At 56.4% G+C, this 54,180-nt stretch carries 62 protein-coding genes, 3 tRNA genes and 1 pseudogene; 33 read left to right on the top strand and 33 right to left on the bottom strand.

Annotated elements, in window-relative coordinates; translation table 11 throughout:
* Nucleotides 1–337: pseudogene (locus V7680_RS06255) on the bottom strand (NAD(P)(+) transhydrogenase (Re/Si-specific) subunit alpha); the annotation flags it as partial.
* Nucleotides 338–644: 307 nt separating this feature from the next.
* On the opposite strand from V7680_RS06255, the gene V7680_RS06250 reads away from it, so the two are divergent.
* Both V7680_RS06250 and V7680_RS06245 read left to right on the top strand, forming a co-directional pair.
* Entirely contained in the window at nt 645–2,072 is a 1,428-nt protein-coding gene (locus V7680_RS06250; RefSeq protein WP_335652427.1) for a sigma-54-dependent transcriptional regulator, read from the top strand.
* A gap of 126 nt (nt 2,073–2,198) precedes the next feature.
* Nucleotides 2,199–2,804, top strand: coding sequence for a hypothetical protein (locus V7680_RS06245; RefSeq protein WP_335652426.1), 606 nt, complete (start codon nt 2,199–2,201; stop codon nt 2,802–2,804).
* Nucleotides 2,805–2,847: 43 nt separating this feature from the next.
* On the opposite strand, the gene V7680_RS06240 is transcribed toward V7680_RS06245, so the two are convergent.
* Together V7680_RS06240 and V7680_RS06235 are read right to left on the bottom strand one after the other, a co-directional pair.
* On the bottom strand, nt 2,848–4,281 hold the full coding sequence (locus tag V7680_RS06240; RefSeq protein ID WP_335652425.1) for a DEAD/DEAH box helicase: 1,434 nt from the start codon (nt 4,279–4,281) through the stop codon (nt 2,848–2,850).
* A gap of 108 nt (nt 4,282–4,389) precedes the next feature.
* Nucleotides 4,390–4,893 (bottom strand): hypothetical protein, encoded by a 504-nt coding sequence (locus V7680_RS06235; RefSeq protein ID WP_335652424.1) that lies wholly within the window; start codon nt 4,891–4,893, stop codon nt 4,390–4,392.
* Between the two features lie 171 nt (nt 4,894–5,064).
* Between V7680_RS06235 and V7680_RS06230 the strand changes: the two genes are divergently transcribed.
* Both V7680_RS06230 and V7680_RS06225 read left to right on the top strand, forming a co-directional pair.
* Nucleotides 5,065–6,513 (top strand): FAD-binding oxidoreductase, encoded by a 1,449-nt coding sequence (locus V7680_RS06230; RefSeq protein ID WP_335652423.1) that lies wholly within the window; start codon nt 5,065–5,067, stop codon nt 6,511–6,513.
* Nucleotides 6,514–6,564: 51 nt separating this feature from the next.
* Nucleotides 6,565–7,353, top strand: coding sequence for a SapC family protein (locus tag V7680_RS06225; protein ID WP_335652422.1), 789 nt, complete (start codon nt 6,565–6,567; stop codon nt 7,351–7,353).
* A 229-nt stretch (nt 7,354–7,582) separates the two neighbouring features.
* On the opposite strand, the gene V7680_RS06220 is transcribed toward V7680_RS06225, so the two are convergent.
* Complete coding sequence (locus tag V7680_RS06220; RefSeq protein WP_335652421.1) at nt 7,583–8,476, bottom strand: N-formylglutamate amidohydrolase; 894 nt, start codon at nt 8,474–8,476, stop codon at nt 7,583–7,585.
* A gap of 132 nt (nt 8,477–8,608) precedes the next feature.
* Between V7680_RS06220 and cpdR the strand changes: the two genes are divergently transcribed.
* Nucleotides 8,609–8,986, top strand: a complete 378-nt coding sequence (cpdR, locus tag V7680_RS06215) for a cell cycle two-component system response regulator CpdR (protein ID WP_335652420.1) — start codon at nt 8,609–8,611, stop codon at nt 8,984–8,986.
* 43 nt (nt 8,987–9,029) lie between these two features.
* Nucleotides 9,030–9,104 (top strand) — tRNA-Val (locus tag V7680_RS06210).
* A 21-nt stretch (nt 9,105–9,125) separates the two neighbouring features.
* On the opposite strand, the gene V7680_RS06205 is transcribed toward V7680_RS06210, so the two are convergent.
* The 4 genes from V7680_RS06205 to rpmF all read right to left on the bottom strand — a co-directional run bounded on the left by V7680_RS06205 (nt 9,126) and on the right by rpmF (nt 12,522).
* Entirely contained in the window at nt 9,126–10,142 is a 1,017-nt protein-coding gene (locus tag V7680_RS06205) for a helix-turn-helix transcriptional regulator (protein ID WP_335652419.1), read from the bottom strand.
* A gap of 136 nt (nt 10,143–10,278) precedes the next feature.
* Entirely contained in the window at nt 10,279–11,250 is a 972-nt protein-coding gene (locus tag V7680_RS06200; RefSeq protein ID WP_335652418.1) for a beta-ketoacyl-ACP synthase III, read from the bottom strand.
* Complete coding sequence (gene plsX, locus V7680_RS06195; RefSeq protein ID WP_335652417.1) at nt 11,247–12,290, bottom strand: phosphate acyltransferase PlsX; 1,044 nt, start codon at nt 12,288–12,290, stop codon at nt 11,247–11,249. The genes V7680_RS06200 and plsX overlap by 4 nt, the downstream gene beginning before the upstream one ends.
* A 52-nt stretch (nt 12,291–12,342) precedes the next feature.
* Nucleotides 12,343–12,522 (bottom strand): 50S ribosomal protein L32, encoded by a 180-nt coding sequence (gene rpmF / locus V7680_RS06190; RefSeq protein WP_176279738.1) that lies wholly within the window; start codon nt 12,520–12,522, stop codon nt 12,343–12,345.
* Nucleotides 12,523–12,719: 197 nt separating this feature from the next.
* Between rpmF and V7680_RS06185 the strand changes: the two genes are divergently transcribed.
* Nucleotides 12,720–13,112 carry an MAPEG family protein gene (locus V7680_RS06185; RefSeq protein ID WP_335652416.1) on the top strand — a complete coding sequence of 131 codons (393 nt, stop codon included), beginning with the start codon at nt 12,720–12,722 and terminating at the stop codon, nt 13,110–13,112.
* Between the two features lie 6 nt (nt 13,113–13,118).
* On the opposite strand, the gene V7680_RS06180 is transcribed toward V7680_RS06185, so the two are convergent.
* Both V7680_RS06180 and V7680_RS06175 read right to left on the bottom strand, forming a co-directional pair.
* Entirely contained in the window at nt 13,119–13,781 is a 663-nt protein-coding gene (locus V7680_RS06180; protein ID WP_335652415.1) for an MBL fold metallo-hydrolase, read from the bottom strand.
* Nucleotides 13,782–13,837: 56 nt separating this feature from the next.
* Complete coding sequence (locus tag V7680_RS06175; protein WP_442954979.1) at nt 13,838–14,458, bottom strand: S24 family peptidase; 621 nt, start codon at nt 14,456–14,458, stop codon at nt 13,838–13,840.
* A gap of 217 nt (nt 14,459–14,675) precedes the next feature.
* Between V7680_RS06175 and V7680_RS06170 the strand changes: the two genes are divergently transcribed.
* The gene (locus V7680_RS06170; protein ID WP_335652414.1) at nt 14,676–14,819 is read left to right on the top strand and encodes a hypothetical protein; all 144 of its coding nucleotides are present in this window, start codon (nt 14,676–14,678) and stop codon (nt 14,817–14,819) included.
* Nucleotides 14,809–15,153: a hypothetical protein gene (locus tag V7680_RS06165; protein ID WP_335652413.1), complete on the top strand. Its 345-nt coding sequence runs from the start codon at nt 14,809–14,811 to the stop codon at nt 15,151–15,153. Before V7680_RS06170 ends, V7680_RS06165 begins: the two co-directional genes overlap by 11 nt.
* Before the next feature lie 6 nt (nt 15,154–15,159).
* Here V7680_RS06165 and V7680_RS06160 read toward each other — a convergent pair whose 3' ends face one another.
* Both V7680_RS06160 and V7680_RS06155 read right to left on the bottom strand, forming a co-directional pair.
* The gene (locus V7680_RS06160; RefSeq protein WP_335652412.1) at nt 15,160–16,158 is read right to left on the bottom strand and encodes a hypothetical protein; all 999 of its coding nucleotides are present in this window, start codon (nt 16,156–16,158) and stop codon (nt 15,160–15,162) included.
* 61 nt (nt 16,159–16,219) lie between these two features.
* Nucleotides 16,220–17,452, bottom strand: a complete 1,233-nt coding sequence (locus tag V7680_RS06155; RefSeq protein WP_335652411.1) for a TIGR04063 family PEP-CTERM/XrtA system glycosyltransferase — start codon at nt 17,450–17,452, stop codon at nt 16,220–16,222.
* 109 nt (nt 17,453–17,561) lie between these two features.
* Here V7680_RS06155 and V7680_RS06150 point away from each other — a divergent pair, with 109 nt between their 5' ends.
* The 3 genes from V7680_RS06150 to dgcA are packed head-to-tail and all read left to right on the top strand — an operon-like array spanning nt 17,562 to nt 20,150.
* Nucleotides 17,562–17,729 (top strand): hypothetical protein, encoded by a 168-nt coding sequence (locus tag V7680_RS06150; protein WP_335652410.1) that lies wholly within the window; start codon nt 17,562–17,564, stop codon nt 17,727–17,729.
* Complete coding sequence (locus tag V7680_RS06145; RefSeq protein WP_335652409.1) at nt 17,722–19,134, top strand: putative O-glycosylation ligase, exosortase A system-associated; 1,413 nt, start codon at nt 17,722–17,724, stop codon at nt 19,132–19,134. Before V7680_RS06150 ends, V7680_RS06145 begins: the two co-directional genes overlap by 8 nt.
* A gap of 35 nt (nt 19,135–19,169) precedes the next feature.
* Nucleotides 19,170–20,150, top strand: coding sequence for an N-acetyl-D-Glu racemase DgcA (dgcA, locus tag V7680_RS06140; protein WP_335652408.1), 981 nt, complete (start codon nt 19,170–19,172; stop codon nt 20,148–20,150).
* On the opposite strand, the gene V7680_RS06135 is transcribed toward dgcA, so the two are convergent.
* The 4 genes from V7680_RS06135 to V7680_RS06120 all read right to left on the bottom strand — a co-directional run bounded on the left by V7680_RS06135 (nt 20,147) and on the right by V7680_RS06120 (nt 23,765).
* Entirely contained in the window at nt 20,147–20,440 is a 294-nt protein-coding gene (locus tag V7680_RS06135; protein ID WP_335652407.1) for a putative quinol monooxygenase, read from the bottom strand. The two genes, dgcA and V7680_RS06135, sit on opposite strands and share 4 nt — an antisense overlap.
* Nucleotides 20,441–20,500: 60 nt before the next feature.
* Complete coding sequence (locus V7680_RS06130; protein ID WP_335652406.1) at nt 20,501–21,679, bottom strand: acetyl-CoA C-acyltransferase; 1,179 nt, start codon at nt 21,677–21,679, stop codon at nt 20,501–20,503.
* Nucleotides 21,680–21,788: 109 nt separating this feature from the next.
* Entirely contained in the window at nt 21,789–22,955 is a 1,167-nt protein-coding gene (locus tag V7680_RS06125; RefSeq protein WP_335652405.1) for a mechanosensitive ion channel family protein, read from the bottom strand.
* A 75-nt stretch (nt 22,956–23,030) separates the two neighbouring features.
* A complete protein-coding gene (locus V7680_RS06120; protein WP_335652429.1) occupies nt 23,031–23,765 on the bottom strand; it encodes a TlyA family RNA methyltransferase in 735 nt (244 codons plus the stop codon).
* 71 nt (nt 23,766–23,836) lie between these two features.
* Here V7680_RS06120 and V7680_RS06115 point away from each other — a divergent pair, with 71 nt between their 5' ends.
* Nucleotides 23,837–24,394 carry a hypothetical protein gene (locus V7680_RS06115; protein WP_335652404.1) on the top strand — a complete coding sequence of 186 codons (558 nt, stop codon included), beginning with the start codon at nt 23,837–23,839 and terminating at the stop codon, nt 24,392–24,394.
* A 305-nt stretch (nt 24,395–24,699) separates the two neighbouring features.
* Here the strand turns inward: V7680_RS06115 and V7680_RS06110 are convergent, their stop codons facing one another.
* From V7680_RS06110 to argH, 5 genes are read right to left on the bottom strand one after another with little or no spacing between them, the layout of a single operon-like run.
* Nucleotides 24,700–25,173 carry a DUF2721 domain-containing protein gene (locus tag V7680_RS06110; RefSeq protein WP_335652403.1) on the bottom strand — a complete coding sequence of 158 codons (474 nt, stop codon included), beginning with the start codon at nt 25,171–25,173 and terminating at the stop codon, nt 24,700–24,702.
* On the bottom strand, nt 25,170–25,946 hold the full coding sequence (locus V7680_RS06105) for a precorrin-2 dehydrogenase/sirohydrochlorin ferrochelatase family protein (protein ID WP_335652402.1): 777 nt from the start codon (nt 25,944–25,946) through the stop codon (nt 25,170–25,172). Before V7680_RS06105 ends, V7680_RS06110 begins: the two co-directional genes overlap by 4 nt.
* A gap of 49 nt (nt 25,947–25,995) precedes the next feature.
* On the bottom strand, nt 25,996–27,255 hold the full coding sequence (lysA, locus tag V7680_RS06100) for a diaminopimelate decarboxylase (RefSeq protein WP_335652401.1): 1,260 nt from the start codon (nt 27,253–27,255) through the stop codon (nt 25,996–25,998).
* A 31-nt stretch (nt 27,256–27,286) separates the two neighbouring features.
* Nucleotides 27,287–27,538 carry a lipoprotein gene (locus V7680_RS06095; RefSeq protein ID WP_335652400.1) on the bottom strand — a complete coding sequence of 84 codons (252 nt, stop codon included), beginning with the start codon at nt 27,536–27,538 and terminating at the stop codon, nt 27,287–27,289.
* A gap of 1 nt (nt 27,539) precedes the next feature.
* The gene (argH, locus tag V7680_RS06090; RefSeq protein WP_335652399.1) at nt 27,540–28,916 is read right to left on the bottom strand and encodes an argininosuccinate lyase; all 1,377 of its coding nucleotides are present in this window, start codon (nt 28,914–28,916) and stop codon (nt 27,540–27,542) included.
* Between the two features lie 16 nt (nt 28,917–28,932).
* Between argH and V7680_RS06085 the strand changes: the two genes are divergently transcribed.
* From V7680_RS06085 to V7680_RS06075, 3 genes are all read left to right on the top strand, one after another.
* The gene (locus tag V7680_RS06085) at nt 28,933–29,532 is read left to right on the top strand and encodes a TlpA family protein disulfide reductase (protein ID WP_335652398.1); all 600 of its coding nucleotides are present in this window, start codon (nt 28,933–28,935) and stop codon (nt 29,530–29,532) included.
* Nucleotides 29,533–29,649: 117 nt separating this feature from the next.
* Nucleotides 29,650–30,165, top strand: a complete 516-nt coding sequence (locus V7680_RS06080) for a c-type cytochrome (RefSeq protein ID WP_335652397.1) — start codon at nt 29,650–29,652, stop codon at nt 30,163–30,165.
* A gap of 6 nt (nt 30,166–30,171) precedes the next feature.
* On the top strand, nt 30,172–30,846 hold the full coding sequence (locus V7680_RS06075) for a cytochrome b/b6 domain-containing protein (protein ID WP_335652396.1): 675 nt from the start codon (nt 30,172–30,174) through the stop codon (nt 30,844–30,846).
* A 26-nt stretch (nt 30,847–30,872) separates the two neighbouring features.
* On the opposite strand, the gene V7680_RS06070 is transcribed toward V7680_RS06075, so the two are convergent.
* A tRNA-Val gene (locus V7680_RS06070) sits at nt 30,873–30,948 on the bottom strand.
* Between the two features lie 542 nt (nt 30,949–31,490).
* Here V7680_RS06070 and dnaA point away from each other — a divergent pair.
* The gene (gene dnaA, locus V7680_RS06065; protein WP_442954978.1) at nt 31,491–32,930 is read left to right on the top strand and encodes a chromosomal replication initiator protein DnaA; all 1,440 of its coding nucleotides are present in this window, start codon (nt 31,491–31,493) and stop codon (nt 32,928–32,930) included.
* Nucleotides 32,931–32,955: 25 nt separating this feature from the next.
* Here the strand turns inward: dnaA and V7680_RS06060 are convergent, their stop codons facing one another.
* From V7680_RS06060 to mutM, 3 genes are all read right to left on the bottom strand, one after another.
* A complete protein-coding gene (locus tag V7680_RS06060) occupies nt 32,956–33,630 on the bottom strand; it encodes a DUF4136 domain-containing protein (protein ID WP_335652395.1) in 675 nt (224 codons plus the stop codon).
* Between the two features lie 265 nt (nt 33,631–33,895).
* Nucleotides 33,896–34,165, bottom strand: a complete 270-nt coding sequence (rpsT, locus tag V7680_RS06055; RefSeq protein WP_335652394.1) for a 30S ribosomal protein S20 — start codon at nt 34,163–34,165, stop codon at nt 33,896–33,898.
* Nucleotides 34,166–34,277: 112 nt separating this feature from the next.
* On the bottom strand, nt 34,278–35,090 hold the full coding sequence (gene mutM / locus V7680_RS06050; RefSeq protein WP_335652393.1) for a bifunctional DNA-formamidopyrimidine glycosylase/DNA-(apurinic or apyrimidinic site) lyase: 813 nt from the start codon (nt 35,088–35,090) through the stop codon (nt 34,278–34,280).
* Between the two features lie 105 nt (nt 35,091–35,195).
* On the opposite strand from mutM, the gene V7680_RS06045 reads away from it, so the two are divergent.
* The 10 genes from V7680_RS06045 (at nt 35,196) to V7680_RS06000 (ending at nt 45,043) form a co-directional block, all read left to right on the top strand.
* Nucleotides 35,196–35,936: a class I SAM-dependent methyltransferase gene (locus V7680_RS06045; protein ID WP_335652392.1), complete on the top strand. Its 741-nt coding sequence runs from the start codon at nt 35,196–35,198 to the stop codon at nt 35,934–35,936.
* 13 nt (nt 35,937–35,949) lie between these two features.
* Nucleotides 35,950–37,503: a 2-polyprenylphenol 6-hydroxylase gene (gene ubiB / locus V7680_RS06040; protein WP_335652391.1), complete on the top strand. Its 1,554-nt coding sequence runs from the start codon at nt 35,950–35,952 to the stop codon at nt 37,501–37,503.
* Between the two features lie 166 nt (nt 37,504–37,669).
* Complete coding sequence (locus tag V7680_RS06035) at nt 37,670–38,947, top strand: bifunctional phosphopantothenoylcysteine decarboxylase/phosphopantothenate synthase (RefSeq protein ID WP_335652390.1); 1,278 nt, start codon at nt 37,670–37,672, stop codon at nt 38,945–38,947.
* A complete protein-coding gene (dut, locus tag V7680_RS06030) occupies nt 38,947–39,393 on the top strand; it encodes a dUTP diphosphatase (protein WP_335652389.1) in 447 nt (148 codons plus the stop codon). Before V7680_RS06035 ends, dut begins: the two co-directional genes overlap by 1 nt.
* Before the next feature lie 29 nt (nt 39,394–39,422).
* On the top strand, nt 39,423–39,830 hold the full coding sequence (locus tag V7680_RS06025; RefSeq protein ID WP_335652388.1) for a hypothetical protein: 408 nt from the start codon (nt 39,423–39,425) through the stop codon (nt 39,828–39,830).
* Complete coding sequence (locus V7680_RS06020) at nt 39,827–40,609, top strand: HesA/MoeB/ThiF family protein (protein WP_335652387.1); 783 nt, start codon at nt 39,827–39,829, stop codon at nt 40,607–40,609. The genes V7680_RS06025 and V7680_RS06020 overlap by 4 nt, the downstream gene beginning before the upstream one ends.
* Before the next feature lie 239 nt (nt 40,610–40,848).
* Nucleotides 40,849–41,610: a hypothetical protein gene (locus V7680_RS06015; RefSeq protein ID WP_335652386.1), complete on the top strand. Its 762-nt coding sequence runs from the start codon at nt 40,849–40,851 to the stop codon at nt 41,608–41,610.
* A gap of 60 nt (nt 41,611–41,670) precedes the next feature.
* Nucleotides 41,671–43,050 (top strand): NAD-dependent succinate-semialdehyde dehydrogenase, encoded by a 1,380-nt coding sequence (locus V7680_RS06010; protein WP_335652385.1) that lies wholly within the window; start codon nt 41,671–41,673, stop codon nt 43,048–43,050.
* A 1-nt stretch (nt 43,051) separates the two neighbouring features.
* The gene (locus V7680_RS06005; protein WP_335652384.1) at nt 43,052–44,464 is read left to right on the top strand and encodes a dihydrolipoyl dehydrogenase; all 1,413 of its coding nucleotides are present in this window, start codon (nt 43,052–43,054) and stop codon (nt 44,462–44,464) included.
* A gap of 174 nt (nt 44,465–44,638) precedes the next feature.
* Nucleotides 44,639–45,043 carry an MAPEG family protein gene (locus tag V7680_RS06000; protein WP_335652383.1) on the top strand — a complete coding sequence of 135 codons (405 nt, stop codon included), beginning with the start codon at nt 44,639–44,641 and terminating at the stop codon, nt 45,041–45,043.
* A gap of 20 nt (nt 45,044–45,063) precedes the next feature.
* On the opposite strand, the gene V7680_RS05995 is transcribed toward V7680_RS06000, so the two are convergent.
* The 3 genes from V7680_RS05995 to V7680_RS05985 are packed head-to-tail and all read right to left on the bottom strand — an operon-like array spanning nt 45,064 to nt 47,303.
* Nucleotides 45,064–46,188, bottom strand: coding sequence for a hypothetical protein (locus tag V7680_RS05995; RefSeq protein ID WP_335652382.1), 1,125 nt, complete (start codon nt 46,186–46,188; stop codon nt 45,064–45,066).
* A gap of 49 nt (nt 46,189–46,237) precedes the next feature.
* Entirely contained in the window at nt 46,238–46,576 is a 339-nt protein-coding gene (locus V7680_RS05990) for a GFA family protein (protein WP_335652381.1), read from the bottom strand.
* A 10-nt stretch (nt 46,577–46,586) separates the two neighbouring features.
* Nucleotides 46,587–47,303 carry an NAD-dependent deacylase gene (locus V7680_RS05985; RefSeq protein ID WP_335652380.1) on the bottom strand — a complete coding sequence of 239 codons (717 nt, stop codon included), beginning with the start codon at nt 47,301–47,303 and terminating at the stop codon, nt 46,587–46,589.
* Between the two features lie 143 nt (nt 47,304–47,446).
* On the opposite strand from V7680_RS05985, the gene dapB reads away from it, so the two are divergent.
* A complete protein-coding gene (gene dapB / locus V7680_RS05980; protein ID WP_335652379.1) occupies nt 47,447–48,175 on the top strand; it encodes a 4-hydroxy-tetrahydrodipicolinate reductase in 729 nt (242 codons plus the stop codon).
* A 96-nt stretch (nt 48,176–48,271) separates the two neighbouring features.
* On the opposite strand, the gene V7680_RS05975 is transcribed toward dapB, so the two are convergent.
* The 4 genes from V7680_RS05975 to V7680_RS05960 form a co-directional block, all read right to left on the bottom strand.
* Nucleotides 48,272–48,655, bottom strand: coding sequence for a hypothetical protein (locus tag V7680_RS05975; RefSeq protein ID WP_335652378.1), 384 nt, complete (start codon nt 48,653–48,655; stop codon nt 48,272–48,274).
* Nucleotides 48,627–49,142 carry a hypothetical protein gene (locus V7680_RS05970; protein WP_335652377.1) on the bottom strand — a complete coding sequence of 172 codons (516 nt, stop codon included), beginning with the start codon at nt 49,140–49,142 and terminating at the stop codon, nt 48,627–48,629. The genes V7680_RS05975 and V7680_RS05970 overlap by 29 nt, the downstream gene beginning before the upstream one ends.
* A 116-nt stretch (nt 49,143–49,258) precedes the next feature.
* Nucleotides 49,259–49,702, bottom strand: coding sequence for a DUF302 domain-containing protein (locus tag V7680_RS05965; protein ID WP_335652376.1), 444 nt, complete (start codon nt 49,700–49,702; stop codon nt 49,259–49,261).
* A gap of 92 nt (nt 49,703–49,794) precedes the next feature.
* A complete protein-coding gene (locus tag V7680_RS05960) occupies nt 49,795–50,871 on the bottom strand; it encodes an NAD(P)-dependent alcohol dehydrogenase (RefSeq protein WP_335652375.1) in 1,077 nt (358 codons plus the stop codon).
* Between the two features lie 135 nt (nt 50,872–51,006).
* Between V7680_RS05960 and V7680_RS05955 the strand changes: the two genes are divergently transcribed.
* The 5 genes from V7680_RS05955 to V7680_RS05935 all read left to right on the top strand — a co-directional run bounded on the left by V7680_RS05955 (nt 51,007) and on the right by V7680_RS05935 (nt 53,209).
* Nucleotides 51,007–51,267 carry a hypothetical protein gene (locus V7680_RS05955; protein ID WP_335652374.1) on the top strand — a complete coding sequence of 87 codons (261 nt, stop codon included), beginning with the start codon at nt 51,007–51,009 and terminating at the stop codon, nt 51,265–51,267.
* Nucleotides 51,268–51,364: 97 nt separating this feature from the next.
* Entirely contained in the window at nt 51,365–51,814 is a 450-nt protein-coding gene (locus V7680_RS05950; RefSeq protein WP_335652373.1) for a hypothetical protein, read from the top strand.
* Between the two features lie 84 nt (nt 51,815–51,898).
* Entirely contained in the window at nt 51,899–52,540 is a 642-nt protein-coding gene (nth, locus tag V7680_RS05945; protein WP_335652372.1) for an endonuclease III, read from the top strand.
* 101 nt (nt 52,541–52,641) lie between these two features.
* The gene (locus tag V7680_RS05940) at nt 52,642–53,049 is read left to right on the top strand and encodes a hypothetical protein (RefSeq protein ID WP_335652371.1); all 408 of its coding nucleotides are present in this window, start codon (nt 52,642–52,644) and stop codon (nt 53,047–53,049) included.
* A gap of 83 nt (nt 53,050–53,132) precedes the next feature.
* Nucleotides 53,133–53,209 (top strand) — tRNA-Arg (locus V7680_RS05935).
* 451 nt (nt 53,210–53,660) lie between these two features.
* On the opposite strand, the gene V7680_RS05930 is transcribed toward V7680_RS05935, so the two are convergent.
* Nucleotides 53,661–54,180, bottom strand: a 520-nt coding sequence (locus V7680_RS05930) for an amino acid permease (protein WP_335652370.1), incomplete at its 5' end; no start/stop codon positions are given.

Here is a 54,180-nt window from a genome sequence, read left to right as displayed (position 1 = left end):
CATCAATGCCAAGCTTGGCATAAGCATCAACCCGGTCACGCTCTCCGAAAGGATTGAGGCTGGCAACCAGCCATGCGCCCTTCTTGATGCCCTTCAGTGAAACCGGATCCGGCCCCTGCACCGCCAGGACAATGTCGGCATCTTTCAAAACCGCTTGCCGGGTGCCGATGGTTGCGCCCATGTCCTGATAATCTTCGTCGGCAACCGACGCTGAAACGCCAGCCCCTTTTTCGACGGCCATCGAAGCGCCAAGAGCGATGAATTTCTTGACCGTTTCCGGCGACGCGCTAACGCGCTTCTCGCCATCGGCAAGTTCTTTCAAAACCGCAATTTTCACAAACCATTCCAATCAGTTAGGATATAAGAATTACCACTAATATTGCTACAATAGCGGACCCGATTGTTCCGATTTTCAACAGCGACAGAAACCGGCTGTAAGATTCCTCAGCTGCGTCAAAATTATTATCTGATGTCATGATATCCCCATATTTTCGTTCAAAACAGGCGCGAGGTGTAACCGTATATTAGCCTCCGCTCAAGCCCTAGCCACAGTCATATTAAATAGAAAATTTATCCACCCCTTAATCGGCTCTTTACCGGTTGCCGCTAATGCTATGCCTCATTCTGGGACAATCGGGATAAAAATGGTACAAAACGGCACTAAATTACTGCTGCTGATCGATGATGAGCCCGCGCAATGCCGGTTGATATCCGCGCTCGCTTCACGGGCGGGTTTCCGCACGATCTACGCCCGCGACGCGGAAACCGCGATTGCGACGCTCGGCACGCAGGACGGGATGATGCTCGACGCGATCATTCTCGACCATTGGGTGCCGGGTTCCGAATCCACAGAACTGATCGCCGAATTGAAATCCCGCCGCCCTGCTTTGCCGGTTCTGATGCTGACAGCGGTCGGATCAATCGCCGAAGCCGTCGACGCCGTGCGCGCTGGCGCCACCGATTATCTGATCAAACCGGTCGCCCCCGAACTGATGCTCAAGGCACTCAACGCCGCAGTCGAATCGTCCAAGGATGACGGGGAATTGCGCCCGCTCACCGAGAAGATCTCGGTACCGCTCGAATTTGAAGAAATTGTCGGCGCTGCACCGGCGTTCCGCGCCGCACTGGCGATCGCCGCCAAGGCAGCCCGCGCCCGGGTTCCGGTATTGATCGAAGGCGAAGGCGGAGTCGGCAAGGAAGTGATCGCCGACGCGATCCACGCCGCCAGCCCTCGCGCCAAGCAACCGATGCTCAAGCTCAATTGCGGCGCAATCACTGGCAATCTGCTCGATTCGATTTTGTTCGGTCACGAAAAAGGCGCGTTCACCGGCGCGTTCGACCGCAAGATCGGGCTGCTTCAACAGGCCGAGGGCGGCACGATTTTCCTTGACGAAGTCGACCGGATTCCGCCGGAAACCCAGGTACGCTTGCTGCGTTTCCTGAAACATGGGGATATTCAGCCGCTCGGCAGCCCGAACAGTTTCCAGCTCGATGTCCGGATCATAGCCGCGACCAATCGCAAGCTGCTGCTTGAGGTCGAGAAAGACAATTTCCGCGAAGATCTCTTCTACCAGATGAATGTCGTCCAGCTGACCATCCCGCCGCTGCGCGACCGCACCGGCGACATTCCGGCACTAGCGCGCCATTTTCTGGCCCGCCTCGCGCTCCAGCCCGGCCTTCGCAGCCTCGGAATCACCGACGAAGCGCTCAACCTGCTGCGCAGCTATCGCTGGCCCGGCAACGTCCGTCAGCTGCAAAGTGTGTTGTTCCGCGCTGCCGTGATGTGCGACCGCAACGCCCTGACCTGCGATGAATTTCCGCAGATCGCTTCCTTTGTCGCCGAATCCGACGATGCCGACCCGCATCTCACCCATAGTCCGGAGGGCATCGGGATCACACTTTATTGCGAAGATGGCAATTTGCGCCCACTGGAAGAAATCGAAGCCGACGTCATCCGCCTCGCCATCGGCCATTATCGCGGCCGGATGACAGAAGTAGCGCGAAGACTGGGCATCGGACGCTCGACCCTCTATCGCAAGCTGGCTGACCTCGGAATCGATAACGCCGCGTAGTTACACGATTTTTTTGTTGGATATCTTGTCCGATCCTGTTGGATTTGACATTTTCGGCCAAGAACAGTTTCGCAAAATCCAACATCGCCATTGATGTTTGGCACCGCTGGTCTTAAGTCTGACATCATGAAAAACATGCTTCCAACTCTTCCATTCGGCGCGGCCTTGACGCTCGCGCTCCTACTCTCGGCCTGCGGAAAACAGGAAGCGGTGGGAGATGTTCCATCCAGCGAGGAACTGGCGCAGCAAGCAGATGCCGCAAGCCAGGCAATCCGCGACGAAGCCAACGCTGCTGAAGGTGATAGCGGAGAGACTGCGATCGATCTCGCTACCCTTGATAGCTATGCCAATGCGTTGCGCGGTTATTCGATCATGGTGCCCGGCGGCTGGACCGTCGACAAGTCCGCCAGCGACGACAATGGCCGGGTCTATACCGACGCCAAAAGCGGCGCAAAACTGGCAGTCAGCTGGGTTGAAAATCGCGAAGACGCGGCCTGGAGCAAAGCCGTCCAGGCGATCGAGGACGGCAGCGACGCCATGGAAGGCGCGCCGATCGGCAAGAATGAATATCGCGCTTCGGGAATTTTGACCAACGGCCAGCAATCAAGCCAGCGACTGCTGCGCAAGCCCGATGGTACAATGGTCCAGGCCGAAGTCAGCTATGATGCCGAACAGGCTAAATCGACGGATCCATTGGCCGCAACGATATTGGACAGCCTGACCCTGCAATAGCAGCGGCCTGGCGTCCGATTTTATCTAAAGTCTGAAAATCTGACTAGCGGTTGAGCTTGGCATCCAGGAAACTGGGCATCGGGCCATTCCAGCCATCATCGGCACCATCATCCTTGCGCTCCTGAACCACGGGCGGTTTTTCTTCCCGGACCTTGGCAGCACGTGCCGGTTTCTTCGGCGCGTCGTCTTGCTGTGTCGGCTTTGGGGCATCTTCTTGCTGCGCCTTTTTCGGCCGTTCATCCTGCCGTGGCTTCTTCGGTGCATCATCACGCCGTGGCGCTTTTGACTTTCCTGACACAGGCTTGTCCGAAACGGACTTCGCCGGAGCCTTGTCAGTCGGCAAATCGCCGCCCTTGCTACCCTTGCGTTCCGTGCGGACCGGGATCTTCATGCCGGTCAGTTTCTGGATGCTATCGACATGTTCCGCATCGCTGCGGGTCACAAAGGTGATCGCAACGCCGGTGGCACCAGCACGGCCGGTACGGCCAATCCGGTGAATATAGTCATCCGGATGCCAGGGAATATCGTAATTGATAACATGGCTGACGCCCTTGATGTCGAGCCCGCGGGCGGCGACATCGGACGCGCATAAAATATTGATTTCACCGGATTTGAACCGGTCCAGTTCCGCGAGACGCGAGCTTTGATCCATATCGCCGTGAATCTGCCCGGCATCAAAACCGTCCTTGCGCAAGCTTTGGCACAGATCACGAACCTCGGTCTTGCGATTGCAGAAAATGATCGCGGTATCGACGCCTTCATGATCCAATATGTCGACGATCAATTTGCGCTTGGCCTTCGGAGCAACCTCCATCAGCGATTGATCGATCGAAGTATTCGCCGTTGCCGGACGAGAGACCTCGATATATTTTGGATTGTTGAGAAACTGGTCCGACAATCGCTTGATCGGCGGCGGCATGGTGGCCGAGAACAGCATCGTCTGACGCGTCGCCGGCAGTTTCGAGCAGATCGATTCGATATCGGGAATGAAGCCCATATCGAGCATCCGGTCCGCTTCGTCGATGACCAGCAATTCGCAGCCCGACATCAAAATCCGTCCGCGATCGAAAAGATCCATCAACCGGCCCGGTGTCGCGATCAGGACGTCGACGCCTTTTTCCAGCGCCTTGATCTGGTCACCCATGGAAACACCGCCGATAAGCAACGCCATGCTGAGATTATGGTTCTTGCCATATTTCTCGAAATTCTCGGCAACTTGTGCCGCCAGTTCGCGGGTCGGCTCAAGGATCAATGACCGCGGCATACGTGCGCGCGACCGACCATGAGCCAATATGTCAATCATAGGCAGCACAAAGCTTGCCGTCTTGCCGGTGCCGGTCTGGGCAATGCCGATGATATCTTTCATCATCAATACAGGGGGTATGGCTTGGGCCTGAATCGGTGTCGGTTCATCATAGCCAGCTTCGGCTACGGACTTGAGCAGTTCTTCAGACAGGCCGAGATCGGCAAATTTCATAGCGGTTCCGGAAAAATATAGGATGCAACATTGCATCCTGTCTTAGCCTCTTGGACTTAGCGGGGCAATGATCGCATATCCCGAATTTGTCAAGCTTTCTCGCTTGATCTAGCGTTCTGGGACAAGTTCTCGGAAACGTTCAATTTCACATTTGGCCCCGGTTCGCGAGTGCAAGATATCGCGCCCCGCGCACATTTTTCCGTCTGCCGATTTCTCCATATAAAAACCGGAATAGAAACTGCGCGCCTGACAATTTTCCTCGAGCTGCGCCCGGACGCGCTTGCGGTCCTTTGTCACGAGATCGAGAAATTGATCCGAAAACATCTGCACGCCCAGAATATTGTTCATTGGCAGGCATTTGCCCATTTTCTTTTCACGAAAACTTTGCTGCGGAATCTCCCGCGCAAAATCGGCCCTTGGCGCCAATTGATTCGGCCGGCGACGTGGCACCCGGATAATGACCCGCTTTTCGATTCGCACTTGAGCAAAGACCAGCGGACGCGCCGGTACATAGGCCCTGGTCGTATCGGTAGACGAGTCATCCACCTGCTGCATACCGTGCGTTTCAGGCACTGAGAGCAGTAATATAGCTATAAGTGACAGGCTCACCAAAATCCCTTAATTAACCCTTGGCTTTGCTATAACAGCGACGATTGAATATTGCATGAACTGACAAATTACCATTTTGGTTATCTTGCGGCGCCTTATCCGCCGACGTACCGGTCAGACCGGGCTCGAGCGCAAGACGACGAGAAGTTGGCCCCGAAACGCAGGAGCAAAGACATGCCGAAAACGGCAAATTGGCTAGAACAGATGCAGACGGTCGTGGGCGCCAAGGGCTTTACCAGCGCTGCCGACGATATGGCACCCTGGCTCACAGATTGGCGCGGCCGTTATACCGGCGCGGCAGCGGCGATGATCTCGCCAAGCAACACGCAAGAAACCGCAGAGATACTAAAAATCGCAAATCAAAATGCCATCGCCATCGTTCCTCAAGGTGGCAACAGCGGCATGGTCGGCGGCGCAACTCCTGATAGCAGCGGTCGGTCGATCATCCTTTCCCTCCGCCGCATGAACCGGATTAGAGCGATTGAATCGGAAGACCAATTGGTCCTGTGCGAGGCCGGCGTGATCCTTCAAAATCTGCATGAAGCGCTTGCGGCAGAAGGACAGAGATTTCCGCTAACTCTCGGCGGTAAAGGCTCCGCCACGGTAGGCGGTCTCATTTCTACAAATGCCGGCGGCACTCAGGTGCTGCGCCATGGCACGATGCGAGCGCTGGTTGCTGGAATCGAAGCAGTGCTGCCCGATGGGACGATCCTAGAAGGTCTCGCTGCGCTCAAAAAAGACAATCGCGGCTATGACCTGAAACAATTGTTCATCGGCGGTGAAGGCACGTTGGGCATTGTCACTGCAGCAACATTGAAAACAGTGCCCGCTCTGGTGGATCGTTGTGTTGCCTGGGCCGCCGTCGACAGCACGGACGCGGCCTATCGTCTCTTTCAATTTCTCAACCGCCGCACGGCGCATGCGCTGGAAGGCTTTGAAATTATCCCTGCGACATGCCTGGATTCGGTTCTGCACCATATTCCCGGTACCCGTTCGCCTCTGACCGGCGTGCATCACTGGCACGTACTTGTTGAAATCACACGTGACCAACCGGATGCACAAGATCCGCGAACGGTGGCCGAGGGCCTCCTCGCCGAAGCGCTGGAACGGAATCTGATCGAAGACGCAACGCTTGCGACCAGCGAACAGCAAGCAGAGGATTTCTGGAAAATCCGGGATTCGATTGCCGAAGCGGAACGCGCCAACGGCCCGGCATTGCAACATGACATCAGCGTTCCTGTGCCCAGCATGGCGCGGTTCATTAATGAGGCATCCCCGGTTATCGAAGCCAATTTCCCCGGTACAAAGGTTGCTGCATTCGGCCACATGGGAGATGGGAACGTCCATCTTCACGTAAAAGCACCAACCGGCGTGCAAGCACTGGAATGGATGCGAGACTTTGGAAATCAGATAACGCCGCTAGTCCATGACCTCGTGATCGCAGCGGGCGGCTCGATCTCGGCCGAACATGGGATCGGACAGAATAAGCGCATGGAATTGGAGCGATTGTCGTCGCCGGGACGGCTCTCCATGTTGCGCGCGATTAAAACAGCGATCGATCCCAAGAACATTATGAACCCGGGTAAACTCGTTCCTCTTGCGTCCGGCCAGTCAGGCTCTTAAAGCCAAGGCAACTAATTTGGTCTCAACAGTCATTTTTCGGAGAAACTAACTATGGCGAGCACGCCGCAAGCACAAGCACTACCAATGTTCTACAAGGACCTGGTCCCGCTCAATTCCAAAGAGCATGCAAATTGGAAAGCCAAAGGGCTCGACAATGCTTCTTTCATGCAGAAGCAACATGCCATTCCGATTACCACCGACGAATTCGCCAATGCCTCACGCAGCTACCCGATTGTTTTCTCTGTTGGCGACAGCAGTGTTCCATTGATTCTAATGGGCCTGAATGAAGGCGTGAACACGTTCATGGATGATGAAGGTCATTTCAGCGAACTGTCCTCCTATGTTCCAGCCTATGTTCGCCGCTATCCCTTCATGCTTGCAAAACTCCGTCCGGACGCTGAAGAACTCTCACTCTGCTTCGATCCGACGACTGATGCTATCGGCGACTTTAAGGAAGGCGACCCGCTTTTCGACAAGGATCAGCCAAGCCAGACCACGAAGAACATACTGGATTTTTGTGAACAGTTTGAACAGGCTGGACAGCGCACCGGACAGTTTGTCCAGGAACTGGAAAAGCTGGAGCTGTTGATGGACGGCGAAGTATCGATCCAGCAAACGGGCGTTGAAAAGCCGTTTGTCTATCGCGGATTCCGGATGGTCAATGAAGAAAAATTGCGAGACATGCGCGGCGACGAGCTCCGCAAGATGAACCAGAATGGCATGTTGCCGTTGATCTACGCCCATCTCTTTTCGCTTCAGCTGATGCGCGAAGTTTTTGCGCGGCAGGTTGATGCTGGCAAAATGCCGCAAGTAACCGAAGCGCCGTCGGTTCAAGTCTGACCGGTTCACGACATAAATTATCCTGGTCGGTCCGGTTCAACCGGACCTACCAGGAGGGAATAATTTTCCGGTGATAGGGTCTTGCAACTCGTGCCAGGAGCGCCCACATTATGGTTGTATGGGACCGCATCCCCCGATCGGGTCCATACGGGCATTTCTTTGAAATGCCACCTCCCTGAACCTTGGCCACCTCGCCGATCCGGCGAGGTGGTTTTTTATTGAGAATCTCTCATTCCGCTGCTTCAAGCTGACAGCGACCCAATAGTTGATCGGCCAGCATCACGCAGCAATCGCGGATTAATTCCGAAAGCGGTTCGGCAGCATCGGTCGGCTCGCGCAAACTTTCATCGAGATATAAAGCCCGGTCCACTTCGAGCTGCAACGCATGAACATTGCGCGCAGGCTTGCCGTGCCGCTCCAGTATATAACCACCGGCATAGGGATGGTTGTTCATGACGTGATAACCACTCCTTTTAAAATGAACTGCGGCCAGTTCGGCGTAGCGCGAATCGGAACTGCGCCCGAAACGATCGCCGATGACAAATCCGATCTGGCGACGATCCTGGTCGAACACCGACGGCATGCTGTGCAAGTCCAGAAGCAGCGCGCATCCAAAGACGGATCGCATCTGGTCGAGAATATGCGCAACCTCGATATGATAAGGCTCATGGTCCTGCTCGATACGATCCATGACATGCTGATGCTGCCATTTCTCCCGCCAAAGATTGCCCGCACCATGCAGTCGCCGCGGCAATATGCCCAAACCGCCGCGGACTTTCCTGCTGATGTGGGATGTCTGAGATGGGTCCATCCCGGCCACCATATCCGGGTCGATTTCGGTTGGACTGCGGTTGAGATCCACCCATGCCCTTGGCTTGCGCGCGATGATCAACGGAAAGCTCGCAGCGGCGGCGGATGCGGCCAATCGATCCACATAGCGGTCTTCCAACCGGAGCAATTGGGAAGCCGGCACATTCAGATTGTCGATAAGCCGAGACGGATAGTCCCGCCCGGCATGGGGCACGCTGATCAGCACCGGGAATTTAAATCCGTCGACATTGGCCAGAGAATAAGCTGCAACCTCGGTCAAATTTCTGCTGGAACCGGCGTTAGGCATGTTCATGCTCCAAAAAACCTGCATATTTCCCTGAAAAAATTATCGATTCCCAGAAAAAATTAACCGATTTGCACTTATACGGCGGTCTGGGCATAATAGCCCGTCTGTAATCAGGCATATTCTGGAAGGCTCGACAATATGATCCGAATTCTCCTCGCGGAAGATGAACAAGCAATGCGCGAGCATCTTACACGGGCGCTTGAGAAAGCCAACTATGAAGTCGTGGCAGTGGATCGCGGAACTGCGGCGGTTCCGCTACTCGAATCACAAAGGTTCGATCTGCTTTTGACCGACATCGTGATGCCGGAAATGGACGGAATCGAGCTTGCACAACATTGCGCTTCGGTCTGCCCCGAAACCCAGGTCATGTTCATTACCGGATTTTCCGGTGTAACATTGCGCGCCGGACAATCGGTTCCAAAGGCCAAAATATTGTCAAAACCCTTTCATTTGCGGGATCTGGTTCTCGAGGTTGACCGGCTGTTCGAACCGGACAGTATCAGCGACCTGAATTAAGCCTTGCGCCAGCCGAAGCGGCTGGCTAGACGGCCTCCAGCGTGGGCGTATAGCTCAGTGGTAGAGCACTTCGTTGACATCGAAGGGGTCGTGAGTTCAACTCTCTCTACGCCCACCATTTCACAAAATACGATATTGTTTAGGCAGCTAGCGCCGTTGACGCGCTGGCGTCCTGGCTGGGTGGATGGCCATACCAGCTTGTATAGGCACGCGTGAAAGCGCTCAACTCGCTATAGCCCAGCTTCGCGGCTATTTCCGAGAGATTGCGGGTCCCTTCGAGAAAATAGAGATTGCAGGTATCACGCCGGACCTGCTCCAGCAGCTGGCGATAGGACATGCCCTGTGCAACCAATTTGCGCCGTAAGGTCCGTTCCGCCATTCCGAATGTCATGGCCGCGGCATCCAGACTTAGACCAGATTTATCGAGTAGATATAATAGATATTCATAGGTCAATTTCGCGATATTTTCCCGCTCGAACCTACTTTTGGCAAAAATCGCCTTCTGGCGACCGGTTGCGCAAACGATTGCTGGATTTTGACGCGGCATCGGCTTGGTCATCGCCGAGCAATGATATTCGAGATAGGTCGACGGTCGATTGAAATGGCACGGAATGGGGCCTCGGGACGAATTGCCTTCCGGTAGTCCCTTGAACCCTTCTGGACGGGGATGAGAGAAATGCGCTGCTTTCACAGTATGGAAGCGACCCTCCGCCAGCGATTCTCCGCAATGGTAGATCAGGGCAAAGACAATGTGCACAAGGTCGGGGGAAACCGCCATATCCTGATTCCACACCAGACGATCGCCCGAAGAGAGCGGCATCAGCTTTACCATAGGCTTTTCTCCACCCAGACGTTGTTCCGCTACAAGCTGGATCAGCGCTTCGCCAAAACTGGGTTGAAAAAAGGCAGCAAAACCGTGGTCGGAAAAACCCTGCGGCACCATTTTCTCGCCAATCGCAGAGTGGATATCCGCGCAGCTCAGCTCTTCGCGCGCAGCAGCACAAAGACGGGCAATCGATTCAGGCCTCAGTTGAAAGCCGGGGTCTCGCAATTCAGATTCGGAACATTGCAACGCATTCAACAACTGGGGCTTACGAGCTTGGAGAGCGTGACAGCTGAGATAGGCGCGATAAAGGAACTGTGCGGAAATCGTCAAGCTTGAGGATATCGGATAGGCCATGCTGCAAAGCTAGAGGCCGAATTGCGACTATCTCAACTGGCTTTCGACAAAGATGTAAAATTATCGACGAAGATGCTGATCCCGCACCAATCTATAAACGAAAACAACGTGTTCAATATCGGATGACCGACGCACCCCAGGTAAATCCGCCGCCCATAGCCTCCAGCACTAGCAAATCGCCGGGCTTGATTCGACCATCGCGCACGGCAGTATCCAGCGCTAAAGGCACCGATGCCGCAGACGTATTCGCGTGTATGTCGACGGTCTTGATCACCTTTTCTGGCGCGAGATTGAGTTTCTTGGCAGTAGCATCCAATATCCGGGCATTGGCCTGATGGGGAACCACCCAGTCGACATTCTCAATCGACTCACCCGATTCCTCCAGCACTTCTTTCAATACCGAAGAGAGGTTGACGACAGCGTGGCGAAAAACCTCGCGGCCTTTCATACGCAACTTGCCGACGGTTCCGGTCGTCCCGGCTCCGCCATCGACATATAGCAACTGATTATGAGCGCCATCAGCGTGCAAACGGGTAGCAAGAACGCCGCTTGTCCCATGTTCGCCCGCAAGCACTATCGCGCCAGCGCCATCACCAAAGAGCACGCAGGTGCCGCGATCTTCCCAGTCAAGGATACGACTGAATGTTTCAGCGCCAATCACCAGTGCCTTTTGGGCGCTACCAGCCCGGATCATACTCTCCGCAATCGAAAGCGCGTAAAGGAAGCCGGAACAAACCGCAGCAACGTCAAAAGCAACGCAGCCATTGCAGCCAAGCGCATCCTGAACGATTGTTGCTGTCGCCGGGAACGTCTGGTCCGGGGTCGCTGTCGCGACAATGATCAAGTCGATGTCTGCGCTCTTGTAACCAGCGGCTTGCATGGCTTTTTGGGCGGCTTCGATCGCCAGGCTGGATGTGGTCTCATCATCCTCGGCAATATGGCGAAACCGGATGCCGGTACGTTCGACAATCCATTCATCGGTTGTATCAACCCGCTGCGCCAGATCGGCATTGGAGACCCGGGTGCGCGGCAATGCCGAACCGGTTCCCTTGATGACAGCACGTTTGGCGGCGACGACGGTCATTTCGCCACCTCGGTCATCGGGGTCGCTTCGCTGATTTTTTTCAGATCTTCGCTGATACGTTCCAAAATACTGTCCTCCACCAGCCGAGCGGCGACTTCGACAGCATTGGCGACGCCCTTCGCATCTGCGCTACCATGACTTTTGACCACCACACCGTTCAAACCTAAAAACACGGCGCCATTATGATTATTGGGGTCGAGCTGGTCGCGGAGCATTTCGGTCGCTGGCCGCGATATCAGAAATCCGATCTTGGAGCGCAGACTGCTCAAAAAACTGCGTCTCAGCAGGTCGGTGACAAACCGGGCGGTTCCTTCGAGCGCCTTGAGCGCCACATTGCCGGAGAAACCATCGGTCACGATCACATCGACCTCACCGGTGGAAATTTTGTCGGCCTCGGTAAATCCGAGAAAATCCATATGCAGGCCGGCAGCACCTCTCAGCGTCGCAGCGGCTTCCTGAATTGTGCCAGTACCTTTAGCTTCTTCAGTTCCGATATTCAGCAGCTTCACCTTGGGCCGATCAAAACCGTGCATGATCCGGCTGTAAGCCGCACCCATCACAGCAAATTGTACCAGGTTCCGACTATTGCATTCAGTGTTAGCACCAAGGTCGAGCATAACGACATCAGTGTCTTTCATCGTCGGGAGCAGCGCCGATAATGCGGGACGATCAATGCCCGGCAGCGTGCGGAGCGCCAGTTTGGCGATCGCCATGAGCGCACCGGTATTGCCGGCACTTACCGCCGCGCTGACCTCACCGGTCTTCACGGCATTGACAGCCATGCCCATCGATGTTGTTTTGGAACCGCGCAGCGCCTGCGAAGGCTTGTCATCACCGGACACGACGTCCGGTGCATGCAAGATCTCGGATGCCGCGCTGAGATTGGGATGATCCTTGAGCGCTTCTTTGATCTGCGCTTCATCACCGACGAAAAGGAACTGAAAACCGGCATGGCGGTGACGCGCGAGAGCGGCACCGGCAACCATGACACGCGGGCCTTCATCTCCGCCCATCGCATCAATCGCGATTCGCGGCCTCATTCCCACCAGTTATTCCCCTTGATTGCGCGTCAGAAGTCCAGAGACTAGCTGATTAAAGATCAGCGGCCAAGACTTCACGGCCATTATAATGGCCGCAAGCTCCGCACATGTGGTGCGGACGCTTCAATTCACCACAATTCGGACATTCCTGATAAGCTTCGACTTTCAAAGCATCATGAGACCGGCGCATACCGCGTTTCGACGGTGTAGTTTTTCTTTTTGGTACAGCCATTGCTAAGCCTGTTCTTTAAATTTAATATCAAGTGCCTGCATCCAAGCCAAACAATCCAGTCTCCGCCTTATTGGAGAATCACCTGGTTGAAGTTCAACGGATTGCACGCGAAGTGGCGCGTATAATGAAATTCCTGTGCGTTGCAAGCATTGTGCTTCTATAGACGGCCTATAATTTTCATACAACTGGGGGACAAGATGATTTTACCGATAACATTGACCATAGCGGGCGCTGCTGCGCTGATAAATATCTGGCTGATGATCCGCGTAGGACAGGTTAGAAGCAGCGAAAAGGTCAGCATTGGTGATGGCGGCAATGAAAATGTCATCCGCCGCATGCGCGCCCACAGCAACTATATCGAAAGCGCGCCATTTGTCGTGCTGCTGGTTGCAGCGATCGAAATGGCTAGCGCTACCTCCCCCACTTGGCTCTGGGTCCTCAGTGGCGTCTATCTGCTCGGCCGCGTCGCTCATGGAATCGGTATGGACGATGGCAAATTTGGCAAAGGCCGGATGATCGGCACACTGATCACGATGCTGACGCTTCTGGGGCTCGGCGTTTATGCGATCACAATTCCCTATTTGGGCTAGATCTGCCTAACGAGCAGCCAGAACATCATCCGCAACGAATGCATTGGTTTTGCGCTCATAGCCAAATTGACTGGTTGGGCCATGACCGGGAATGAAGGTCACGTCATCACCCAGAGGCCAGAGCTTCTGGGTGATAGCGTCGATCAGATCCTGATGATTGCCGCGCGGGAAATCGGTGCGTCCGATGGATCCCTGAAATATAACGTCGCCGACCACCGCCAGCTTTGAAGGCTGGTGGTAGAAAATGACGTGACCGGGCGTATGGCCGGGGCAGTGAATGACGTCGAGCACCAGATCCCCGACAGTCACCTGATCGCCATCCTTGAGCCAGCGGTCCGGCTCAAAGCTTTTTGCCTGCATGCCGTATTTCGCGCCGTCGTTTTCCAATTGGTCTATCCAGAAACGATCATCCTCGTGCGGCCCCTCAATCGGAATACCCAGTTCTTCGGCCAGCATCCCCGCTTGTCCGCAATGGTCGAGATGACCATGGGTGATGATGATCTTTTCCAGATCAACACCATGATCCTCGACCGCTGCCTTGAGCCGGGAGAGATCACCGCCGGGGTCGCTGAGCGCGGCCTTGTTGGTTTTTGTACACCATAGGAGCGTGCAATTTTGCTGGAGCGGGGTAACCGGAATAATCACGGCCTTGAGAGGTGCTTCTGTCATGTCAGGCTATTTGGCGGCTACGCCCCAAAGTTGCAAGCCGTCTATTGACCGACCGGTTAAAGACGTCGCCCGGTCCAGACCACCCGGCCAATGATGTTCACGCTATCGGCGCTGACATCGTCCCAGTCAGGATATTGCGGATTATCACTGCGTATCGATAATTTCCCCGATGGCCCCATTGCGACGCGCTTGACCAGCAGCACATCGTCCATACGCAGCACATATATACCATCGCGCAATGGTCTGGAAGAAGCACTGTGATCGACCATGATGTCGTCACCATCGCCCAAAGTAGGGTCCATCGAATCGCCATCTACTGCAATCAGCGACAAGTCGGCGGGATCCAGGCCCAGCCGCCTGAGCCATTTCGGTCCGAACCCCATCGATTCGGCATATTCATCGTCCGCCAATGATCCCGGACCAGCCGAAGCCCCAACTTGCAATTGTCTGATTCGGAGCAACCCCGCGGAAGCGACATGGTCGCCCCGCCCGGCATCGCGTTGCCTGGGTGCACCAAGCAAGCCTTCCTCGACCCCGTAAAACTCCGCCAACCTCCGCCGGTCATCCTCGTCGAGCTTTTTGGGTGAACCACGACGGATATATTGCTGGATATACGCTGGATTTTTGCCGAGCATTTTCGAAACCGCCGCAAAGTCATGGCCGTTTTTACGGATCAATTCCTCTAAATTGGCGCGCGGGTCTGTGGTCACAATAGATGCGACATAACTGCGCTGGCCGAATTTGGCAATAGGATTTTTCCTAGACATGTAGGAAATTAGATTTCAAATAGGAATTTCCCTATTCAACGAGTCGCCATTTCGGGCGCCGATCAACGAGAAGGAGATTGCCTTGCCATTGTTACGAAAAATAGAGATATTTCTAAACGAAACCGACATGGCGTGGACTAAGTTCGGGCGGCTGTCGGTCCGCGATCCAAGGTTTGTCGAGGATTTGCGCAACGGACGCCAACCCGGAAAGACCGTATCGGACCGGGTAGAATATTTCATGAACTTGTGGCGGACAGACCATGCCGGTTGATCCAGTGCGTTTGAAAAGCTGCCGCAGAGACCCCGGCTCGTTGCTTGCCAAGCAAATAGAAGCGCTGGCCGGAGTTCGAGCCAGCGTCACTGTGGAACGCGAACGTCCCTGGGCAAGCATCACCTTTACCGGTACGCGCCATAGCCTAGTCGTCCATTGGAACGGCATCGCCGATCCTGATGTTATTAAAAAACTGGCCCGAACATTGCCGGAACACGAATTTGCAATCCCCGGGCATTTCATCGCCGATCTATTGGTAATCGAGCAAACACAGACTCATTTGCGGCTAGAAGCCCTATCGATCACCGATCCCGTCCAAAGCGAACGCTCTTAGCACCGATCACCGTTGAGCGGTCATGCGCTCCAAGGTGCCTAGCGCAGCCTTCAAAGCTGCATCCATATCCGCTTGCCGATCGTCCTGAATGTCAATTTTAACGGAATCGACTGACCGCAGCGGAGCGATGGCAACCGCAACGGGCTCTTCTTGGGTCCCCGGCAATGGAATATCTTCTTCGACAGCAAGCGGTTGCGCAACAGGGCTCGCTGGAGGAGAAACTACCTGTCCACGCGATTCGAGCGCTTCGAGGCGACGCAGACCTGCTTCCAGACGGTCCGCAAGCTGAGCAAGAGACAAAGCAGTCAGATCCTCGCGAGGCACAACCGTTTCTTCGGTTTTTGTAATATTATCATGTTGAACCGAAACCGGCACCGGTGTCGGTTCCAGCTCGTCCGGCGAATGCAGCGTCTTGTCGGCCACAAACGGGGCGGGCGTCACAACTCTCGGCGCTGGCGGCTCATCAGATTCGACGTGATTTCGCGCTATCTCTGGTTGCTCGAACGGCTTAATTTTTTCCACAAGCGGAGCGCCGAGATCGGAAGACGCAAAAATTGGTTGCCGTGCAGGAGCGTCGGGATGACTATCCGCTGTTCTGACGTCTGGCAGATCCTTGAGTTCGGTCACCTGACCGGCAGATTTTTTAGGCTTCTTGAGAAACTTGGTCAGCGATTTGGCCGAAAGATTCAGCTTCGGTAAGCTATACCGTGATTTACCGTCATGCTCGACGTCCCTCGATTCCGAGGTCAGATTTCTGCGAATTGCCAAGCTCATATCGGAGCCTCCTTCAAGAGATTTCGTTTTAGAATTTAGAAATAGGTAGAGTGCCGAAGTGGATACGAGACCCATCAACACGGCAACCAGACCGCGCGCAGTATTGCCCAAGGGCGGTGCAGCGGCGGGTATGATTTCGGAAAGCCCCGTCGTACCGATAATATTTTCCAGATAGACGTGCGGCAAGGTCGCAACCACGAGTGCCGCTGCGATACCTCCTGCTACGGCCATTGCGGGCTGCTTAAACCGAGCCATATCCTGCTCTATCGGGTCCACATCATTCTCCACCAGCTCAGGCCGCGCGATCATAGGATTTGCGCGCAATCAACCTTTGGTAAACAGGAGTGTAACGCAAAATGTTTGACGACCAGTTACGATCCGCCTCAACAAATTTCCGTGCTGTTTCAATAGTTTGAGGCCATGATCCCGTGTTATCGAGCAAATTGGTCAGTTTTGCAGCGATTTTTTCCGGGTCACCTGCCGGAAAAAGCGTGCCGGTGATACCGTCTGAAATCAGCTCGCGGTGACCACCGACATCCGATGCTGCAACTAGCCTGCCCTGCGCCATCGCTTCCAGAGGCTTGAGCGGCGTCACCAGGTCCGTAAGGCGCATCGCCTTGCGCGGATATACCATGATGTCCATCAGGCCGTAAAATCGTTCGACTTCGGCATGTGGCACCCGACCAGTGAAGGTTACTGCCGAACCCACTCCTAGCCGATCCACCTGCGCCTTCAAGGCGTCCTCCCTCGGGCCACCGCCGACCAGCAACAGATGCACAGCCGGATGGTCGCGCTGGATCATTGGCAGAGCCGCGATAAGATCGTCGAGTCCTTCATAGTCATAAAAGCTGCCGATAAATCCCAGTACCGGTTTGCCGGTCAAACCCAATTCCGTCAGAAGATCAACGTCGCGCGCAGGTGGTTCCCCGAACAGGTCCAGATCAACCCCATTGGGCGAGACGGTGATTTTCTCCGACTTCACGCCGCGCTCCATCAGATCAGACCGCAGACCTTCGCAGATCACCGCCACCGCATGCGCGCCGTTGATGACATGATTCTCAAGCTGTCGCGTCAGCCAGTAACGCGGGCTATTAACCTTGCTCGTGCCGTTGCCGACAGCGGCATCTTCCCAGAAAGCCCGTATCTCATAAACCAGCGGCAGGCCCGATTTTTCGGCGGCGCGCAAGGCAGCCAGTCCGTTGAGGGCGGGCGAATGGGCGTGCAATATGTCCGGCTGCCACTCGCGGATGACTTGGTCGATGCGCTCCGCCAACACCGCTACTTCCCGCCATTCACGAATCGGTGATGGCCCTTGAACCTGATCCAGGGTGCGAAAAAACTGGAGATCATCGGCCTCTTCCAATGGCTGTTTCGCGATATAGCCGTGCTGATTCTGGCGCACGCCGGTGACTCCGGCGACGGTCAGACCGGCAGCGATTTGCGCCTTCATGATCGCACGGGTGCGGAAGCAATATCCGCTGTGCAGAGGCAGACTGTGATCGAGGATGTGGAGAATACGCGTCATGGCACAAAGCCTTGCCAAAAAAGGATTAACGTCCCGTCAACCCAATGTCTGTATCGCGCGATAATAGAAGAGCGTGTTTTTGCCGCTCGTGCCGGGATGGATTGGTTCGATGATAGACAATTTCTCTATCGCTTTGACGCATGGCTTGCTGCTGCTTGCAGCTTGGCGTCTGATCCATCGTGACGATCTGGATATCGAAGAGCCACCGGAACGCAACAAAGACCCTGACGGGTTTCTGCAGCGACCGTCCAGCAGCGGATCACGCTCCGATGCGTGATCTCGTCTTTGTTGGATATCTTGTCGCGCTGTTATTCATCGCGTTCAAACGGCCATTTTTGTTCACCCTGGTCTACGCCTATGTCGATATTGTCGCGCCGCAGCGGTTGAGCTATTTCATGCTCAACTCGGTGCCGCTGTCGCTGATCGTATTCGCCTTGGCCTTCCTTGGCTTTATGTTTGCCGATAATAAACAGGATAGTCGCTTTTCCATCCGACAGGCGATGATGATCCTGCTGCTCGTCTATTGCGGATATACCACGCTGCAAGCGGAAGTCCCTGTAGGAGCGCTTGAAAAATGGGACTGGGTTTGGAAGGCTCTGGTTTTCGCCATATTCCTGCCGCTGACGCTCAAGACCAAATTGCGGCTTGAAGCGCTGGCCCTGTTCATGGTGCTGTGCGCAGGTACGTTGATCATCACTGGCGGGATCAAGACATTGGTCTCTGGCGGTGGTTATGGCGTCCTGGTGTTGCTGGTCGACAACAATAGCGGCCTGTACGAGGGGTCGATCATCTCCACGGTTGCGATCTGCATAATCCCGCTGATCCTGTGGCTCGCCAATTACGGCACGATTTTCCCGCCCGACTGGCGAGTGAAGGCTTTCGCTTATGCCCTGGTCTTTGCAGCCTTGCTCATCCCCATCGGTACCCAGGCCCGCACCGGTCTGGTCTGCATCGGGGTCTTGGCAGTGCTGCAATTGCGTTTCGTCCGCTATCGAATGCTCTACGCAGGCCTTGCGATGGCAGTAGGTCTGATGTCGATCCCATTTCTCCCGCAAAGTTTCACCGAACGGATGGCGACGATCGAAAACTACGAAGCCGACCAGTCTGCTTCGACGCGCCTCGCGGTCTGGCGATGGACAATTGATTACGTCAAGAACAACCCGTTTGGGGGTGGTTTTGAAGTCTATCGGATCAACAAGCTGACATATGAATTGTCGGAAGTAGACGTCACCCAATATGAAGAGTGGGGCATTGATCCAGACGATGTGGACGCCCGGGTGGTAGAAGACGAAGCGCGCGCATTCCACAGCAGCTATTTCGAGATGCTCGGCGAGCAGGGCTATCCCGGTCTGATCCTGTGGGTGCTGATCCACTTCGGCGGCCTGTGGCGGATGGAGATATTGCGTAGAAAATATTCGAAATCGGAAAAGCAAGGCGAGCAATGGGTGGCTCCCCTCGCCATTGCCCTGCAGCACGGTCACATCATCTTCCTCGTCGGTGCATTGTTCGTCGGAATCGCTTATCAGCCATTCGTCTACATGCTGGTTGCACTTCAGATAGGCCTCGACACCTATATGACGCGCAGATCGGCAGAGGCGCAGTGGCAGCCGATTGCCAACCGGTTAACCGGAGTGGCGAAACCGAACGCCTTGCCGCAGTCGCGCAGACCGTTCACAAATTGAATGGCGCTTTTACCATCCCGCACTAGAAGCAGAGCATGACACTCTCTGTTTCCGCGACCGTCGAACGATGGCCTGTCGCTGGCTATTTCATCATCAGCCGGGGTGCCAAGAGCCATGTCGATGTCGTGCGATGTGTAGTTTCGGATGGCATCAACACAGGCACGGCAGAGGCTACGCCGATATATTATGAGGGTGAAAGCGCCGAAGAATGTGCGGAAGGGATCGTACAATTTGCCGCCGCGCATCCCGGGCTTGATCGCGCGACCCTGCTCCAGAACATGCCGCGGGGAGCCGCCCGCAATGCGCTCGATTGCGCGCTCTGGGACCTGGAATGCCGACAAAAAAATACATCCTTGTGGCAATTGGCAGGACTTCCCGAACCTTTTCCTTTGATCTCCGCTTTCACCATATCGCTTGGCCAGCCGGAGATCATGGAAGCGCAGGCCCGTCAGGCGGCATTCAACGGACAGAGACTGCTGAAACTGAAATTATCGGGCCAGGACGACCGTGAACGGGTTGCTGCAGTTCACCGCGGTGCGCCCGATGCCCGCCTTATCGTCGATGCCAATGAAAGCTGGAACGGCCTCGACGTTGCGGCCGAAGCTTCGCAACTGGCCAAATATTCTGTCGAATTGATCGAGCAGCCGGTCAGCGCCGGGCAGGATCATCTGCTCAGCGGCGTCCGGTCACCGGTTCCGCTCTGCGCTGACGAAAGCTGTCACACCAGTGCAGATGTCGAGCGGCTTGCGGCTTATTATGATGTGATAAATATCAAACTCGACAAAGCCGGTGGTTTGACCGAGGCGATGGCGATGGCGCATGCCGCGCAAGCCATGGGACTGAAAATCATGGTCGGCTGCATGCTCTCGACCTCGCTCGGAATTCAGCCAGCATTCGCACTGGCTCAACTCGCTCACTGGGTTGACCTCGACGGGCCTCTGCTGCTCGCAAAAGACCGCGCCGACGCCTTCCAGTTTGAGTTTGGCCGAATATTACCCGGCGTTAGGGCGGGCTAGATTCCGTCCAGATATTCGATTACCGGAGCGGCTGCCATGCAAGGCGCCAGCTTCGGACCGCTTGCCCGGAAATGTTCGGACTTTCCATGCGCTTCCAGTGCCGCTTGATCGACATAGCGCTCGAGCACTTTATATTGCTGAGGATTGTCTTTGCACTGAAATGCTGCGTAGAATTCATTGCCCGGCTCATTGGCGCTGACGGCTGCCATTAGCTCGGAAAATGCTGCTTCGAAATCGGCATTCTTGCCTTCTGCAACGGTCAATGTTGCGACTACACCTATTGATGCCATGATATATTCTCCTTGATAGATAAGGGCCGGCGTTTCTAAGCCGGCCCGTTTTTCAGTATTCTAGAAAATTTCGAACAATCCGGCTGCGCCTTGTCCGCCGCCGATGCACATGGTGACCACGGCATATTTCGCGCCGCGCCGCTTGCCCTCGATCAGAGCGTGGCCGGTGCAACGTGCTCCGGTCATGCCATAAGGATGACCGATCGAGATCGAGCCGCCATTGACGTTGAGAAGTTCGTCAGGAATGCCCAGCTTTTGCTGGCAATAGAGCACCTGCACGGCGAAAGCTTCGTTGAGCTCCCACAGACCGATATCATCCATTTTCAGGTTAAAGCGCTCGAGCAATTTCGGGATCGCAAAAACCGGACCAATGCCCATTTCATCAGGTTTGGTTCCAGCAACGGCCATGCCGACGTAGCGGCCCAGCGGATTCAATCCAGCCTTCTCGGCCGCTTTTGCTTCCATTATGACGCTAGCCGAAGAACCGTCGGAAAGCTGCGATGCGTTACCTGCGGTGATGATGTTATCGGGTCCGAGTACTGGCTTCAGTGATTGCAGCCCTTCGAGCGTGGTCGAGGGGCGATTGCCTTCATCCTTGTTGATCGTGACTTCGACATGGGAAATTTCTTTGGTTTCCTTGTCCTGCACACCCATTGTGGTGGTCACTTCGATAATTTCAGCGTCGAAATGGCCGGCTTCCTGGGCTGCTGCCGTGCGCATTTGCGACTGATAGGCATATTCGTCGCACGCATCCCGGCTGATATTATAGCGTTTGCCAACCACTTCGGCGGTCTGCAACATCGGCATGTAGATATCTTCGTGCATTTTCATCAGCTCACGATCCGGCTGGACCCGCATTTCCGCAGTCTGCACGGTCGAGATCGAATCCTGTCCGCCGCCGACCACCACATCCATCATGTCTAGCGTCACTTGCTTGGACGCTGTAGCGATAGCCATCAGACCAGAAGAACATTGACGATCGATTGTCATACCGGGCACTTCGATCGGGAAGCCTGCGCGCAGGGCTACCTGCCGAGCAAGATTGCCGCCCTGCGATCCTTGTTGCAACGCGCTACCCCAGACGACATCGTCGATAGTGGCCGGGTCGATGCCCGCTCTTTCGACCGCAGCTTTGGCGGAGAAATGGCCCAGTGTCGCACCGGTTGTCGTATTGAAAGCACCCTTATAGGCGCGGCCTATAGGCGTACGGGCTGTAGAAACGATGACTGCGTCACGCATGATGATAATCCTTATGTTTGGTGTCAGATTCGATTTTGACGCCTATTGTCCCTATTAATTGGTCAATTAACAAGGGATATTTTCGAAGCCGCGCTGTCGTTACGGAACGCTAGTCATTGTTTAGCGAAACAGGAAATCCCCCCTCCGGATAGGGCATGATCATTTTGCCATCAGGGGCGGAGGTGAAGGTTGTTTGCGTCGGATAGGCAAATTCCAGACCTTCTTCGTTAAATTTCTGCAAAATCGCGAGCCCGATCTTGTGGCGTCCTTCATAGACCACGTCATAATCGCTGCTCATGATATCGAAATCGAGTTCGAAATTGATCGAGCTATCGCCGAAACCGACAAATCCGGATCGAACGAAAACCGCTTCATTGTCTTCGACAATTGTTTTGAGAAGAGCCGGAATCCGGCGGGCCTCGTCTGGATTTGTCTGGTAGATAACGCCAATGCCAAAGCGGGTCCGCCGTCTCGCCAGGCGGGTCATGTTGACGATTTCCTTGTCGAGCAAATTGGTGTTGGAAATGATAATTTCTTCGCCGGTAGTAGCTCTTAGCCGCGTGCTTTTCAGACCGATCTTCTCGATTGTTCCGATGGTATTGTCATAGGTGATGGTCTCTCCCCGACGGAACGGTTTGTCGAAAATGATCGACAGCGCCGCGAACAGATCGGAAAAAATGCCCTGGGCGGCGAGACCTATGGCGATACCACCGACCCCGAGACCCGCGATCAGACCGGTTACATTCACGCCGAGATTGTCCAGGATCATGATTGCCGCGATTGCAAACAGCACGAAGGTCACCAGCAATCGAATCAAGGTCATCGCATTTTCCAGCGTTTCGTGCTGGTCTGGATCCTGCGAGGTTTTGCGGACAATGAGCCCGAGAATGATTTCCCGAAGCCAGATAGCGACCTGAACCACCACCGATATCGTAAACAGGACATGCACTATACGATCAAAGCTGGACGGCGCACTGGCGAAGCTGACAACGAGTTCGGCCGACACCATCAGCATGAAAAACTTGCTGGTACGGGAGATAGCCGTGCCGATGATCGTGCGATAGCCTGTCAGGCCCTGATTGTTACGGATATAGCGGGCGGCGAGGCGCTTGATTGCACCGAGGAGAAAGAAAATTGCGGTGCCGATGACGGCCGCGATAATCAAATCCACATAATGGTTGGTCAGCCACCTGGACCCGTCCACGGTCATCCGCTGAATCGACGCACCGATATCGGGCACGGTTGGTACAAGGGCGGGCTCGGGTGTTTTTATCATAAGCTTTCAGCTAGTGAGAAGTGCCCAAAATAACAACCCGTGTGATGGAAATCAGCACCGTCACGGCTGCTGATTTCAGGGTTTTCGAGCTCCGATGAGAAACTCTACATTTCCCTTCGGCCCAGTGATCGGACTTTCGGTGACGCCCAGAATATCCCAGCCGGATTCGATTAACCAGTCTCTCACTTTATCGCAGGCTGCTTTGCGCACCGCATCGTCCCGCACAACACCCCCCTTGCCGACGTCATTGCGTTCAGCTTCGAACTGCGGCTTGACCAGCGCAACCAGTATCGCCCTTTCGTTGGCAAATTCGAGTGGTCGCTCCAGCACTTTGACCAATGAAATGAAACTGGCGTCGCAGACGATGATATCGACTTTTTCCGGAATATGTTGATCGGTGAGGATCCTCGCACTGGTTTGTTCGTGCACGACGACCCGGTCGTCTTGCCGCAGCTTCCAGGCAAGCTGGTTGGTACCGCTATCCACAGCATAGACTTTATCGGCACCTCCGGTCAGCAGCACGTCAGTAAACCCGCCAGTACTGCTGCCGACGTCCATCGCAATCATGCCGCTAACGTCGATATCAAAATATTGCAGCCCGTGATCGAGCTTAATGCCGCCGCGTGATACCCACGGATGATCTTTGCCTTTGAGCTCAATGAGCGCGTCGCTGGCAATCTTGTGACCGGGCTTGTCGATTTTCTTGCCCGCTACGGTCACAAGCCCCGCCATGATATAGGCTTGCGCTTTGGCGCGGCTATCAGCGAGACCACGGTCCGCCAATATCTGGTCTACGCGCTGCTTGACGATTTTGGGTTCAGACTGGGTCATCGGAAATGAGGACTAGCCTAGCACCGCGCTTTTGGCCATATTCCTTTACTATGAGAATCATTTCTAATTCGCGCCGCTTTTCGTCGGCCTTCCCCCTCCTCGTGCTTGCACTCGCTGCCTGCTCGCCCGCGCCACCGGAACCAGCACCCGCTCCAAAACCGACCAAGCCTGTTGCGGTGGTTCCTCCGGCCACGGGACCCGTGCAACCGACGGGAGACTGGATCGACTGGCCGATCACACCCGGCGAGTGGGTATATCGCAAAGATAATCGCGGTTCGCTGGCACTGTTCGGCGAATCCGGTCGAGACGCTGTCTTCATCATTCGCTGTGATCGATCGGGTGGGAAGTTGTTCCTGTCTCGCTCGGGCTCGATTGGTGAACAGGCCAATATGGTTCTGCGTGCCAGCGCTGGCCTGCAATCCTATCCTGCGAGCAACAGCGGTGGCACGCCAAGCTATGCTGCCATATCGGTGTCGCCACGCGATTTGATGATGGACCGTATAGCCTATAGCCGCGGCCGCTTTGCCGTCGAAACCACCGGCCTCCAGTCGCTCGCCATCCCGGCTTGGCCCGAGTTCAGTCGTGTGGTGGAGGATTGCCGTAACTGATCCGCTTGTGATCAGGCCGGAACGCGCAATTGTGACAGCAAAATAAAAAATTTCAAGACTTGTTCACAGTTTCGATTTGATTCACATTTGCCGGGTCGAACAGCGGAGAATGATTCAATGCAACAGTTCGTATTTTATTCACAAGCGAAAGGAGGTGGTCCGATGTCTCATGGTTCAGCACAGGGGTCGGAAAAATCCGTTCGGAGGGCAAATCTGATCTAGATATCAGGCAATCCGGCAGCGGCACTTCCAACCGCTGACCCATGTTCAGAGGTTGTCGGTCCAAATGGACCGGCAGCCTCTTTTCATTTCACCTTGTCTGTTCTCTCAAGATATTCCTCGCGGATCATGAAATCGCGAACACCGACCCGGACTTCCCGCAAAAATTGCACCAGAGCAAGCGACAGCAAACTGATCGCGACGACAAACGCGCCAGCGATGACCAGAGAAAGTTCGAATCCGGTCATCTCCATGATGAACAGCAAGCCAATCAACCCGCAAGCAATGATCGCGCTGATCACACTGAGAAATATCGCACTATTGACGATCTTGATGCGCAGCTGCAGATCTCCGAGCTCCGAAATCACGAGATCGTGGTCAGCGCCCGTAGTAGTCTTGAAAAGCTCCTGAAGATCGCGCGAACGATCGATAATCCGCGCAAGACGCCCTGCGAACAAGTTAAGCATCGCCCCGATACCGACCAGCAGAAATGCGGGAGCCAGCGCAGTCTGCAACACGGTTACAATATCGGCACTGGCGATTTCAGATAATCCGTTCATGTTTTCATCCTGATCCGTAGGGCCAATCCCGTCGTTGGCTGCTCGTCCCAGAATGAAAGAGTGAAACGCTCGGCATCGGCACGAGCTCGCACCAGCACCTGTTCCGGGACATCATCGCTGGCAAAAATCTGGTCGGCCTGCCCCAGCCAACGCGCCTGCCGGAGGGTCAGATCGTCTGGGTCCACGCTGGTTAGCTCAAGATCGATCACTTGCGACTGCGCTTGTCCATGCGGTTGAGCCAGCCAATCATCGACTTCTGCCGCCACATGATCCGCCATCACATCGAGCGGCCCGTTGGGATCGAGTACAGCGTCAATTGCTTTCCGCCGCGCCGCGCCTTCGGGCCAGGTCTGCTGGATCCGGTCCCGTGCAGTCAGCAATGCGTCTGCGAGCGTTCCCAGACTTGCCGGTAACAATTGCTCAAGCCGTTGCCGCAGCGCCTTGGCTAGCCCAGCCGACGTCCCACCCGTGCCAATGGCGACGAGCACTGGATCGCGGTCGATAATCGCGGGCGTGGTATAGTCGCATAGTGCAGACCGATCGACAGCATTGACCAACAGGCCCTTCGATTTCAGCCGCGCTACCGCCGCCAATGCCTCTTCATCATCTTCCAGCGCGACAACCGCTAGCGTGAGGCCGCTGGCATTTTCATCATCGGTGATGACTGCACCCGCCCTCTCATAGAGCCGCCTCTTGGCGTCGGCCATTTCACCATCGCCCAGCAGAAGGATCTTGCGGTCCTTCAGGTTGAGAAAAATGGGCAATTGGTTCATCGCATCCACCAATAGAGTTGGTCATCCCGGGAGCAACCGGCTTGACGAGTTACTTTAGCCAGTCAGGCACATGTTCGGCAGCCATGATCGTCGCCGGTTCGATCCGTTCGGCAACCACGGCATAGCGGTCACCATCGACCAACACTTCGGGTACCAGAGGCCGACTATTATAAGTATTTGCCATGGTCGCGCCATAGGCACCGGCGGTCCGGAAAATTCCTAGGTCATCGGTCTTGAGACGGTCGACGACCCGTTCCTTGGCAAAAATATCGCTACTCTCGCAGATCGGCCCGACGATCGAGGCGACCATTGTCTCGCCGCTCGGTTCAACCGCTTCGAAATCATGCCAGGCGTCATAAATGGCTGGTCGCATCAAATCATTCATCGCCGCGTCGACAATCACAAAATCGCTGCCCAAACCCGGCTTGATCCGGATAACCTTGGTGATCATGACACCGCTATTCCCGGCGATGACCCGGCCCGGTTCGAACATCAGTGTGACACCCCAGCCCTGGGTCACACGAGCGACCATCGCGCCATATTCTGCTGGGCTCGGAGGATTGTCTTCTGGCCTATAAGGTACGCCCAGGCCACCGCCAAGGTCAACATGTGTGACAACATGCCCCGCACTGCGCAACTGTGCAACCAGTTCGCCCATTCTGGCATAACATGTCTCAAGCGGGTCGAGGCTTTGCAACTGACTGCCAATGTGCACCGCAACCCCGCGCAGGTCGAGCCCGTCGAGCCTGGATAAGCGTGCATAGATATCCGGTGCGACATCAATTGCGACGCCAAATTTATTTTCCTTCTTGCCAGTCGAAATTTTCGCATGGGTACCAGCATCTACATCGGGATTAACGCGCAGTGTTGCAGACGCCCTTTCGCCACGGCCAGCGGCTATTGCCGCGAGCATTACGCCTTCTTCTTCCGATTCCAGATTGAACTGGCCGATGCCTTTTTCGAGACCAAGGGTCAATTCATCGCGGCTCTTGCCAACCCCGGAGAAAACGATGTCTTCCGCTTTCATCCCCGCTGCCAAAGCGCGCTGCAATTCGCCGCCGGACACCACGTCGGCCCCATAGCCCTGATTGGCCAAAATTCGGAGAACCGCTAGATTAGGATTTGCTTTGACCGCAAAGGCGAGGTGGACTTTACCGGCATTTTTCAGGCCTTCGCGAAAGACCCGCGCATGGCGCTCGAGCGTAGCTCGCGAATAGACATAGACCGGAGTCCCGACTTCTTCTGCGATCTGCGACAACGGAATATCTTCTGCGTGCAATATACCATTTTTGAGCTGGAAATGGTCCAATATTTTATACTTTCAAACGGGTGAAACGGGATTAACCGGAGGGCGGCAGGTCGAATTCGTCATCCTGCCGTTTTTCCGACTTGCGGAGCAATTCATCACTGCGCTCCGGCATGGCCTGGGACGACGGGATCAGCAGATCTTCTCCACTGGGCGCTTTTGCCTCGCCATAGATCGGCGCAGGCAAAGCCTCGCCTTTCGCCGGTTGCAGGGCACCACGATTTCCACAAGCAGCTAATATGACCGTCATTCCGGTCAGCAAAAGGATCGAATGGACTTTATTCATTTCAACTCTCCAGCCCCAGCGCCTGTTTAGCCTTAGCAATCTGGACCCTTACCTGATCCGGTGCCGTCCCGCCATAGCTGGACCGGCTGGCCACCGAGGCATCGACGCTCAATACGTCAAAGACGCGATCATCGATCCGGCTGTCGATCGCCTGGAATTGCTCCAATGTGAGATCCGCAAGACCGCAACCCTGCTCTTCAGCGAGAGATACCACTGCTCCGGTAACGTGATGCGCCTCGCGGAACGGCAACTTGGCTTCCCGTACCAGCCAGTCGGCGAAATCGGTTGCGGTCGAGTATCCCGATTCGGCCAGCGCCCGCATACGGTTGCCGCTAAATTCCACTTCGGCAATCATGCCGGTCATCGCGGCAATCGACAGGCCTAACAGATCATGGGCTTCGAACACCGGCGGTTTGTCGTCCTGCATATCCTTGGAATAGGCAAGCGGAAGGCCCTTCATCGTCATCACCAACGCGGTCATCGCACCGGCAATCCGTCCGGAATGGCCGCGCACCAGTTCTGCTGCATCCGGATTGCGTTTCTGCGGCATGATCGAAGAGCCGGTCGAAAAACTATCGGGCAATTTGATGAAGCCGAAAGGCTGGCTTGCCCAGATCACGAATTCCTCGGCGAGTCTCGATAGATGCAGACTGCACTGGGTTGCTGCCATCAGATAATCGAGAGCAAAGTCCCGGTCCGAAACCGAATCAAGGCTATTGGCTGTCGGATTGTCGAAACCCAGCATCGATGCTGTTTTATCGCGATCAATTGGGAAACCTGTGCCTGCCAGTGCGGCAGCGCCAAGCGGGGATTCGTTCATCCGCTTCCGCGCATCGGCGAAGCGCGAGCGATCCCGCCGGATCATTTCATAATAAGCCATCAGATGGTGGCCGAGGCTCACCGGCTGGGCCGATTGCAAATGGGTGAAGCCCGGCATGATGGTCTCGGTATGTTCTTCGGCGCGATCCAGCAAAGCCTTTTGCAAGCCATCCAGTGCGTCATCGACCATTTCCATGGCTTCGCGCACCCAGAGGCGGAAATCCGTCGCTACCTGGTCGTTGCGGGAGCGCGCAGTGTGCAGCCGCCCGGCTACCGGTCCGATAATCTCCGACAGCCGCGCTTCGACGTGCATGTGAATATCTTCAAGATCGAGGTCTTCTGTGACGCCACTAGTCTCATATTCCTGGGCGATCTGATTCAGACCGTTGATGATCTGCGTCGCGTCCTCTGCTTCGACAATCTTCTGATCCGCCAGCATGGCGACATGGGCGAGACTCGCGCGAATGTCATGACGCCATAACTTCTTGTCGAAAGGGATAGACGCGTTTATCTCGCGCATGATTGACGAAGGGCCATCGGCAAACCTGCCGCCCCACATTTTATTGGAATTTTTCGTGCCTGTTGTGATGCGTACCGTCCTGTTCTTGGTCTTGCTTGTGGGCCTAGCCGCTTGCGATAGAGGCTCCAGCGAAGCGGAGCAAGAATTTGCTGGCGGCGATGCTCAGGAAGAAGGCGAGATCATCGAAAGCAGCCAGGGTCTGGTCGGAAAACTCGACATCTCCCAGCGCGGCAGTGCCACGATAGACGCATCTTTTCAGGCCCCCGACGGGAGCACCGTGCAATTAAGCAATTTCATAGGAAAACCCGTGCTGGTCAACATCTGGGCCACTTGGTGCGCGCCCTGCATCGTCGAGATGCCGATGCTCGACGAACTGGCAGTGCGCGAGAAAGACCGGCTCAAGATACTGGTCGTGTCGCAGGACATTCAGGGCGCGGAAAAAGTCGATCCGTTTTTCGCTCGCAATGATTTCAAGGCACTGGAGCCTTATATCGATCCGGAAAACGGCCTGAGCTTCGGCTTTGGTTCGGGCTTGATGCCGACCACGGTGCTTTATGATTCGCGGGGCAAGGAGGTTTGGCGGGTGGTCGGCGCGATGGACTGGGATGGAGCCAAGGCAGCGGCCCTGTTGGAAGAAACGCTGGCAGAAGGTTAGCCGGCCATTCTTGCGAAAGCGGAAACGAGCATCCTGATCATTTTCGATATCCGGTTCGGATTGCGTTTCTAACGAGCTTCGTTATCCTTGCGCCTGATTGGCTAGATGGAGAACCTGATGAAACGCTGCAAAACAAAACTCATCCTGCCGGCGCTTGCCGGCCTGACATTGCTCACCGCTTGCGAACAAACTGCCGAGACAGCGCCGAACTCCGGGGCCGCCAACGCTGAGCTTCCAAACGGCCTGACGGTTAAAGAACAGGTCGAAGCACGACAGGGCCAGCTCAAGAAAATGGGCAAAGCTTTCAAAACGATCAGCGACCAGTTGAAAGCAGGCAGCCCCGATCTCGCGCAGATTCAAGCCGCCGCCGCAGCAGTGCCAAAAGAAGCAGCGACTATGATTGACTGGTTCCCGGAAGGAACGGGCCCGGAATCCGGCGTCGAGACAGAAGCTCTGCCGGTCATTTGGGAGAATAAGGCAGATTTCAATCTCAAGGTCGCTGCCCTCCAAGATGCAGCCGCTTTGCTTGATAGTGCCGCACAGACAGGTGATATCGCGGCCATTGGCGCTGCCTTCAAGACCACCGGCGGCACATGCAAGGCTTGCCACGATAAATATCGACTGGACGACTAGTTCGGCATGATGGCTGATCCGGCACGCATTCTGGTCTGGGACTGGGCCGTAAGGCTGGTGCATTGGCTGATGGTGATCCTCGTACCGCTCCTCTGGTGGACGGCTGAGGAGGGCTATATGGACTGGCATAGAAGCCTCGGGCTGACGATGTTCGGCTTGGTCCTTTTCCGGCTCATATGGGGCTTAATCGGATCATGGACGGCGCGTTTTGTCCCGATGCTACGGCGGGTTGGGATGCTAAAATCCTATATCGGTAAATTACGGGCTCGGGAACACGGTCCGACTTTTGGCCACAGCCCGCTGGCCGTGCTCGGTGTCTTTGCGCTGCTGGCCGCCCTCGCCACCCAGGTCACAACCGGATTATTTTCCGTTGATATCGATGGCCTCGAGTCAGGACCACTAGCGATAATGGTGTCATTCGAGACAGGTCGACAGTTCGCCGAGATCCACGAATTGAATTTTAATCTTCTGGCTACGCTGATCGGCCTCCACATAACGGCAATCGCTATCTATCATTTCGTTCTGAAAGAAAAACTCGTCCGACCGATGGTCACGGGCCTTCGATCCCGTTCCGACTTTTCCGCTGAACAGCTGCCTGAAAATCGGTCACGGCCGATTCCGATGATAGCCGCCGCCATCCTGTCGCTAGCCTCTGTAATGGTCATTTTGAATTTCGGCTGACCCGCATCAATTCCGATTCGGAATAATGGTGGGCGATGACGGGCTCGAACCGCCGACATCTTCGGTGTAAACGAAGCGCTCTACCAACTGAGCTAATCGCCCCCATGACAAGATGCACATACGCATCATCGGGGTCAGGCGAGCGCCACTGCCAAATCATGACCGCTTTGGCAAGCCTATTTGCGCTGGTTTGTTGACAAGATTTCCTGAGGGCGTTTTCTGTTGCCATTTTAACATCATTAATTGGCCTATTACCAGAACCCAAGCTGACTCCGCGATTCGCCTCTTATCCCTTGTTATCCACAGGATATAATTGTTGTATTTCAGTAGTTTATAAAGATAATCAGAAAATTCCAAGGCTTGCCGCTGTCAATAGAATTATTTCACTTTTTTTACCGTGTTGCTATTGATCGACTCGGAGTGACCGGCTTACTAATGAAACTCGGCTGGTGGCTAAGGATGGAATTTCCGGGCCTCAATATGAAAATAAAACTGATCGTTGAAGACATGTTTTCAACAAGGGTTTTCTGCGTCTGATTGATTCCCATGGCTGGGGGTAGTTAATGGTCAGACGCATAACTCCTGCGATCAGAATATTGGCTCCGCTATCTTGCGGGCCAGAGGGATAATGTCGGGGGATGTTCGTGAACGAAATCGTATCTGGGCGGGTTAGTAGCCTGTCTGAAACTGAGTCTGTGGCAACCGAGGATATCATCTCAGCTGACCTCGAAACAATCTGGCAAAAGATCTGCGCGGGTCTGCGCCGTGATTTGGGAGCACAGATTTTCGGCCAGTGGATCAAGCCGATAAAATTATCTGTTTTTGATTCGAATAGCGGGACAATGCTGCTGGTGCTCCCGTCGGAATTTTCCGCCAATTGGGTCCGTGATCGCTATTCCGAGCGCCTGTTGCTGGCCTGGAAAGCCCATCACCCTGCGGTCAGCGAACTCGTTTTTCAGGCCCAGTCAGGCTCCGCAAAAATTGCCCAAATCTCGAATTCCAACGGCGCCAATCTTGCTGCGGCAAATAGCCAGTATAATTCTGTTCCCGAAAGCAAGTTTCGCCTGGACCTCGATCCGCGCATGACTTTTGACCTGTTTATCGCTGGAAATTCGAACGTTCTCGCTCTCAATGCTGCCCAGCGCACCGCTGCGGCCGAGAAACCGCTTTTCTGTCCGCTTTATCTCCAGTCCTCGACCGGTCAGGGCAAGACCCACTTGATGCACGCCATCGGCCATGCGTTCAGGGAAGAATTTCCATCGTCAACAATCATCTACATGTCCGCCGAACGGTTCATGATCGAATTTGTATCGGCTATGCGTCGCAACGAGGGTATGGAATTCAAGGCGTCCCTGCGCGAAGCCGATTTGCTGATGATCGATGACATACAGTTCATCGTTGGCAAAAATTCTACCCAGGAAGAATTTCTGCACACGGTAGATTCACTGATCAGCCAGGGGAAACGTGTTGTCGTGGCCGCAGATCGTCCGCCGCAGGCGCTCGATGGTGTCGACCAACGGTTGCTGTCCCGCCTGTCGATGGGTCTGGTCGCGGACATCCAGTCCGCTGGCCTCGAGCTTCGCCGGGACATTCTCAAGCATCGTCTCGCCACCATGCCGCACCAGCACGTGTCGGAAGAAGTGGTCGAATTTCTTGCCCGCACGATCAGCCGCAATTTGCGCGAGCTGGAAGGCGGCCTGAACAAGCTGCTCGCTTACTCCCAGCTCACGGGACGCGAGATTAGTCGTGAACTGGCCGAAGAGCAGTTGTCCGATATATTGAGCGCTTGCCGCCGCCGGATCACGATCGACGAAATCCAGCGTACGGTCTGCGAATATTATCGACTTGATCGCAACGAAATGTCGTCAAAACGCCGAGCGCGGGCGGTTGCCCGACCACGGCAGGTTGCGATGTATCTGGCAAAGGTAATGACGCCGCGCAGCTATCCGGAAATCGGCCGCAAGTTCGGCGGCCGGGACCACAGCACCGTCATCCATGCGGTCAAATTGGTCGAGCATCTTCGCGGTGAAGATAGCGAAATGGACAATGACGTCCGGATGCTCCTCCGCCAGCTTGAAAGCTGAGCGGAGGCGAGTCTGGTTCTGGGGGCTAGTTCTTCTCTGGAGCGACTGAAATTCGGACTCGCTCGCCGCTGTTTCCTGGGAAGTCGGTAAACATGGCTTCCACAAGATTGGGAACGAGATAAGTCAGGTTTTTTGACCGCGAAAGCGCTTCGGCCTTGCCCTCGAACAGGCGCTCGCCGTCAACTGCACGATCAATTTTCAGATCTAGTTCCGACGTATACACGGTAAAGCTGCGGACACCGTCATAGCCAGAAAAGCCGAGGCCTCCGTAAAGGAACGGATCGTGAAAGCCGTAGCGGTAGCGATGCCGACCATAATATCCGTTTCCGTAATATCCGCCGAATCTGGCCGAGCTGAAAAATGGATCATAGTCTGCGACAACTTTGTCCCGCCCTTTGTCGATGTCATAGTCCATCCTGACAATCAGCTCTGCCGCGTCAGGATCGTCGCTAAGCCGGTAACCCAAGTCAAGCATGCGCCGTTCGACCAGCATCGCATATTGGCCGAATTCGAGGCCGCCGGACAGATCGGGATCAGCGGCGACAATAGCGAAGCTCTGGCCGGTCGTATCAGGAAGCGCGACAAAGCGCTGAACGTCAGCGCGAAATGGCGTGGCGCACGCACCAAGGGTGAGCACGGCAAGCGGTGCGAGCAACGATAGCCTTTTCCGATTGAAGCCGTATTTGGCTGGAATGTTCATATTTCTTCCTTCAGATTGCCCACCATCATGATCTGCCTGATAGTAGAATCAGGCTGAACTGGGTTTGAACGACGATAGATTGACGTCTCACCGGCAACATGGGCCGTTTCGCATCCACCGCACAAGGAAAAACAGGACTGCCAGCCCAAAGTCTCGATCGCCAAGTGACCGAATCAGTTGAACGAGCAACGAAACAGAAAGCACTCACCCAAAAGAAAACCCGCCACAATCGGGCGGGTTTTTCTGTGTAGTTTTATCAGGTTGTTTAAGCGGTTTGAAGCGCAGCAACCCGTTTTGTCAGACGGCTGAACTTCCGCGAAGCCGTATTCTTGTGATACAGACCTTTGCTCACACCGCGTGCCAGTTCAGGCTGTACGGCCTTCAGTGCCGCAGCAGCTATGGTTTTGTCGCCAGCTTCAACAGCTGCGTCCACGGCCTTGATCTTGGTGCGGATCTGGCTCAGGCGATTTTTATTAATCACGGTGCGGCGCGTGTTGCGACGGATACGTTTTTTTGCTTGCGGCGTATTAGCCATGAAAAACCCTCAAAATCTGAAATTAAATGCCGGGGCGCTGCGTATGGCTTCCGGCTCAAGATGGCGGGCAATAGCGTGAGAGCCGATTCCCGTCAATAGCTTAGTGAACCGCTTATTTCTGGCATTGCGAACAGTAAAAGGTCGACCGGCCACTATCGACTCGGCGCAGCACCGGCGCACCGCAGTGACAGGCCTCTCCTTCCCGCCCATATACCAGCCAGTCCTTGGCAAAATATCCCAGCTCCCCGTCCGGCTTGACGAAGTCACGCAGAGACGAGCCACCGGCCGCGATGGCAGCGGTCAGGACCTGCTTAATCGCCAAAACAAGCCGTTCATAGCGCGGCTTTGAGATAGCACCGCCCTTCAGACCCGGCGATATACCCGTCATGTGCAGCGCCTCGCACACATAGATATTACCCAGTCCAGCGACCGTGCGCTGGTCGAGCAGCAATTGCTTGATCGGGGCCTTGCGATCCTTGGTCGCCGCTTTCAGATAGGCGGAGGTAAAATCGTCCCCGAGCGGCTCCGGTCCCATCAGCACAAAGGGCTTATAGCTGCCCAATAGCTCCGCGCGCACGATATCCAGCGACCCGAATCGACGCGGATCGTTGAGCGCCAGTCGGTGCCCCGAATCGGTCTCCAGCAGCAGATGGTCATGTTTCTCGATTTCTTCGGGATCAATCCGCCACCGTCCCGACATGCCGAGATGGAAAATCATCACGTCGCCCCGGTCGGTTTCAATCAGTCCGTATTTTGCGCGCCTTCCGAGCGATGTCACCACCGCACCGGTCATCCTCTGCCGCAAATCAACCGGAATCGGCCAGCGCAAATCGGCGCGGCGCGGCTCCACCAGAGTGAGGCGCTGCCCCTCGAGCACAGGGCGCAAACCGGCGACGGTTGTTTCCACTTCGGGCAGCTCTGGCATGAGGTTCCTTATTCGTTACGGTCCAAAAGGCAGCTATAGAGTGATTGCAGTGCTGCCAAGGCTCGTCTACTCGGGATTTCAACGAAAAATCAGCACGGGCAAAAAATGGCTATCGAAAGCAAAACCGTCTCCTTCGGCTATGAAGAGGTCGAAGAGAGCGAAAAGGTCGGCAAGGTTGGTGCGGTTTTCTCCAGCGTTGCCTCTAAATATGATGTGATGAACGACGCGATGAGCGCCGGAACCCATCGCCTGTGGAAAGACCGCTTCGTGCGCCGCGTCAAGCCGCGCGCTGGCGAGGCTATATTAGATATGGCCGGCGGCACCGGCGACATTGCCTTTCGCATGGTCGACAGCGGCGCCGATATCACGGTTGCCGATATCAACGCGGAGATGCTGGCCGAGGGCGTGAAACGGGCGCTCGACAAAGACGAAACGCGCATGGTCTGGAGCCAGCAGGATGCCGAGCAGCTCAACTTTCCCGACGCACATTTCGATGCCTATACGATTGTCTTTGGCATCCGTAATGTCACCCATATCGACAAAGCTCTTGCCGAGGCCCATCGCGTGCTGAAATATGGCGGGCGTTTCTATTGCATGGAATTTTCGCAAACCAAATGGCCCGGCTTTGACAAAGTCTACGAAACCTATTCTCACAAGATCCTGCCCAAGGTTGGCAAGGCAGTGGCGAATGACGAGGCCAGCTATCGCTATCTTGCCGAATCGATCGCGAAATTTCCGCCAATGGAAGAATTCCGGGCGATGATTACCGACGCAGGATTCAGCCAGACCAAAGTCGAACCACTGATGGGCGGGCTAGTCGCGATCCATAGCGGCTGGAAGGTCTGAACAAACAAAACCAATGACCAACTCCCGCACCCATATATTTCGTCTACTCAAATGGGGTCGCACACTCGCCAAACATGGCGCGCTGCGTGACCTTGAGAAGCACAAGGCTACGCCGCCGCAAGTCCGTCGCCTGTTCCGTATCGCTCGCATCGGTACCTTCCAACCGACGGAACCCAATTATTCGGCTGCGCTGCAAGCCATCGGCCCGGCGGCAATCAAGCTGGGACAGACACTGGCAACCCGCCCCGATGTGATTGGTGAAGCGGCCGCGCGCGATCTGCTGCAATTGCAGGACAGCCTTCCACCCGTCCCGTTTGACCAGATCCGCGACGAGATCGAGGGCAGCCTCGGAAAGTCGCTGGATGAGCTCTACAGCCATATTGATCCCGATCCGGTAGGCGCTGCCTCAATCGCGCAGGTCCACCGTGCAACTACACTGGAAGGCAAGGATGTCGCGGTAAAAGTGCTGCGTCCCGGCATCATCAAGAAATTTACCCGGGATATCGAAACCTACGAATGGGCAGCAGCCCATCTCGAGGCTCTGGGCGGCGAGGCGAAGCGTCTCCGCCCAGCACTGGTGATCGCCAATTTTCGTCGCTGGACTATGCGCGAGCTGGACCTGCGCCGGGAGGCAGCCAGCGCTTCGGAACTGGGCGAGCATATGGCCCAGGTCGATCAATATGAGATTCCAGCGATCGACTGGGAGCGCACTTCGGGCCGGGTGTTGACGCTCGATTGGGTCGAAGGGGTGAAAATCTCCAATCGCGAAGGCCTGATCGCGGCTGGTCATGATCTTGACGCGATTGCCAACAGGCTTGTTCATACGTTCCTGAAACAAGCCATCGAGGCAGGCTATTTCCACGCCGACATGCACCAGGGCAATCTGTTCGTGAAGGCTGACGGCACCATTGTCGCCATCGATTTCGGCATCATGGGGCGGATCAACAAAAAGGCCCGCGTCTGGCTGGCGGAAATTCTCTACGGCCTGACCACCGGCAATTATCGGCGCGTAGCCGAAATTCATTTTGAAGCGCAATATGTCCCGAGCCATCACAGCATGGAAGATTTCGCCACGGCCTTGCGCGCGGTCGGAGAACCGATGCGCGGCAAGCCGGTAAGCGAACTATCGGTCGGCGATATGCTCGATGGGCTGTTCGCGATTACCCGCGATTTCGATATGGAAACCCAGCCCCATCTATTGCTGCTACAAAAGACAATGGTGATGGTCGAGGGTATTGCTACCGACCTCAACCCGCTGATCAATATGTGGGACACTAGCGGGCCCTATGTAAAGCAGTGGATTCGCGGTGAACTCGGACCAGAAGCAGCCATTGCCGACCGGATCAATGATGATCTCGGCACCATCATGATGCTCCCCGATATCGTCCGGCGTCTCGACGCCCAGCTCCCCCGCCAAGGCGGCGCGCCACCTGCTCTGCCGGTGGCCGAGGTGGAATTGATGTGGGAGAAACGGAAGAAGGGTCAGGGCGGCGGATTTTTTCGCTATGCGCTGACTGCGCTTCTCGCGGGCGGGGCTGGTGCCGCTGCGATGTTCCTATGGGGATAGGCAATTAACAACAGCCTTGTTACTTCAAACGACTGATCCCGCAATTTCTCCCATTTTTGTCAACATGGCAGTTTGCATTTTCCCATAGAGGAACTGTTTCCAGCCACGGATTACCCAAAGCACATGCTGCTTGGCATTGGAGCCGCTTGGCTCTAAATCGATTGATATGACCAAGCCCAAACATATCCTGCTGGTGATCGGCGGCGGCATCGCGGCCTATAAATCCAGCGAGCTAATCCGCCTGATCAAAAAATCCGGCATGACCGTCCGCTGTGTTCTCACCGAATCGGGCGCGCAATTCGTGACCCCGATGACGCTGGCCGCTTTGTCCGAAAACGAAGTGCACACCACGCTGTGGAGCTTGAAAGACGAGGCCGAAATGGGCCATATCCAGCTCAGCCGCGAGGCCGATCTGGTGGTCATTTGTCCGGCAACCGCCAATCTGCTGGCAAAAATGGCGGGCGGGATTGCCGATGATCTCGCGACGACATTGTTGCTCGCGACCGACACGCCGGTAATGGCGGTTCCCGCGATGAATGTGAGGATGTGGCAACATGCAGCGACCCAGCGCAATATCGTACAGCTCAAAACTGATGGCATCATCGTCATGCAACCCGATGAAGGCGATATGGCCTGCGGTGAATTCGGCCCCGGAAGGTTGCCGGAACCGGAAGCTATCATGGCGGAAATCAGCGCGCTGCTTGGGTCTTCATTTGCGATGACGGGCGGGACCACGAAATCCGAACTGGGCAACCGCCCCAATATCCTCGACGGCCAGCCCGCCTTTGCACCCGACCGGCATCGACCGTTGCGCGGCAAGCATGTGCTGATCACCGCAGGACCAACCCACGAACCGATCGATCCAGTTCGCTATATCGCAAACCGGTCCTCCGGGCGCCAGGGCTTTGCCATCGCTGCTGCGGCAGCAGAAGCCGGCGCGCAGGTGACATTGGTCGCTGGCCCTGTCCACCTCTCGACACCGGCTGGCGTTATGCGCATCGATGTAGAAACCGCGCTCGAAATGGAAAAGGCCGTCCACGACGCGCTACCCGCCGATATCGCTATCATGGTCGCTGCCGTTGCCGACTGGCGCGCAGACAGTCAGTCCGGTCAGAAGATCAAGAAACAGGGCGCCGCGCCGGCACCGCTTAAACTAACCGAAAACCCGGATATTTTGGCTGGGCTTGCACGGCACGAGCAACGCCCGGGACTGCTGATCGGTTTTGCCGCTGAAACCCAAAAAATCGCCGAGCACGCTCAGGTTAAGCTGGCGAAAAAGGGGTGCGACTGGATCGTCGCAAACGATGTGTCGGGAGACGTGATGGGCGGCGCGGACAATAGCGTACAGATCATCACCGCAACCGGCAGCGAAATCTGGGAGCGATTGCCAAAGCCGGAAGTCGCGCGGCGTCTCATAGCCAAAATCAGCGAGGAAATTGCCTGATGTTCGATCCCATTGAAATTGCCGTCAAGCGCCTGGATCATGCAGGCGACCTTCCGCTGCCGTCCTATGAAACCAGCGGGTCGGCTGGCATGGATGTTCGTGCAGCAGAGGCCCTGACCATAGCTCCCGGCAAGCGGGGGCTCGCCGGGACTGGCTTCGCGTTCGCAATTCCCGAAGGTTATGAAATTCAGGTCCGGCCGCGGTCGGGCCTGGCGCTGAAAAAGGGGATCAGCATACCCAATTCACCGGGCACGATAGACAGCGATTATCGCGGAGAACTGAAGGTCATCCTGATCAATCACGGCGAAGATGATTTCGTGATCCAGCGCGGTGACCGGATCGCCCAGATCGTGGTTGCTCCGGTACAGCGCGGCAATCTGGTAGAGACCGATAATCTCGATGACACTGCGCGAGGCTCTGGCGGATTCGGTTCGACTGGGATATAGAATGTCGGCAAGATGAATAGGAGGATTTGATGATCGAATTGATATTTGCGATCGCGCTAACCGGCTCAATCGACGCTACGACGGATGACCTAGCCAAGGCGATACCGACCGACCTTTCCACGCTCGAAGTTGCCAAATTTCGCAAAAAAGTAACTTATGGCGAACAGCATGAACGCAAAGCCGAACGGCTGGCGAAAGACGCCAATTGCCAGCTGCCAGTGGTATCCAACTGGGTGTTTGCCAAAATCCATGCAGCGATTCTGGTTTCGGCTGAAGGCGAAATCGTGAAGATCGTTCCGGTCAACAGCGGCTGCCCGGAACTCGAGCAATATACTGTCAATCATCTCGCCAGATATGCCAGCAAAATCGCGCCTATTCCTTCCGATAACAAGCCAAAATGGTACCGGACAACCATGAATTACCGCTGGCCTGAATGAGCCCACTCAGCGACGAACAGCTCGACCGCTATGCCCGGCATATCGTACTCAAGGATATTGGCGGCGCGGGTCAGAAGAAGATAATCGATGCGCATATTCTGATTGTGGGAGCTGGCGGCATTGGTTGCCCGGCGATCCAGTATCTGGCGGCGGCGGGAATCGGGGCGCTGACGATTTTTGATGATGATATCGTGTCGCTTTCGAATTTGCAGCGGCAGGTTTTATTCTCGGAAAATGATATCGGGAAAGCGAAAGTTGAAGTTGCCAAAGTTGCCGCGCAGCGTATCAACCCTGATGTCGACATAAATCCAATAAATCAACGACTTACCGCGCAATATTTTGAGAAAGACGCTGCAGCATTTTTTGCCGCTTTTGACGCCATTATCGACGGGTCGGACAATTACCAGACCCGCCTGCTGGTTTCCGATCTCTCGGTCACCCACAAGATACCGCTAATTTCCGCGGCGATCGGGCAGTTTCAGGGGCAGCTCGGGACGTTCCGCGGCTGGGAGCATGACAAGCCCTGCTACCGCTGCTTTGTCGGTGACGCGCTCGACCCCGATGATTGCGACAATTGCAGCGAAGTTGGCGTTCTTGGTGCAATGGTCGGCCTGATGGGCAGTTTTGCAGCGATGGAAGCGATCCGCGTGGTCACCGGCTTTGGTCAGGACCCCGCCGGAAAACTCCAGCTTTTCGACGGCCTTGCCCCGTCGATGCGGAGCATAAACCTGCCCAAGGACCCGCAATGCAAAAGCTGCGGCACGCCGCCGCAAACTTAACCGGTGCGACCGCAGCCGGCGCAAACTTGACCGCCGCAGACTTCATTAAACCACAGACCTGATCGACCGCAAACATACCAGCCCCGATGCGGTGCAATTGCGCTTCCACGACCGCCAAGATGCCGAAGCAACATCCGGCAACAACCCAGCTTCGGCGACAGAAAACAGCGCAATTGGAACGATATCGCCGCTCATGCTTTGTCTCGGCAGCACCGTTCAATTCAAAAAAGGCCGCCGCGATGAAGCAACTAAGCGAAGATTTCTGGAATATACGCGGCGACTTCAAGATCGCCCACCTGCTGAACATCGGCACCCAGATGTCTGTGGTCCGCAGGCAGGACGGCACGTTCGTTCTGCTCGACTCCTACGAGCCGGAAAAGCAGGACCTCGACGCGCTGATGAATTTGACCGACGGCGGTTCGTTGATCGAGGCCGTGCTGAACGTGCATCCCTTTCACACCATCCACTGCGATTTTGCCCAGAAACTGGCGCCGCACGCGCGACTGATCGGTACGCAGCGCCATCACCAGCAAAAGCCTGATCTGCAGTGGGATCCGGCGCTGATCGAAGATCCGGACACGCAAAAGGAATTTGCCGACCTGTTCGACTTTTCGGTTCCTTCCGGTGTCGACTTCATTTCCGATGACGAGGATATTCACGTCAGCTCGGTCCTCGTCCGTCATCGCGCCAGCCGCATCATCCATGTCGATGATACATTCATGTATATCGACCTGCCCTCTTTGCTGCAAAAAATGGTGCCCGGTCCGCAACTGCGGTTTCATCCCAAACTGGCCGACGGCCTGGAGAAGCGGCCAGGCGCGGCGGATGACTATGTCCGCTGGGCCAATGAACTGGCCAGCGACTGGGCCGACACGACGATGATATGCGCAGCCCACAACGGCATTCTCGACATGTCCGAACAAGGCTTCGCGGACGCGATCCGCAAGGCCCTCGATGCGGACAGCTGCACGCTTGAGAAGCATCGCGAGACATACGGCTGAACGCGCCTTTCCGAGCGCCACAACCGATCCATCAAATCAATTCCAAACAAGGAAAATCACATGACCGACAAGTCTATCCAGACCATCAATCCGCTCACCGAACAGCCGCTTCAATCCTATCCGCTGATGTCGGACGACGAAGCCATGACTGTCGTCGAAAACAGCCACAAGGCCTATCTCGAATGGCGCCTGAAGAGCCGCGAAGAGCGGGCCAGCGTGATCGCCGCCATCGCCGAGGAGCTGCGCAATTCCAAAGAAGAATATGCCCAGCTGATGACCGACGAGGTCGGCAAATTGATCAGCGATTCCCGCCAGGAAATCGAACTATGCGCCAGCATCTGTGACTATACCGCCAAGAATGGTCCCGACATGCTGGCTGACGAGGAACATGATGTTCCCAACGGCCGCGGACTGGTGACCTATTCCCCGATGGGCGTGATCTACGGTATCCAGCCGTGGAATTTTCCCTGCTACCAGGCGGTCCGATATTCTATATCCAGCCTGATGGTCGGTAATGGCGTGTTGCTGAAACATTCGGAAAACTGCACCGGTAGCGGGCTTATGTTGCGAGACATTTACGAACGGGCGGGACTGCCCAAGGGCCTGTTTGGCGTTCTGCTGATCAGCCATGACCAGTCAGACGCGATCATCGAACATGATCTGGTGAGAGGCGTAACCCTGACCGGCAGTGACAAGGCCGGCCGTACGGTCGCGCAAAAGGCCGCCGCTGTGGCGAAAAAGACCGTGATGGAGCTGGGATCCAATGACGCTTATATGGTTTTCGATGACGCCGATCTCGATCTGGCGATCAAGACCTGTGTCCAGGGACGGTTGTTCAACAATGGCCAGACCTGCGTCAATGCCAAGCGGTTCATTGTTACCGAGAAAAATTACGATGCCTTCGTGAAAGGCTATGCGGATGCTTTCAACGCCGTCACCATCGGAGACCCCAACAAGGACGAAACCGGACTCGGGCCATTGGTATCGAGCAGCCAACGGGACCAGGTGCACAAGCAAGTCGAGGAAAGCGTGGCCAATGGCGCGAAAATCGTCGCGGGCGGGCAGATTCCTGACCGCACCGGCTGGTTCTATCCGGCCACCGCGCTGGTCGACGTAGCCCCGGGTCAACCGGCCTATGATGATGAAATTTTCGGCCCTGTCGCTTCGATCATCAAAGCCAAGGACGACGAGGACGCGATGCGCATCGCCAATGACAGCCGCTACGGTCTGGGTGGCGGAATTTTCAGCAAGGATGTCGAGCGGGCGGTCAAGATGGCATCGACCCATTTCGACACCGGCATGGTCAACATCAACACATACAGCATCGCTTCGCCCGACATGCCATTCGGCGGCGTCAAGAATTCGGGTTACGGTCGCGAGCATGGCGAGGTCGGCATCAAGGAGTTCGTCAACGTCAAGGCCATCACGATTGCGGCCTGAGATGACAGAGATACTCGATTGCGACGTAGCGGTTATCGGAGCCGGGACAGCCGGCCTGGCCGCCGAGCGCGCCGCGCGCTCGAACGGTACACGGACGCTGCTGATCGACCCGGAATATAACGGGACAACCTGCGCGACCGTAGGCTGCATGCCATCCAAGCTGCTGATCGCGGCTTCGCACGCAGCCCATGCCGCCCGGTCGACCGGGATGTTCGGCATCAGCGTCGGGAACGTCACGGTCGACGGAGCAGCCGTGATGCAGCGGGTGCGGGACGAGCGTGATCGTTTCGCCCGGCTGACTCGAGAATCCATCGAGGAAATCCCGGACGATGTGCGCCTTGAGGGACGAGCGAAATTCGCGGGACCCAAACGGCTCGAACTGGATGATGGCCGCGTGATAGACGCGCGAGCCATTGTGATCGCCACCGGATCTTCTCCCTCGATTCCCGACGAATATGCGCAACTTGGCGACCGGCTGCTGACCAATGACAATATCTTCGAACTGAAGAAACTACCAGCGCGGCTGGCCGTTATCGGATCCGGACCGATCGGACTGGAACTGGCTCAGGCCATGGCACGGCTCGGCGTAAAAGTGTCCCTGTTCGACCGGGGCGACCGGCTTGGCGGAATTCGCTGCGACCGAGTGCACGCAGCGCTGCGATCCGCGATCGAAGATGATCTGAAACTTCATATGGCCGTTGAAGTGGAGACGAAAGTCAAAGCCGACGTGGTTGAGGTTTCGTGGAGCGGCCAATCGTCAGGCGATGCGGATTTCGATTATGTCCTGGTCGCTACCGGACGCCCGCCGAATCTGGAGAGCCTCAATCTGTCTGCAGCAGGGCTCGACCTGGATGACCAGGGCGTGCCCGAACATGACCGGGAAACGATGCGTTGCGGAGAAAGTGCAATCTTCCTTGCCGGAGATGTCGCGAATGATATGCCGCTGTTGCACGAAGCGTCACACGGAGGCGCTATCGCCGGGCGCAACGCAGTGGCTTGTCCCGTCATCATAAAGACCGATCGTTTTACGCCGTTCAGCATCACTTTCACCAGTCCACCGGTCGCCCGAATCGGCAAATCGGAGGAGGACGGGCTGGTCACCGGCACCGCCGACTTCAGCGATCAGGGACGCGCGCGGGTCGAGGGTGTCAATCAGGGCGTCCTGACACTATACGCAGCCGCGCCACACGGGCGGTTGATCGGAGCCGACCTGTTCACTCCGGGCAGTGAACATCTGGCACACATTCTGACATGGGCGATCCAGCAAGGTCAAACTGCGTCTCAATTGCTGGAGATGCCCTATTATCATCCCACATTGGAAGAAGGGCTGAAACAGGCATTGCGCACGATTTGCGCGGCAACGCCGATCGAATTGCCGGAAGGACAGGATCGAGGTGCACCCTCCGGTGCATAGCCCCGTGACTTGCTCAGAAAATATTACCGCGACAAGACGCATGCCATGGCGTCATCGTCATTCGGCTGGAAAAGACGATCATCGACTCCAACAGCCGAGCATAGACTCCCCTCCCTCGCAATTTGCGCTTTGTCCAAAATCGGCTAGGACAAGAAAAAACGCAGGAGGAACATCATGACATTACCGGTAACCGGCCTCGCCGCCGCGATTTGCGCTTTGCTGCTAATCTATTGCGCCTACGCCACGGTCAAGGTTCGCCTTGCGACCGAGATCGGCTTTGGCGACGGCGGCAATCCAGATCTGCTGGCTGCCCGCGGCACCCACGCCAATCTGTCGGAACATGCGCCGCTATTCCTGATCATGCTCGCGATTCTGGAGCTGGCCAATGCCAATCACATCGGCATCACGATCATCGCAGCGATCTTCCTGATCGGCCGCGTCGCCCATATCGTCGGCATGAAACAGCATCACAAGGGCGGCTCCCCGCGCTTTCGCCAATTGGGCGTGTTGGCCACCTGGCTGACCACCGTCGCGCTGGCCTTGTGGATCGTATTTCTGTTTGTGACGATGCATCTGTAAATCCTACCCGGACCGGCAGGTCAATCGCGCTTGAGATAGGCTCCGCCGCTGCCGTCTGCGGGCACCAGCCGGTCGCCGGAGATATTCAGCCGCAGTTCCTTGAACGACGGCTTTACAAACACCCGGTTGTCCAGCTTCACTTCGTAGACCCGCGCTTCCCGGTCGGGCGGAACATCGAAGCGCGAAGCATATTCCGAACCGTCATGGCGCAAGGTCAGCTTGATCGATTTCAGCTGCCGCTCGTAGCCTGCCGGAGCGAAGGCGAAGCCGAGTTCATGGCTGTTCGCCGTCTCGACGCTGCCATCGGCGAATGAGAATTCGGCGTCTATGTCCAGACGCGAATTGGGCCGCTCGCGCCGGTTGACCCAGATGCCGACGCCTTCGCTCCAATTGATCCCGTCGCCACTGTCATTGCCCGCATATTCGGACGTATAATCGGACAGGAAGAAACAGTCGGCGGGCAGCGAGGGTGGCTGATAGCGAGCGGTCTGGCCAGCGGCGCGGGCGCTTTTGGCGAGAACCGCAACCGCGTGGCCCCAGTCCCGCCTCGCGCTTCGCGCGGAAACCTCGAGATTGTCATCCGGGTCGGACAGGTCGCGGGCAAAATAGGCAGCAATCGCCTGTTCGTATTCGGCTCGCAGCTTGCTTTCAGTTTTCGCGGCGACTTCTAAGCGTTGCAGCGGCGTCAGCTCTTCCGTCGCGGCATAATCGTCCGAAGAAGCGTAATAGCCGCCGGTTTCAAGGAATGCGCATTGCCACTTCGCCCGGTTTTGCAACCGGATCGTTTCGCTAGCATAAGCGGCATCTACTTCTTCCCGGCTCCAGGGAGAAGCCTCGCCCAGCGCAAATACCGGCGTGTCTTTGCCGAACTCATGCGGCCCGAGTATCACCTGCCCGCCGCTTTGCGTCCATTTGCCTTCGCTATAGAGGTCGAGACTGCCGACGATCAGCATCCATTTATAGCTGCCATCGGGATCGAGCAGCAGCTGCGCTGCGGTTTCCATTACCCCGCCGAGGCGGTAGTTTCCGGCCAGGCTGCTCGCCGTCGCCTGACTGTCGCTTTCACTGCCCGCTTGAGCGAGCGCGGCGGGCGCAAAGGCAAAGGCGCAAATTGTCGAAAGCAATGAGATCGATAGGTTTCGCAAGGTCAGGCTCCCTGTGTGGCGGGGATCATTGGAGAAATTTCGGCACATGCTAATAGCTTGCCCCGTCCACATCGCGCACCGGCAGATGCTGCCAGTCTTCCGGCTCGAACATCCGCATGTTCACGCCCATCCGGTCGGGCGATGCTGTTCGCGGGGTCCAGTGGCTGAAACAGCCGCAGGTCGTGCAACTCCATGTTGTGATCATCCTGTCGCCCTGCACATAAGGGTTCAGCGCGTCTGGCTGAACCTCGACCGTCACCTCATCGGGATGCCAGTAACCGCCGATCCAGCCGGTCTTGCGGCATAAAGAGCAATTGCAGCGCAACACTTCTTCGGGCGGGCCCGGTACGGTGACCTGCACCGCGCCGCAATGGCATCGGCCTTTCATGACACCCTCCTCAACACAGCCCGTGCGACAGAACCTGGTCGACCCAGTCGGGCACCAGCTCCCCCGCCATGCCCATCCGGCTTTCGTGGAAATGGAAACTGCCCTCCGACGGGTCCAAGTTCATCTCCAGTGTGCGCGCGCCGTGATAGCGGGCGGTCTGGACAAAGCCGGCAGCCGGATAGACCGCGCCCGATGTGCCGATCGAGACGAACAGGTCACAGCGGGCCAGCGCCTGCTCGATCCGCTCCATCTCGTAGGGCATTTCGCCAAACCAGACGATGTCGGGGCGCAGGCAGCCGGGCACATGGCAGTGCGGACAGACGGGGCCGCTCGCCATCTCGCCGTCAAAGGCAAAATGCGCGTCGCAGGCGCGGCACCAGGCGCTGTTGAGCTCTCCGTGCATGTGGAGCAGGCGTTCCGATCCGGCGCGATCGTGCAGGTCATCGACATTTTGCGTGACCAGCAGCAGATCGCCCGCCCATGTCTTGTCGAGCTTGGCTAGCGCCTGATGCGCCGCGTTCGGCTCGACGGTCTTGAGCTTGGCACGGCGTTCGTCGTAGAATTTCTGGACCAGATCGGGGTTGCGGACAAAGGCTTCCGGCGTAGCGACATCCTCGACCCGATGCCCCTCCCACAGACCATCCGGCCCGCGAAACGTGGCGACTCCGCTTTCCGCGCTGACACCGGCGCCGGTGAGGATGACGATATTGTTGATAGGGTTTAGCATGCGCCCCCCATAACCGTTCACTTCGAGCGAAGTCGAGAAGCTTTGCACCATTTTCAAAAACCGTTAGTGGTGAGCCTGTCGAACCACGCATCTCGTCTATAGATGTCCTTCGACAAGCTCAGGACGAACGGGGTAAAGTCAGAATGACGAAGATCGGAATTATCGGCAGCAAGGGCCGCATGGGACAGGCGCTGGTCGCGGCGATTGCGGAAGCGGGCCACAGCCATGCCGGCGGCACGGATCAGGGCGATGATGTCGCGGCGCTAGTCGCGGCCAGCGATGTGCTGGTCGATTTCTCCTCTCCGAAAGCGCTGCAGGCGACGCTCGATGCCTGCGTCGCGGCGGGCAAGCCGATCGTCATCGGCACCACCGGACTGGAGGCCGCGCATCACGCCGCGATAGATCAGGCCGCGACCAGAATCCCCGTGCTGCAGACCGGCAACACCTCGCTCGGAGTCAATATGCTGGCGGCGCTGGTCGAGCAGGCGGCGAGCAAGCTCGGCGATGACTGGGATATCGAGATTGTCGAAATGCACCACCGGCACAAGGTCGACGCCCCCAGCGGCACCGCGAAACTATTGGGCGAAGCCGCCGCACGCGGACGCGGCATTGACCTGATCGCGAACAGCGAAAGCGGCCGGGACGGCATCACCGGCGCGCGCGAAAAGGGCGCGATAGGCTTTGCAGCGCTGCGCGGCGGATCGGTCGCCGGCGATCACACGGTGATATTGGCGAGCGACGAGGAACGGATCGAACTGACCCACCGAGCGGAAAACCGGATGATCTTTGCCCGCGGTGCGGTGAAAGCGGCTGGCTGGCTGGTCGGGCAGAGCGCTGGAAGATACGGGATGGACGGGGTTTTGGGATTTTAGAGTTGGGCAACGAGAATGCCCCGATTCTAATGGGGTAACAACGGCGCGACCTCGCTTTGGCGCACAATCATCAGTCCCACGGCTAGCTCGCAAAGCTCAGCCTCGCCAGACCCGGATCAACCTCCATATCGACAATGCGGTCCCGATGCAGCAGGCCATCGCAAGCGCGGCATAGCCGAGAACCGATCCATCACTATAGGTGACACCGCTGGCAGCATCAAAATATTGACCCGATGACCCATAAGGCAGCTGCGCCCGTTCGTACCAGAGCATCGCGAAACCAAGGGTCAACGCGGCCATGCACAGGGTGATGGAGAGGCTCAGGAGCTTGGCTAGTTTCATGGATTTGGCTCTGTTGCTGTGGAATTGCGGCAACAGTGCACTTTTCCCGATCATCGTAAAAGCGGTTAATGTGCGCTTGGACAAACTGATCCGGATCGACGCGGTCAGGCTAGACGCCGCTGCTGTCAGTCGCGCCATGCCGACCGGCTTGCGTGGCACCGCTGGACTCCGGCGCGTCCATCACCGCTCCGACATCGATGGGTGCATAATCGTCCGTGTCCGTCTTGGCCAATTCGGCGCGATCTTCATCAAGGCCCGTATCGGAGCCGAAATTCTCGTCATTCCAGGCTTGCAGCCGTTCCAGCCGGAGCCGCTCGATCTTGCGGGCAGGTTCCTCCGGCGTCAGGATCCGCGCGCCGTTTTCATAGCGCCCGATTTCATAGCTGGCATCGGCATATTCGGGAGACTGCGACGGGGTCCTGTTGATGGAGACATAAGGCATCTTGTAGGCATTTTGCCCGAGGGCATAGCGTTCCACCGGGTCCGCGGGTGGCGGGGACGAAAGCCGGGGATGCATGGATTGCTCGGTAACATGGCCCAGCCCCAGTCCCGACATCAAGGCCAGCGATACACCGATTATGATGTAGGAAATATTCTCCGTCAGCGTCCTTTTTTGACTTTGCATGGGTTAAATACGAACGGCTCCCCGATCCGTTCCCGGTGAACTGGAGAATGAGGACGGGGTTGACGCCCACCATATCGCGCCGGGATGACGGACTTTGCTTGGGCGAAGGCATGGCTCTAGGCGCTGGCCAGTGTCTCGATCACCTTTGACAATTTGTCCCGGACCACCGCGGCGGCCTGTTTGAGCTGCGGATTGTCGATCGCCTGCATCGACGCCAGCGGATTGATCGCGGCAACCTCGACCTTGCCATCGCTCATCTGCTGGACCACGACATTGCAGGGCAGCATCGTTCCGACCTTGTCTTCGAGTTGCAGGGCTTCGTGGGCCAGCGCGGGATTGCAGGCACCGAGGATCGTATAGGGCCGGAAATCGACATCGATTTTGGCCTTCAACGTTTTCTGAATATCGACGCGAGTCAGCACCCCGAAACCCTCGGTCTTGAGCGCCGCTTCGGTGCGCTCGATCGCTTCGTCAAATGTGGTCGCCAATATTGTCGCCATATAATAGTTCATAAGTGCCTCATATTCCTGATTGTTCAAAATACCGGTGACAGGTGCCACGTCCTCCCTTTCCCGTGAGGGCGTACTGGAAGGTGAGTGCACAGCGATCCACCAGCGGAACACTCTCATCCAACTCGATCTAGCCGCCTGCGCTAGGGCTTAACCGCGATTTTCATCACACCGTCGCGTTGATTGGCGAACAGGTCATAGGCGATTTCGATATCGTCGAGCGCAAAATGATGAGTCACCAGCTTGCTGGTATCGACCCGTCCCGAACCGACCACTTCCATCAGCCGGCGCATCCTTTCCTTGCCGCCGGGGCAGAGCGTGGTGACGATCTTGTTGTCGCCCAGTCCGGCAGAAAAAGCATCGACCGGCAGGGTCAGGTCTTCGGAATAGACGCCGAGCGAGGACAGGGTCCCGCCGGGGCGCAGAGTCCTGAGCGCCCAGTCGAAGGTCCGGGACTTGCCGAGCGCCTCGATCGAGACATCGACGCCGCGCCCGTCGGTGATCCGCATGATCTCGTCGATCGGATCGACCTTGTTATAGTCGATGACATGGTCGGCGCCCATGCTGCGCGACATTTCCATCCGTTCGGGGATGGTTTCCACGGTGATGATATTGGTCGCGCCCATCAGCTTGGCGCCAGCGGTGGCGCACAGGCCGATCGGCCCCTGGGCAAAAATCGCGACGCTGTCGCCGATCCTGATCTTGCCGGACTCGGCGCCACTGAAACCGGTCGAGAGAATATCCGGGCACATCAACACCTGTTCGTCGGTCAGCCCGTCTGGCACGGGAGCGAGATTGGCCATCGCATCGGGCACGCGCAGATATTCCGCCTGGGCGCCGTCGATGGTGTTGCCAAAGCGCCAGCCGCCCATCGCTTTCCAGCCATGGCCATGCTGGCCGCCGCATTGTGAATGAAAGCCGCACATCGATGCATTGGATGTACCGGTCGGGGTAATCGCGCCGGCTATCACTCGCTGACCTTCACTGAAACCCTCAACCGCAGAACCGAGCTTTTCGATGATTCCGACCGGTTCGTGTCCGATCGTCAATCCGCTTTCCACCGGATATTCGCCTTTGAGAATATGAACATCGGTGCCGCAAATGGTGGTCGTGGTAATCCGGATCAGCGCGTCGAGCGGGCCAATGTCGGGGATCGGTTTCTCGCCGAGAATGATCTTGCCGGGCTCGATGAAAATGGCGGCTTTCATGTGGTTATCCATTGGGGGTCTCCATCATAATCATATGTTCCGGTCCAATGGTAAGAGCCGCCGTCAAAATCGTCTCTACGCAATATCGCGTAGCGCCCGCATCAGGTCTGGCTTGCCAACCAACCCCGCAGCCCATAAGCCATCTCCATGGATTTTGATGATCAATTGCAACGCTATTTCGGCACTGCCGACCTGTCCGCGATCCAGCCGGAGGCGATGAGTGCGGGCATCGAGCATATGCGCGTCGACTTCGGTCTGGAAAAGGATCGCGGGCGGCGCTTTGCCTTGTGGGCGGTGCTTTATATGCTCGGCACCCATCTCGATCTGGACAAAGCGTTTGAAGACGAGGCCGACCGCAATAGCGCGCGGGATTTCATGGACATGATGGACCGGATTCAGGGCGACTGACCAGCCGGGCCGCCGAAGCCGGCAGGACCCCGGAACCGCCTGTTCGTTCAGTGTCTCGCAATGAATATATTCTTATGATCATGAAAATCGGGAAATTGTGACCGCCGACGACGAGCGGGATAGCGGAAAGACCAGGATCATGGCGCTCAATAATATCACCAAAGCGGGCGCGATTGCGGCGGCGGCCTGCCTGTGGAGCGCCAGCGCGTCCGCCAGTCCGTCCCCTCCTCTCGACACTCCGGAACGGATCAATATCCTGGTGACTTACGGCGAGGACGAATGTCCTGAAGCGCAAGGCGACGAGATTGTCGTATGCGCGCACCGTCCCGAGTCAGAACGCTATCGCATCCCCAAGGAAGTGCGGGAGGCCGAAGCAGAAGAAGAACAGTCCGGAGGCCAGAGCTGGTCATCGGCCCTCGCCTCTCATGAAGAAGCCGCGCGGCCTGGTCGTCCGGGCAGCTGTTCGGTTGTCGGCACCTATGGATCGACCGGCTGTCAGGCCGCGATCATGCGCCAATGGTTCGACGAGCGCCGCCTGACCCAATGATCCCGCGGTGCCGGTGACACTTCGATGACGCATGGCCCGACCGGCCGATTGTATTTTCATCCGCGAGCGGCCATGACGGCGTCCATGAAAAAAGCCGATATCTTCGAATTCTACTCCCGTCTTGCCGCCGACAATCCGTCGCCGGAGACAGAGCTCAACTATGGCAATACCTATCAGCTGGTCGTCGCAGTGGCTTTGTCCGCCCAATCGACCGATATCGGGGTCAACAAGGCGACGCGGCTGTTGTTCGCCGACGTGACAACGCCGCAGCAGATGGTCGATCTCGGGCTCGACGGCCTGAAGGAGCATATCAAGACCATCGGTCTGTTTAACACCAAGGCCAAGAATGTGATCGCCCTCTCGGAAATGCTGATCGCCGATTTCGGCGGCGAGGTTCCCGCCGACCGCGACGAGCTGGTCAAGCTGCCCGGAGTCGGGCGCAAGACCGCCAATGTCGTGATGAACTGTGCCTTTGGCGCCGAGACTTTTGCGGTCGACACCCATATTTTCCGGGTTGGCAACCGCACCGGCCTGGCGCCGGGCAAGACCGTGCTGGCCGTGGAGAAGAAGCTGGAGACCCAGACCCCCGGCCCGTTCCGCGTCCATGCCCACCACTGGCTGATCCTGCACGGCCGCTATATTTGCAAGGCGCGCAAGCCGGAATGCTGGCGCTGCCCGGTCGCCGACCTGTGCCGGTTCAAGAAGAAGACGCCGGCGCCCGCATGATGGCGGATGCGCTGACGCAGCGGCCGAGATCATTCAGCTTCGGGAAATATATCCGGATGTAAATTACTGGCCAAGATGGCAATCATCCACAGGAGAAGAATATGCGCCTGCAATCCACGATCATCATCGCTTCGGCACTGGCCGCCGGTAGCGTCGCCTTTGCCGCCGAAAAAGCGTCCAAGGACGACAAATATGAAATCCGCGAGGTCGGTGAAGCAAAAAGCTGTATCAACCGTTCGAGTATCCGCTCCACCGATGTGATCGACGACCAGACCATCGATTTCAGGATGCGCAATGGCGATATCTATCGCAATCGCCTGCCCAACAAATGCAGCGGCCTGGCATTCGAGGAAGCCTTTTCCTACAAGACATCGACCAACCGGCTGTGCAGCGTCGATATCATCCACGTGCTGTCCCAGACCGGCGGCCAGCTTGACACCCGCGGCGCCTGCGGCCTCGGCAAATTCCAGCAAATCGAAAAAATTCCGAAGGCCGCAACCGAAGACTAGACCGCCGCTCGCAATGGGCCAAATATTTGATTGGCAATCAGGCAATGTCGCTGCTAAACGCCCATCCGGCGGTACACGCCTTGGCACCCGTAGCTCAGCTGGATAGAGCGCTGCCCTCCGAAGGCAGAGGTCACAGATTCGAATTCTGTCGGGTGCACCACCTTTTCTGCCATTTCTTGGGTTAGAGCTACTTGGAACTCCGGTGTTTCTCCGGTGTAATCAAGGAGAACATCGGGATTCGGGTTACTCAAAACAGCTGTCCGTGGCGTGGAAAACATTCTGGCTTTTCGACCCATTGCGATGAGGCCGCGATCGAAATTCAAGTCAAGGTCCGCTTCGCGCCCAATTGTCGCCATTCCGAAGGAAGAAGCTCGTTCCTGAAAGCGGCCATTGCCTGAACTCGCTGCGCTTACACATTAATGGCGGGAACCGGGTGGTTATGCGATCACGCTCGATCTAGCCAAGGCGCAAAAGTGAAACATACATCAAATTGGAAGCAAAGCCTTTGAAACCCTAGTTGAATTGGCTCAGAAGCTGAAGGCCGAGATCACGCGCTCGCACATCCGTAAAGGGGTAGAGACCGCTTTCCGTATCAACGGATTATATACAATTCACATTTCACTAATGGCGGCGCGACCGCGCTCCCGCCCGAGATGGATGCCCACCGGAATGCAGATTGCTATCAGGCCCAGCATAGAAACACCGCTAATCGGATCGGCGGCAATGAAGGCGATCAGAAGCAACACGCTGATCACAAGAGCCAACGCTGGCAGGACCGGATGGCCGACCGCGCGGAACGGCCTGGGCAGATCGGGCTGGCTGCGGCGGAGGGCGAAGAAGGCGGCAAAGTAGAGAGAACTGGCGAAGATCGACAGCGCCCCCGTCAGCTTGAACACGAAGATGAAGCCACCAGACCATATCAGCGGAAAGGCAATCAACGCCGAAATGGCCAATGCCACAGTGGGGGTGCCTCCGCGATTGACGCGCGTCGCGGACTGAAGGAACAGCCCATCGCGCGCCATCGCGAACAGGATGCGCGGCGTCGGCATCACAATCGAATTGAGCGTGACCAGCGCCATGATTGTCGCGATCAGAGCCACAACGATATTGCCTGTCCGCCCGAATACTTGC

The organism is Parasphingorhabdus sp. (genome assembly GCF_036963705.1).
In the GTDB taxonomy this organism is placed as follows: Bacteria; Pseudomonadota; Alphaproteobacteria; order Sphingomonadales; family Sphingomonadaceae; genus Parasphingorhabdus.
Note: the sequence above shows the minus strand (reverse complement) of the source record. Positions and strands in the feature narration are given on the sequence as shown.

Coding starts and splice junctions, on each gene's coding strand:
- V7680_RS06045 (WP_335652392.1), top strand. CDS start 35,196: ATGGCTATCGAAAGCAAAACCGTCTCCTTCGGCTATGAAGAGGTCGAA.
- V7680_RS06180 (WP_335652415.1), bottom strand. CDS start 13,781: ATGACAGAAGCACCTCTCAAGGCCGTGATTATTCCGGTTACCCCGCTC.
- V7680_RS06130 (WP_335652406.1), bottom strand. CDS start 21,679: ATGCGTGACGCAGTCATCGTTTCTACAGCCCGTACGCCTATAGGCCGC.
- V7680_RS06075 (WP_335652396.1), top strand. CDS start 30,172: ATGATGGCTGATCCGGCACGCATTCTGGTCTGGGACTGGGCCGTAAGG.
- V7680_RS06005 (WP_335652384.1), top strand. CDS start 43,052: ATGACAGAGATACTCGATTGCGACGTAGCGGTTATCGGAGCCGGGACA.
- V7680_RS06025 (WP_335652388.1), top strand. CDS start 39,423: ATGATCGAATTGATATTTGCGATCGCGCTAACCGGCTCAATCGACGCT.
- V7680_RS06170 (WP_335652414.1), top strand. CDS start 14,676: ATGGCGTGGACTAAGTTCGGGCGGCTGTCGGTCCGCGATCCAAGGTTT.
- V7680_RS06015 (WP_335652386.1), top strand. CDS start 40,849: ATGAAGCAACTAAGCGAAGATTTCTGGAATATACGCGGCGACTTCAAG.
- V7680_RS05940 (WP_335652371.1), top strand. CDS start 52,642: ATGCGCCTGCAATCCACGATCATCATCGCTTCGGCACTGGCCGCCGGT.
- V7680_RS05985 (WP_335652380.1), bottom strand. CDS start 47,303: ATGCTAAACCCTATCAACAATATCGTCATCCTCACCGGCGCCGGTGTC.
- plsX (WP_335652417.1), bottom strand. CDS start 12,290: ATGAGGCCGCGAATCGCGATTGATGCGATGGGCGGAGATGAAGGCCCG.
- cpdR (WP_335652420.1), top strand. CDS start 8,609: ATGATCCGAATTCTCCTCGCGGAAGATGAACAAGCAATGCGCGAGCAT.
- V7680_RS06185 (WP_335652416.1), top strand. CDS start 12,720: ATGATTTTACCGATAACATTGACCATAGCGGGCGCTGCTGCGCTGATA.
- V7680_RS06060 (WP_335652395.1), bottom strand. CDS start 33,630: ATGAACATTCCAGCCAAATACGGCTTCAATCGGAAAAGGCTATCGTTG.
- V7680_RS06250 (WP_335652427.1), top strand. CDS start 645: ATGGTACAAAACGGCACTAAATTACTGCTGCTGATCGATGATGAGCCC.
- V7680_RS06135 (WP_335652407.1), bottom strand. CDS start 20,440: ATGGCATCAATAGGTGTAGTCGCAACATTGACCGTTGCAGAAGGCAAG.
- ubiB (WP_335652391.1), top strand. CDS start 35,950: ATGACCAACTCCCGCACCCATATATTTCGTCTACTCAAATGGGGTCGC.
- V7680_RS06000 (WP_335652383.1), top strand. CDS start 44,639: ATGACATTACCGGTAACCGGCCTCGCCGCCGCGATTTGCGCTTTGCTG.
- V7680_RS06150 (WP_335652410.1), top strand. CDS start 17,562: ATGATAGACAATTTCTCTATCGCTTTGACGCATGGCTTGCTGCTGCTT.
- V7680_RS06110 (WP_335652403.1), bottom strand. CDS start 25,173: ATGAACGGATTATCTGAAATCGCCAGTGCCGATATTGTAACCGTGTTG.
- argH (WP_335652399.1), bottom strand. CDS start 28,916: ATGTGGGGCGGCAGGTTTGCCGATGGCCCTTCGTCAATCATGCGCGAG.
- rpsT (WP_335652394.1), bottom strand. CDS start 34,165: ATGGCTAATACGCCGCAAGCAAAAAAACGTATCCGTCGCAACACGCGC.
- V7680_RS05970 (WP_335652377.1), bottom strand. CDS start 49,142: ATGCAAAGTCAAAAAAGGACGCTGACGGAGAATATTTCCTACATCATA.
- V7680_RS06020 (WP_335652387.1), top strand. CDS start 39,827: ATGAGCCCACTCAGCGACGAACAGCTCGACCGCTATGCCCGGCATATC.
- V7680_RS05975 (WP_335652378.1), bottom strand. CDS start 48,655: ATGGCGCGACTGACAGCAGCGGCGTCTAGCCTGACCGCGTCGATCCGG.
- V7680_RS06125 (WP_335652405.1), bottom strand. CDS start 22,955: ATGATAAAAACACCCGAGCCCGCCCTTGTACCAACCGTGCCCGATATC.
- dapB (WP_335652379.1), top strand. CDS start 47,447: ATGACGAAGATCGGAATTATCGGCAGCAAGGGCCGCATGGGACAGGCG.
- V7680_RS06010 (WP_335652385.1), top strand. CDS start 41,671: ATGACCGACAAGTCTATCCAGACCATCAATCCGCTCACCGAACAGCCG.
- V7680_RS06245 (WP_335652426.1), top strand. CDS start 2,199: ATGAAAAACATGCTTCCAACTCTTCCATTCGGCGCGGCCTTGACGCTC.
- V7680_RS06165 (WP_335652413.1), top strand. CDS start 14,809: ATGCCGGTTGATCCAGTGCGTTTGAAAAGCTGCCGCAGAGACCCCGGC.
- V7680_RS06225 (WP_335652422.1), top strand. CDS start 6,565: ATGGCGAGCACGCCGCAAGCACAAGCACTACCAATGTTCTACAAGGAC.
- V7680_RS06240 (WP_335652425.1), bottom strand. CDS start 4,281: ATGAAATTTGCCGATCTCGGCCTGTCTGAAGAACTGCTCAAGTCCGTA.
- rpmF (WP_176279738.1), bottom strand. CDS start 12,522: ATGGCTGTACCAAAAAGAAAAACTACACCGTCGAAACGCGGTATGCGC.
- V7680_RS06220 (WP_335652421.1), bottom strand. CDS start 8,476: ATGAACATGCCTAACGCCGGTTCCAGCAGAAATTTGACCGAGGTTGCA.
- V7680_RS06155 (WP_335652411.1), bottom strand. CDS start 17,452: ATGACGCGTATTCTCCACATCCTCGATCACAGTCTGCCTCTGCACAGC.
- mutM (WP_335652393.1), bottom strand. CDS start 35,090: ATGCCAGAGCTGCCCGAAGTGGAAACAACCGTCGCCGGTTTGCGCCCT.
- V7680_RS05955 (WP_335652374.1), top strand. CDS start 51,007: ATGGATTTTGATGATCAATTGCAACGCTATTTCGGCACTGCCGACCTG.
- V7680_RS06145 (WP_335652409.1), top strand. CDS start 17,722: ATGCGTGATCTCGTCTTTGTTGGATATCTTGTCGCGCTGTTATTCATC.
- V7680_RS06160 (WP_335652412.1), bottom strand. CDS start 16,158: ATGGCCGTAGCAGGAGGTATCGCAGCGGCACTCGTGGTTGCGACCTTG.
- V7680_RS06200 (WP_335652418.1), bottom strand. CDS start 11,250: ATGACCGTCGTCGCCGCCAAACGTGCTGTCATCAAGGGAACCGGTTCG.
- V7680_RS05960 (WP_335652375.1), bottom strand. CDS start 50,871: ATGGATAACCACATGAAAGCCGCCATTTTCATCGAGCCCGGCAAGATC.
- dut (WP_335652389.1), top strand. CDS start 38,947: ATGTTCGATCCCATTGAAATTGCCGTCAAGCGCCTGGATCATGCAGGC.
- V7680_RS06095 (WP_335652400.1), bottom strand. CDS start 27,538: ATGAATAAAGTCCATTCGATCCTTTTGCTGACCGGAATGACGGTCATA.
- nth (WP_335652372.1), top strand. CDS start 51,899: ATGAAAAAAGCCGATATCTTCGAATTCTACTCCCGTCTTGCCGCCGAC.
- V7680_RS06230 (WP_335652423.1), top strand. CDS start 5,065: ATGCCGAAAACGGCAAATTGGCTAGAACAGATGCAGACGGTCGTGGGC.
- V7680_RS06080 (WP_335652397.1), top strand. CDS start 29,650: ATGAAACGCTGCAAAACAAAACTCATCCTGCCGGCGCTTGCCGGCCTG.
- V7680_RS06105 (WP_335652402.1), bottom strand. CDS start 25,946: ATGAACCAATTGCCCATTTTTCTCAACCTGAAGGACCGCAAGATCCTT.
- V7680_RS06115 (WP_335652404.1), top strand. CDS start 23,837: ATGAGAATCATTTCTAATTCGCGCCGCTTTTCGTCGGCCTTCCCCCTC.
- V7680_RS05990 (WP_335652381.1), bottom strand. CDS start 46,576: ATGAAAGGCCGATGCCATTGCGGCGCGGTGCAGGTCACCGTACCGGGC.
- V7680_RS06035 (WP_335652390.1), top strand. CDS start 37,670: ATGACCAAGCCCAAACATATCCTGCTGGTGATCGGCGGCGGCATCGCG.
- dgcA (WP_335652408.1), top strand. CDS start 19,170: ATGACACTCTCTGTTTCCGCGACCGTCGAACGATGGCCTGTCGCTGGC.